General features: G+C 44.1%; 29 protein-coding genes, 1 pseudogene and 1 riboswitch (2 of these 31 cut by a window edge). Of the genes and pseudogenes, 9 read left to right on the top strand and 21 right to left on the bottom strand.

All coding sequences use genetic code 11. The annotated features are described in order from the left end of the window. The 10 genes from MKY11_RS01990 to MKY11_RS01945 all read right to left on the bottom strand — a co-directional run. Positions 1-4,826: the start of an amino acid adenylation domain-containing protein gene (locus MKY11_RS01990; RefSeq protein ID WP_342501783.1), read on the bottom strand. The gene continues 5,317 nt to the left of window position 1, outside the view; only the first 4,826 of its 10,143 coding nucleotides appear in the window; its start codon is at positions 4,824-4,826; its stop codon lies off the left edge, out of view. 62 nt (positions 4,827-4,888) lie between these two features. After that, complete coding sequence (locus MKY11_RS01985) at positions 4,889-8,722, bottom strand: amino acid adenylation domain-containing protein (protein ID WP_342501782.1); 3,834 nt, start codon at positions 8,720-8,722, stop codon at positions 4,889-4,891. A 44-nt stretch (positions 8,723-8,766) separates the two neighbouring features. Then, on the bottom strand, positions 8,767-19,461 hold the full coding sequence (locus tag MKY11_RS01980; RefSeq protein ID WP_342501781.1) for an amino acid adenylation domain-containing protein: 10,695 nt from the start codon (positions 19,459-19,461) through the stop codon (positions 8,767-8,769). A 19-nt stretch (positions 19,462-19,480) separates the two neighbouring features. After that, on the bottom strand, positions 19,481-30,196 hold the full coding sequence (locus MKY11_RS01975) for an amino acid adenylation domain-containing protein (protein ID WP_342501780.1): 10,716 nt from the start codon (positions 30,194-30,196) through the stop codon (positions 19,481-19,483). Positions 30,197-30,342: 146 nt separating this feature from the next. Further along, positions 30,343-30,435, bottom strand: a riboswitch (cyclic di-GMP riboswitch). A 368-nt stretch (positions 30,436-30,803) separates the two neighbouring features. Continuing rightward, entirely contained in the window at positions 30,804-31,607 is an 804-nt protein-coding gene (locus MKY11_RS01970; protein WP_008347828.1) for an ABC transporter permease, read from the bottom strand. Beyond that, positions 31,600-32,469, bottom strand: coding sequence for an ABC transporter permease (locus MKY11_RS01965; protein ID WP_008347830.1), 870 nt, complete (start codon positions 32,467-32,469; stop codon positions 31,600-31,602). Before MKY11_RS01965 ends, MKY11_RS01970 begins: the two co-directional genes overlap by 8 nt. Beyond that, complete coding sequence (locus MKY11_RS01960; protein ID WP_160758268.1) at positions 32,469-33,560, bottom strand: ABC transporter ATP-binding protein; 1,092 nt, start codon at positions 33,558-33,560, stop codon at positions 32,469-32,471. The genes MKY11_RS01965 and MKY11_RS01960 overlap by 1 nt, the downstream gene beginning before the upstream one ends. 8 nt (positions 33,561-33,568) lie before the next feature. Further along, positions 33,569-34,654 (bottom strand): ABC transporter substrate-binding protein, encoded by a 1,086-nt coding sequence (locus MKY11_RS01955; protein WP_045034596.1) that lies wholly within the window; start codon positions 34,652-34,654, stop codon positions 33,569-33,571. Next, positions 34,651-36,636 (bottom strand): hydantoinase B/oxoprolinase family protein, encoded by a 1,986-nt coding sequence (locus tag MKY11_RS01950; protein WP_342501779.1) that lies wholly within the window; start codon positions 36,634-36,636, stop codon positions 34,651-34,653. The genes MKY11_RS01955 and MKY11_RS01950 overlap by 4 nt, the downstream gene beginning before the upstream one ends. Further along, positions 36,626-38,695 (bottom strand): hydantoinase/oxoprolinase family protein, encoded by a 2,070-nt coding sequence (locus tag MKY11_RS01945; protein WP_274660770.1) that lies wholly within the window; start codon positions 38,693-38,695, stop codon positions 36,626-36,628. The genes MKY11_RS01950 and MKY11_RS01945 overlap by 11 nt, the downstream gene beginning before the upstream one ends. A gap of 368 nt (positions 38,696-39,063) precedes the next feature. Between MKY11_RS01945 and MKY11_RS01940 the strand changes: the two genes are divergently transcribed. The 3 genes from MKY11_RS01940 (at position 39,064) to comJ (ending at position 41,840) form a co-directional block, all read left to right on the top strand. Then, the gene (locus MKY11_RS01940) at positions 39,064-39,492 is read left to right on the top strand and encodes a NucA/NucB deoxyribonuclease domain-containing protein (protein ID WP_007498233.1); all 429 of its coding nucleotides are present in this window, start codon (positions 39,064-39,066) and stop codon (positions 39,490-39,492) included. 126 nt (positions 39,493-39,618) lie between these two features. Further along, positions 39,619-41,316, top strand: a complete 1,698-nt coding sequence (locus MKY11_RS01935; RefSeq protein WP_342501778.1) for a methyl-accepting chemotaxis protein — start codon at positions 39,619-39,621, stop codon at positions 41,314-41,316. A gap of 137 nt (positions 41,317-41,453) precedes the next feature. Continuing rightward, positions 41,454-41,840 (top strand): competence protein ComJ, encoded by a 387-nt coding sequence (gene comJ, locus MKY11_RS01930; RefSeq protein WP_039166300.1) that lies wholly within the window; start codon positions 41,454-41,456, stop codon positions 41,838-41,840. A gap of 1 nt (position 41,841) precedes the next feature. Here comJ and MKY11_RS01925 read toward each other — a convergent pair whose 3' ends face one another. After that, positions 41,842-42,648: an AAC(3) family N-acetyltransferase gene (locus MKY11_RS01925; protein ID WP_259254051.1), complete on the bottom strand. Its 807-nt coding sequence runs from the start codon at positions 42,646-42,648 to the stop codon at positions 41,842-41,844. A gap of 24 nt (positions 42,649-42,672) precedes the next feature. After that, entirely contained in the window at positions 42,673-43,092 is a 420-nt protein-coding gene (locus MKY11_RS01920; protein WP_024718958.1) for an Lrp/AsnC family transcriptional regulator, read from the bottom strand. A 115-nt stretch (positions 43,093-43,207) separates the two neighbouring features. On the opposite strand from MKY11_RS01920, the gene MKY11_RS01915 reads away from it, so the two are divergent. Then, the gene (locus MKY11_RS01915) at positions 43,208-43,972 is read left to right on the top strand and encodes an MBL fold metallo-hydrolase (RefSeq protein WP_342501777.1); all 765 of its coding nucleotides are present in this window, start codon (positions 43,208-43,210) and stop codon (positions 43,970-43,972) included. Positions 43,973-44,018: 46 nt separating this feature from the next. On the opposite strand, the gene MKY11_RS01910 is transcribed toward MKY11_RS01915, so the two are convergent. Beyond that, positions 44,019-44,348, bottom strand: coding sequence for a YckD family protein (locus MKY11_RS01910; protein WP_017366586.1), 330 nt, complete (start codon positions 44,346-44,348; stop codon positions 44,019-44,021). Positions 44,349-44,529: 181 nt separating this feature from the next. Between MKY11_RS01910 and MKY11_RS01905 the strand changes: the two genes are divergently transcribed. Both MKY11_RS01905 and MKY11_RS01900 read left to right on the top strand, forming a co-directional pair. Continuing rightward, on the top strand, positions 44,530-45,402 hold the full coding sequence (locus MKY11_RS01905) for a transporter substrate-binding domain-containing protein (protein ID WP_342501776.1): 873 nt from the start codon (positions 44,530-44,532) through the stop codon (positions 45,400-45,402). A 12-nt stretch (positions 45,403-45,414) separates the two neighbouring features. After that, on the top strand, positions 45,415-46,092 hold the full coding sequence (locus MKY11_RS01900; protein ID WP_008347854.1) for an amino acid ABC transporter permease: 678 nt from the start codon (positions 45,415-45,417) through the stop codon (positions 46,090-46,092). A 226-nt stretch (positions 46,093-46,318) separates the two neighbouring features. Here MKY11_RS01900 and MKY11_RS01895 read toward each other — a convergent pair whose 3' ends face one another. The 5 genes from MKY11_RS01895 to MKY11_RS01875 all read right to left on the bottom strand — a co-directional run bounded on the left by MKY11_RS01895 (position 46,319) and on the right by MKY11_RS01875 (position 52,558). Beyond that, entirely contained in the window at positions 46,319-47,617 is a 1,299-nt protein-coding gene (locus MKY11_RS01895; protein ID WP_008342056.1) for an arsenic transporter, read from the bottom strand. A gap of 129 nt (positions 47,618-47,746) precedes the next feature. Beyond that, the gene (locus MKY11_RS01890; protein WP_017358555.1) at positions 47,747-48,979 is read right to left on the bottom strand and encodes a helix-turn-helix domain-containing protein; all 1,233 of its coding nucleotides are present in this window, start codon (positions 48,977-48,979) and stop codon (positions 47,747-47,749) included. A 125-nt stretch (positions 48,980-49,104) separates the two neighbouring features. Beyond that, positions 49,105-50,652: an L-glutamate gamma-semialdehyde dehydrogenase gene (gene pruA, locus MKY11_RS01885; protein ID WP_007498254.1), complete on the bottom strand. Its 1,548-nt coding sequence runs from the start codon at positions 50,650-50,652 to the stop codon at positions 49,105-49,107. Positions 50,653-50,675: 23 nt separating this feature from the next. Beyond that, on the bottom strand, positions 50,676-51,593 hold the full coding sequence (locus tag MKY11_RS01880; RefSeq protein WP_024718963.1) for a proline dehydrogenase: 918 nt from the start codon (positions 51,591-51,593) through the stop codon (positions 50,676-50,678). Between the two features lie 161 nt (positions 51,594-51,754). After that, on the bottom strand, positions 51,755-52,558 hold the full coding sequence (locus tag MKY11_RS01875) for a nucleotidyltransferase domain-containing protein (protein WP_286069411.1): 804 nt from the start codon (positions 52,556-52,558) through the stop codon (positions 51,755-51,757). Positions 52,559-52,618: 60 nt separating this feature from the next. Between MKY11_RS01875 and MKY11_RS01870 the strand changes: the two genes are divergently transcribed. Beyond that, positions 52,619-52,933 (top strand): hypothetical protein, encoded by a 315-nt coding sequence (locus MKY11_RS01870; protein ID WP_008342068.1) that lies wholly within the window; start codon positions 52,619-52,621, stop codon positions 52,931-52,933. A 70-nt stretch (positions 52,934-53,003) separates the two neighbouring features. Here the strand turns inward: MKY11_RS01870 and MKY11_RS01865 are convergent, their stop codons facing one another. Continuing rightward, positions 53,004-53,966 carry an acetylxylan esterase gene (locus tag MKY11_RS01865; protein WP_058336342.1) on the bottom strand — a complete coding sequence of 321 codons (963 nt, stop codon included), beginning with the start codon at positions 53,964-53,966 and terminating at the stop codon, positions 53,004-53,006. A 210-nt stretch (positions 53,967-54,176) separates the two neighbouring features. Here MKY11_RS01865 and MKY11_RS01860 point away from each other — a divergent pair, with 210 nt between their 5' ends. Continuing rightward, positions 54,177-54,962, top strand: a complete 786-nt coding sequence (locus MKY11_RS01860; RefSeq protein WP_046527178.1) for a carbon-nitrogen family hydrolase — start codon at positions 54,177-54,179, stop codon at positions 54,960-54,962. Between the two features lie 196 nt (positions 54,963-55,158). On the opposite strand, the gene MKY11_RS01855 is transcribed toward MKY11_RS01860, so the two are convergent. After that, positions 55,159-56,064: a LysR substrate-binding domain-containing protein gene (locus MKY11_RS01855; protein WP_342468078.1), complete on the bottom strand. Its 906-nt coding sequence runs from the start codon at positions 56,062-56,064 to the stop codon at positions 55,159-55,161. A gap of 118 nt (positions 56,065-56,182) precedes the next feature. On the opposite strand from MKY11_RS01855, the pseudogene MKY11_RS01850 reads away from it, so the two are divergent. Beyond that, positions 56,183-56,955: pseudogene (locus MKY11_RS01850) on the top strand (class I SAM-dependent methyltransferase). A gap of 230 nt (positions 56,956-57,185) precedes the next feature. On the opposite strand, the gene MKY11_RS01845 reads toward MKY11_RS01850, so the two are convergent. Further along, a protein-coding gene (locus MKY11_RS01845; RefSeq protein ID WP_058336338.1) for an MFS transporter crosses the window boundary here: on the bottom strand, positions 57,186-57,671 show its end. Its footprint extends 891 nt past the window's final position; only the last 486 of its 1,377 coding nucleotides appear in the window; its start codon lies off the right edge, out of view; its stop codon occupies positions 57,186-57,188.

The following is a 57,671-nucleotide window of genomic DNA, read 5'->3' as shown; positions in this document are numbered from 1 at the left end:
ATTTCCGTTCGATTTCTCCCAGCAATGACCGAGCCAATGACAAACTCATCCTGTGAAGACAATCGATGTAAAAGGGTAGAGAAAGCCGACAGCAAGGTCATATACAGTGTGCTGTCTGTTTTCTTAGATAGCTCATCAATCTTTTCAGACAGTGACTTCGACAGTTGATATGTTTTCGTCTTCCCTTTGTAGGATTGAACGGCCGGCCGCGGATGATCATACGGCAATACCAAATCTTCAACAGGTGCCGCAAACTGCTCCTTCCAATAGGCAAGCTGCTTACGCAATGGTTCTCCTGTCAAATACTCCTTCTGCCACAGTGCGTAATCCGCATATTGAATAGGCAGTGCCGGCAAGTGAGGCTCTCGCCCTTCGATCGCCGCTGTATACCACTCAGATAATTCTCTTGCAACAATGCCAATCGACCAGCCATCTGACACGATGTGGTGAATGGACATAAGCAAGATATGCTCTGCGGATGAAAGTCGAATCAGCTTCACTCGAAAGAGCGCTTCGTGTTCTAATTGAAAAGGTGTGGATGCCTCTTCTTTCGCCCATTCAGTCGCTTTTTGTTCTTTCTCTTCCTGTGACGCTATGCCTGAAAGGTCCATCACCTCAAGCTCTGGCAGGGCCATCTGTTCATGAATGACCTGTACCGGTTCATCCCCGCTCATCGTAAAGGACGTTCTGAGCGATTCATGCCTTTCCACCATATGATGCAGACTTTCCTGAAGCACCTTGATATCTAAAGGCCCATTCATCCGAAACGAAATCGTATTATTGTAAAATGGCAGATACGGCTCTAATTGATAGAGGAACCACTGTCTTTGCTGGGCATAAGACATCGGAATTTCCTGACCCTTCTCCATTTTTCTCATCGGAATCACTTCATCTGCTTTGGCATTTGAATCGATCCAGTCTGCTAATTCTCCGAGTCTCGTATGTTCAAACAACACAGCAAGCGGCACGTCAAACCCTGTTTTTTGTCTAACCGCAGACAGCATTTGCGTCGCCTTCAGCGAATGACCTCCTAGTAGAAAGAAATGATCGCCGCAGTTGACATCTGAGACACCGAGCAGCTCTGACCAAATGTGTGCGAGCAGTTTCTCCGTTTCTGTGTGAGGTGCTCTGTTGTCTGCATCCATTCCGCTTTCCTCTATTAATTCATGAAAATATGCCTCGTCTGGCGATCCATCTTCTGTTTCTTTCCAATATTCCTCAGGAAACAAATGTACGGCATATTCACCAGATAGACGGGACTGTAAACATGTATGAATCGATTGATAAAGCCGCTCTTCCACCGCCTTTGTTTGATCCGTTTTGAAAAAGACGTAAAAGGTCTGCTCTGTTTGCATCTCCGCATCCGCATGGATCATCTCGTGAATCTCTTTCTTCGATCGATCCAATCCCGCATAAATGAGCGGAGCATCTGTCATCAGACATGCGAGCATCGTTTGGAAGCCTGCCTGCTTTGAAATTGGTAGATAACCTCTTTCTTTTAACATGCCTTTTATCATGGAGCCTTCACTCATACCAATCTCGTCCCACATGCTGAAACTAAAGCAATATGGCTTCACTGTAGATGTCAGCTTCTGATAATGAGCAAATTGTTCCACGAACTCATTGGCAGCGCAATAAGCGCCGACAGTCATACCGCCCTTTAGCGTTCGGGCTGACGAGCTGGAAAGAAATAAAACATTCCTGCGTTTGGAGGCAGCTTCATGAAGCGCAATCGTTCCATATACCTTCGCTTCATACATGTCATTCAGAGACACAGATGTCATATCAGCAAGTAGTTCTTCTTGAATGATACCTGCGAAATGAATGATGCCATCCAGCCTTTGATTTCCAGCGACCTCATGTCTAGAGATGATCGCTTCCACCTCTTTTTCAGCCGTGATGTCTGCTTTCTCATAAAGAACCTTGCCGCCATGCACTTTTGCCTGCTTTTCTAGCAAAGACAATGTCTCTTGCTGGTCACTAGAAAGTGCCTGTCTCTCTTTCCTTCCAAGCAACACGAGATGTGCTTGATAAGATGTCAGTAGGTGTTCACTGACTAAACGTCCAATTCCGCCTAGCCCGCCTGTTATGACATAAAGCCCAGATGATTCAAATGGCGGCTCTTTCCTTTTCTGTTCCTTTTCCAAATGAAGAGGTGCTAAAAAGGGAATATAACGAACACCTTGACGATAAGCAGCGACATGACGGTCTTGGTCATGCGTGAGTTCTGCCATAATCGCCATTGCATGGGAATGACTAGATACCGATTCTGCTAGTGAAAAATCAAGACATTGCACCTTGATAAACGGCCATTCATGCTGAACTGCTGTCATCAGTCCGGCTGTCGTTGCTTTTTCTACATCGTGGATATGATCCTCCGGCACATTCATCGCATGGGCTGAGACAAAAGTGATGGCCACCTGCTCCTCATAGACGGAAATGGCTTTTGTTAAAAATAATGCACTCATGCTGCCCGTTTTCTGCGCTTGTTTCGCCTTGGCCACATAAAGCTTGTCTTCTTGGTTTGTATAGTTCCAAAGGTGAATGATGTGTTTCACCGAAACGCCATACGAACGGAGCGTCTCAAAGAGTTGTTCGTAGTCAGACGGCCGATTCGGGTGGATGATGAAGTGAGTGTGTGTGAGTTGTTTGAACGCTTGACCCGGTTCAACCGTAATGTATGTTTGTTCACTGTTTGCAAAAGATTTCAATTGATCTGCCAGTCCTAATGGATCTGCAAAGATCACAACGTCCCCTACGATCTGCTTGTCAGCTGCATCAAGTGGAGCTGGTATCCACTTCTTTTGATAACTCCAATCAGGCAAGGTATGTTCATTTTCAAGTCTCATGTCCATTTCCATGATCATTTCATCAAATTCGCCTTCTTGCCATCTTGTCTTGAGCTGTGCCCTTTCTATTTTTCCAGAGCTTGTTTTGGGAAATGCATGCTTCTGGACAGGAATGATGCGAGATGCAGACAAGCCCATTTTTGTTGCAATATGGGATTTAATGTGCTGACTTGCCCTCATAATATAAGTCGGCTCATACAGCTTCGGTGTAAAAAAGAGAATCAGTTCATCGGATGCAGAAGCCTCCATTCGGACGGAACAAGCAGCCACAAAGCTCGTTTCTACTCCCGGTACTTCCTCTGCTATGGCTTCAATTTCATAGTTGTGATAGTTTTTCCCGTTGATGATAATCATGTCTTTTTCTCTACCGGTTAGTGTCAGCCTTCCTTCGTGCAGGAAACCTAAATCACCCGTGTGAAACCAGCCATCCACTTGAAATACTTCTTGATTCGCTTCGTCATTCCGGTAATAGCCCTTCATGGTGGTTGGGCCTTTTATTTGCACACGGCCAATATGATCTTCTGGAAGAAGCTCATGCTGATGATTGACGATGCGTATCGTGATACCTGGAATCGGTTTGCCCAGCTCTGTAAAGCTGACGGTTCCTGTCTCACGTGCTTCTGCTGGTCTTAGCTGCTCTGTCAGCGACGTTTCCTCAAAGGTCAGAACCCCGCTGTTTTCATCTCCACGCTCAATCGCAAAGGAAAACACAACCGCTGATGAGATTTCAGACATGCCGAAAGCCGGTCTAATCACATCTCCCTTTAAGCCGTGCGGAGCAAGCAGGTGTAGAAATCGGTGGATGGTTTTTGGAACGACCGCCTCTGCCCCATTGATCATGCAGGTCATCGCCGACAGATCCCAAGACCCTGATGAAATCTCTTTCTCATAATCGTTGATCATCGCAAATGCAAAGTTAGGTGCCCACGTCTTCGTTGCACGGTAGCGGTCCATCCAGTCAAGCCACCGCAGCGGCTGAGCGATAAAGTCATCTGTTCTTGCCCGAATCTGCTCGCAGCCTGTGTACACATTGACAAGATGGAACATCACAATGCCACCAATATGATCTAAAGGCATCCAGTCTAACGAGACATCCTCTTGTGTAAATTGATTCGCTGCTACTGTTCCTTTGACGTTCGCCAGCACACTTCTATGGGAATGCTCTACACACTTTGGCATCCCTGTACTTCCAGACGTTAAGATAAAGAAGACGGAATCATCCGGCGCGGCAGGGTGAGCGGCTGTATCTCTTTCTAATGTCAGCATCGGCTCAACTGCTGCGACACGTAATTGGTCTGTATGCCACAATAAGGCTAACCCTTGCACCTCCTCGATCAGTGAGTCATCTGTTAGGATGAGTGGATGCTCGAGCAGCTTCCAAGCATGATGAAGCTTCTTCACTGCAGCATTCATCTCCCGATAGGTTGGGGCAGCCGACACAAGCGTTGGAACAAATCCGCCTAATACACATGCCCAAAAGGCAGTGACCATGGCATGATTCGATGAGAATTGAAAGAAAACAGGATCGCCTGCCTTAAGCCCCAGTGCCCTTAAACCAGTCAGAACCCTCTCGGCGTCTCCTTGTAACTGTGCATAAGATTGTGTGAGTTCGTTCTTGCTATTCACGATATACGTAAGCCCATTTGTCGTTTTTGCAGCCTCTGTTAAGACTTCCTGTAAGGTCTGTGCGCCTTGTGTGACGTCGAGATCCCCTCCATAGGAAAGAGCGGGTGGCATGTCGGCCAAAGCAGGTACAGCCGTTTGCGTCTGTATCGCTTCCGCTGCGGCCTCCTGCTCAATGTGCTTGTCGAGAAATAAATGAGAGAGGTGATACGGCCGCGGTCGAATGGTTTTTTCACGTGAAAAAACAGCGAAGCGTTCGATTTCGTTGGTTTGTAAAATGGTTGTCTTTACATCTTGTAAAATCGCATCCATTGATTCATGTATACTCGTTTGGTTAATGGTTGATGGTTTCATATGAGTTCCTTTCCTTTTTTGTTAGGCAGGACTGCAAGGCTGCATCCTGCCTAATCTAAAGTTTACAAGACTCGTTCTCTATTTGTTTGATTGACAATATGTTTGATCAGCTTTGCATTTTGAGCTGCACATTCTTTATGTTTAAACATATCAGCATGCCGGCCATAGCCTTGGTATTGGGTAAAAGATCCGGCCGTTGCCTGTGTCCACTCTTCCATCCAGTCCGGGATCGCTATTTGTTCTTCAGATTGGATGAACGTAATATCTGCCTGTATTTTGCCTTGATTCACCCCCTTAACAAACGTTTCATAGTAGGCGCGCGTCTTTTGGACAAGCGCTTCTTGAACGATCTCCCCTTGAGCAAGTTCGCTTTGTTTCGTTTGATGAACAATCGCTTCAATATCATCATCAATGGATCGCCCTTCTAAATCACTTTCTCCAATTTTCTTATAGGAATCGATCATGATGACCTTCTCGACTGTCCGTCCTCCTTGTTCAAGCGCTTGAACAAGCTCAAAGGCGAGGTAACATCCGCCTGAGTACCCCATCAACGTCAGCGACCCTTTTGGCTGAAGGTGCTGAATATGCTGAACGTACTGCGCCATTCGGTTATTCGTTTCAATAAAATCAAAGGCGATCAACCGGACATCATCAAGCGTTTTTGCTGCTTCCTGATAGATAAAGCCGTAGCCTGGTAACGGCGGAAGAGCAAAGACTGTTGATGTTTGAGATTCATTGAATACAAGATAGCCAGCGGTTTCCCCGTCCTGATGCTGAATATAATGACTAAGCGCTTCAATCGTCGGGGTCTCAAACAACAAATGGATCGGCACCTGAACCTCAAACTCTTTTGATACTTTGGACAAAAGAGACATCGCTTTTAAAGAATGTCCGCCAAGCTCAAAGAAATGGTCATCTGTGCTAATATCCTCTCGTTCAAGTACTTCCCGCCACATCACCAACAGCTTTTGTTCCACTTCATTTGCGGGCAGTTTCACACGACGGTTTCCTTGCGGCGCCTCTGGTTTTGGTAGCTGGCGTTTATCAACCTTCCCGTTTGGCGTAAGTGGGAGGTTCTCCAGTTCAATCAGCTCATGAGGCAGCATATAAGCTGGAAGACGCTCTTTCAGCCTTGATTTGATATCATCGAGTTTGCCTTTCCATGCATCATCACACGTGATGTAGGCAAGCAGCCTTGTATGATTGGTTTCATCATGATCCGCTAGGAGTACAGCTTGTTTTACACCTGGGTGCATGAGAAGGTTGGCTTCAATTTCTGTCAGTTCAATACGGTGTCCTCGAATTTTTACCTGATCATCAACTCTGCCTGCATACTCAATCAGACCGTTTTCTCGAAAGTAAGCTAAATCCCCTGTACGATACAGGCGCTCACCCGAAGCGAAAGGATGAGGAATAAACACTTGTTTTGTCAGATCAGGACGATTCAAATATCCTTTTGCCAGTCCTTTGCCGCTCAGACAAAGCTCTCCAACCATTCCAATCGGCTGAAGCTGCCTGTGCTCACTCAATATATAAGCGCCCGTCTGGTTGAGCGGCTTCCCAATTGGAATAGAATGTGACTCTAAAGGGATCGCTTCATCTATCGGATAATACGTGGCAAAAACCGTTGATTCGGTCGGGCCGTATACATTCAACAATCTGCCTTTTCCCATCACATCAAAGGCTTTTCTCACATGCTGAACCGATGCCCTCTCTCCCCCAAACAGCACCTTACGCACACCGCGCATCCAGTCTGTTCCTTCATCAACGAGAAGATGGAATAAAGCGGTTGGAACAAACATGACAGAAATATGCTCTCCTTTTATCAGCTTAGTGAGCTTCCCCATATCTAAAATGATTTCTTTTTGCGGCAGGACAAGCTTTGCTCCGTTTAAAAGCGCACCATATACATCAAATGTAAAGCCATCAAATACGCTATTTGATAACGACAGCAATGTATCTGTTTCTAAAATAGTTAAGTAATTCGTATTTTTGACCACCCGGGCAATATTGGAATGGGTCGTCATGATGCCTTTTGGCTGTCCGGTTGTTCCTGATGTATACATGATGTATGCCGTATCATCTAAACCTGCTTCAAGTGGCAGATTCTCTGAGCTCATCAGTAAAATTTCTTGATCATCTGCAAAAAGATACGTGCCATCAAATGCGAGTGACCTCGTCTGACTGATAAAGGATGAATGAGTCAGAAGATGCGTCGCTCCGCTGTCTTTCAGCATATATTGGATACGGCTTTCTGGATAATCGGGATCAATCGGCACATAGGTGGCACCTGCTTTTAAGACAGCGAGTAAGCTGACAATGAGTTCAGGTGTCCGCTCTGCTAAAATGGCGGTCACCGTTTGATGTTCGACCCCATTTTTTTGCAAATGCCTTGCCAGTCGATTGGCTTGTTCGTTCAGCTCCGCATATGTCATCGTGTGATCACCTGCCGATAATGCCACTGCATTCGGCTGTTTTCGGACATTATGTTCAAACCACTTTGTCAAATAAAGCTGATCATGCTCCAGCTCAGGTGCATTCCATTCCTCTAACATTCGCTGCTTTTCCTGCTTAGTCACAAGTGTCAGTGTATGAACTGACTGATCTGGATGTTTGATGGTCCCTCTGATCAAAAGGGTCAGCTGATCCTTTAATTTATGGACAAATGCAGGATCAAATACACGCTGATTAAAGGCCAGCTTCATCTGCAATTGTTCCCCAGGTGATGCAAGTAAATTGAGATCATAGTTCGATTTTTCATAGACATTCATGTCTTCTACTGTAAAGCCAAGCAGTGACTCCTGCTCGTCTTTCTTTGCAGCTGGGACATTCTCAAACACCACAATATGATCAATGAGCTGCTGCTGACCTGCTTTAGCCTGAATATCATAAATCGGGATATATTGGTGCGGTTCAGCCGCTAAAGACTGCTGCTGCGTCTCTGATAATAGAGAACGGAACGTCATTTGGTCTGTCAGCTGAATTCGTCTTGGAATGACATTAATGAACAATCCCACCATCCGGTCTACACCAGCCAAATCTGCTGGACGTCCTGACACAACCGTTCCAAACAACACATCGTTTGAGCGCTGATACCTGCTGAGTAAGATAGACCAAATCGATTGAAGCGCACTGCTTAACGTGGCATTCTGCTGCAAGGCTAACTCTGATAAAGCAGCTGTTTCTTCTTTACTCATGGCCCATTCAATTTCGCCTAATTCATGCTCATTTGTTTGCTTTCGCTGTTCTTTAAAAGTCGATTGCCCCTCAAAGCCCGCCAAAGATTGCGTCCAATATTCAAGTGAGGCTTGTTTATCTTGTTTTTCCAGCCATTGAATATATTCTTTATATGGCTTGACTGGCTCCAGCCTGTAAGGGATGTCATGCAAAAGTGCATGATAAATCGCAAACAATTCCTGCACAACTAGGCCAAAACACCAGCCATCTAGAAGGATATGGTGATAGCTCCATATCCAGCGATAGCTTGAAGGACCCGTTTGAAAAACAGAGGCCCGCATGAGCAGATCCTTCGAGAGATCAAATCCTCTCAGCTGATCCTTTTGTTTAAAACGATCGATACGTTCAAGCTGTTCACTTTCAGAAAGATCCTGTATGTCCACAATATCAAGCTGGAAAGGTCGATTTTTTAATACAACTTGGACAGGACGCTTCACTTTTTCGTGGAGGAACACGGTACGAAAAATATCGTACCGTTCCACGATGATATTCATGCTTTTCTCAAGCAGATCAGACCGAAGTGTCCCCTTCACGTTCATATCCATTTGTTCTACATAAAAGCCTTTTTCTTGATGATGGAGGGTATGAAACAGCATTCCTTCTTGCATCGGTGACAGATAGTACATATCTTGAACTTGATCCCTTTTAAATTGACTCATCTATTTCATTCCTCCTTTCCTTTTTCATGACTGATCTAGTGGTGTTACGTCAATTTCTCCTCGAGCATGTCAAAGATATCGTCCATTTCATCCATTTCAAGGTCTGCAGCCGAGAAATCACTTGGCGTAAATTCTCGCTCTTGATGCGCTAAGCAATGAGTGATGATGGATCTGATTTTCTCCTTCAACAATGCGATGAACTGCTGTATCGTTTGTTCTTCATATTCACTTGCACAATATGAGCACGACAGAATGAATTGATTGTGCTGAACAAGACCGCTGAGGTTCAGCTTATAAACAGCTTCTGATTCAGGGCTTGCTTGACGGCCCATATCATAGGTTGAGGGCCCAAAGAGTTCTGTCGTCACTTCCTGATCAATCTGCCCGAGATAGTTCAAGCTGATTTCAGGCTGCACGTGTTTGACTGACGGTTCGGATGGTGTCATGTATCTTAAAATACCGTAACCAATCCCTTTATTCGGTACACGCCGCAGCATCTCTTTCGTTCCTTTAATAGCGTCTGCAATGGTCTGATTCGGTTTCGCTTCAAGAACGACTGGATACATGCTCGTAAACCAGCCAACTGTGCGGGATATATCTAATCCTGATAAAATGTCCTCTCTTCCATGACCTTCAAGCTGTACATGTACATGAGATTGTCCTGTCCATTCCTGAACGGCCAGCCCGAGCGCACATAGAAGAATATCATTCATTTCTGTTGTGTACGGAAGATGGATATTCGTTAACAGATGCTCGGTTTCTGCTTCTGTCAGCTGCATTTTGACCGCTTTCGTATCCGCGACTTTTCTTTCTTTTACTTCATGGTCAACAGGTAAAGTCGTAAACGGTCTATTTTCAATCGCTGCCCAATACTCCTTCTGGTTTTTTAGCAGCTGTGACTGCGCGTATCGTTCAACCGCTTCTGCCCATTCTTTGAAAGAGTGCGTTTTTGGCGGCAGAACCATCGTTTCTCCTTTTTCTGCCTGATGATAAAGAGACATAAAGTCTTCTAGTAAAATCCGGCAAGAAACGCCGTCAATCACAAGATGATGGGTGATGATGAGTAAGTGATCACCGTTTTCTGTATGGAAACAAATCACTTTCATCAATGGACCTTTTTCAAGATTCAGTTGACGCTGATACTCATTGGCGTATATGGAAATCGCCTGTTTCACATCTTCCGCTTTTGAAACATCACAAGAAATAATTGAAAATGGTTCTGTCAGCTCCCGCTGATTGTATTGCAGAATGTCATCATGCTCCTGTCTGAACACCATGCGCAGTGCATCATGATGTGAGAGCAGTCTTTGCAGAACTTGTTCTGTGACAGCCAAGTCAAACCCTTTTGGCGCATGAAGCATCATTGAGAGATTCCAGTGGTGCTGGTGATCAAAGTTACGTTCAAAGAACCAGCGCTGTATCGGTGTTAAAATGACCTCTCCTTCCACAGGTGATTGATCAGCTGTGAGAAGGTCCGCTTCTTCGATATATGGGCGAAGCTCCGCAATCGTTGGATATTGGAAAAGCAGTTTCATATCGAGCTTCCAGCCTTCTTGCGTGAGTCTGCTTGCCATTTGGATGCCTTTAATCGAATCTCCGCCAAGGAAGAAGAAATGGTCGTGAATACCAACTTGGCTGACGCCAAGCACATCTTCCCAAATGCCGCAAAGCAGTGCTTCCACTTCATCTCTTGGGGCTTCGTATGCTGTTTGATTCGCTTCCATATCAGGTGCTGGCAGTGCTTTGAGATCCACTTTGCCATTTGCCGTCATCGGCAGTTGGTCTAGCTTGATGATCCATGATGGCACCATATATTCAGGCAAGGTGCGCTTTAAGCTTTCTTTCAAAGTGGCCGCTTCTTCATCTGTGATGGCGTAAGCGACAAGAGCGTCTTGATCACTTGCGTCTTTGACCGTTGTCACGACGGCTTCTTTCACTTCATTTAGCGCAAGGAGCTGCGCTTCAATTTCTGATAGCTCAATCCGGAATCCGCGGATGTTCACTTGATGGTCTTTTCTACCGAGGTAGATCAGCTCGCCATCCTCTGTCCATTTCACCAAGTCGCCTGTACGGTACATGCGCTCTCCAGGATAAAACGGATCCGGGACAAACCGTTTGTCCGTTTCCTCTGGGAGATTCCAGTAGCCTCTTGCCAGTCCTTTCCCCGCAATCACGAGCTCACCCGGTACGCCTTGCGGCGAGAGGTCATATAACGAACCCATAATGTAAAAACGAGTATTGGCAATCGCTGTTCCGATAGGAAGCGTGCCTTGATCTGGATCAATGATCCCGCTTGTCGCCACGACCGTATTTTCTGTTGGGCCGTAGTTATTGACGAGTGTATATGGAACGGGCTTCACCTGTTTTAGCTTGTCCCCGCCTGTCAGTAAGTAACGGAGAGAATGATTGTCCATCGACATAAACTGCTCACATAGCTGTGTTGGCAGGAACGCAATGGTAATGCCTTCGTCATTGAAATACGTATTGAGCTTGATCATATCGAGGCGAATCGCTTCGTCGATGATATGGAGCTCTGCGCCGGCCATCCACGTCGGGAACATCTCCCAAATGGAGGCATCAAAGCCAAAGCCGGCATATTTGGCGGTTCGGTCTTGTTTCGTCACCTGAAAAGCATCATTGTGCCAAAAAGCAAGATTGACAAGAGACTGATGCTCGACCATGACACCCTTCGGCTGTCCAGTCGTTCCAGATGTGTAAATCATATAGGCGAGATCCGTTGGTTTGATAGGAACCTGAATCTCGTGTGCTTCTCCTTCTACTGCCTCTTCTATGAAGAGGGTATGACCTGTGAAAGAAGGTGGTGCAGTGAGCCCTTTCTGAATCAGAAGGACCTCTGCCCCGCCATCTTCCAGCATGTAGGCAATGCGCTGCGCTGGATAATCGGCATCAATCGGCACAAATGCCGCACCTGCCTTGAGAACTCCGAGAACAGCGGCTGTCATCTCAAGCGATGGACGTGTGAGAATGCCAATGCGGTCTCCCGGTTTTGTGCCGCTGGAAATGAGTCTTGCGGCGACTGTATTCGCCCGGTTGTTCAGTTCTTCATACGTCCAGCTTGTGCCGCAGAAAGTTGCGGCTTTTTGATGAGGTACTTCTTGTGACTTTGCCTCAATCAATGCATGAACCGTTTGATCTGTCGGGACATCTAGGACAGGTCCTGACCATTCATCAAGCAGATGTCGCTCTTCTTCTTTTGTTAAGATGGAGATGGTCGAGATCGACTGATTCAATTTCGCAAGCATTTCGTCTATGATTCGCTCAAAATATTGACTCCATCGCTGAATGGTACTCTTTTTAAATAGTGCCGCTGCATATTCAAAGCGCAAGCCCACTTGATCTTGTTCCTCAAAGACACCGAGCGTTAAATCAAATTTTGCCTGAACGGCTTCTTGCTGTTTGTGCGAAAGCGTAAGTCCATTCAAATTCGGTAACGTCAGATCACGCTCATCCGTTGTCATCATGACACTAAACAACGGGTTGCGGCTCGTGTCTTTCGGAAGGTCTAACTGCGCGACCAAATCCTCAAATGGGAATCCTTGATGTTCATAAGCTGATAGATTGTGATCTCTTATTTTTTCTAGCAGATGCTCTGCAGTTTCTTCTAACTGAACGTCATGTCGAAGGGCCAGTGTATTCACAAACATGCCCGGGATCCGTTCGATTGACGCATGTGTACGTCCAGCCGTTACAGCCCCTATGACGATGTCATGCTGCCCAGTCAATTTATGAAGGAGAATGGCAAAGGCCGTTTGCATCACCATGTTCAAACTCACATTTTTTTCAGCCATGAACGCTTTGATATGCTGCGCCTTCTCAGCAGACAGCCATCTATCAACCCGGTCTCCTGCAAATGACTGCACGCTAGGCCGCGGGAAATCAAGCGGAAGTGCCAAGTCTTCTGGCGGCTGTGCATATTGCTCCAGCCAAAACTGCCGCTGTTTTTCAAGTGCTGCTTGCTGCTCTTCCTCTTGCTGCCATACCGCATAATCCTTGTAGTGCAACTGAACTGGCGATAACGTCTTATGCTCATACAACTCCGCTAATTCTTGAATAAGTAGCCTGCGTGTCACTCCGTCTGCGATGATATGGTGCATATCCATCATGAACACATATTTGTCATCAGACAGCTTTGCCACTTTTGCTCTCATTAGAGGTGCTTGATGTAATGAGAATGGTGTCATGAAGTTGTCTACGACGGATTGTACCTGATCGCTTTCTACTTCAACCATCTGTAACGTAAACGGCACACGGCGATAGATTTTTTGGACGGGACTGCCATCAATTTCAACAAAGGCTGTCCGCAATGACTCATGTCTATCAATTAAAGCTTGAATCGCTCCTTCTAGCTGCTTCAGATCAAGGTTTCCTTCCATCATGAAAACGGCTGGCATATGGTAGGTGACGGATTCTGGATGCAACTGCTGTAATACGTACATTCGCTTTTGTGCGGAAGAGACTGGATAGAAATCTTGCTTTTCCGCTGGCTGAATGGATGTGACGAGCGAAGCATCAGCTTCTTCCAAATAGGCAGCTATCGCCCGTATCGTTGGCTTTTCAAAAAGAACCTTGAGTGGAACATGCTGATTCAGTTTGGCTTGCATTTTCGAAATGAGCACCATGCCTTTCAGAGAATGCCCGCCTAATTCAAAGAAATGGTCATCAATGCCGACTTTTTCAATTTCAAGAACATCTGACCAAATATCACAAAGCGTCTGCTCAAGCGCCGTTTCTGGTGCTGCATGTGCCGTGCGGTTCATATGTGCCTCATGAGGAAGCGGCAGAGATTTTGCATCCACTTTTCCGTTTGGCGTCAGCGGCATATGATCCACTTTGACAAAATAAGTAGGAATCATGTAATCCGGTAGTGTCTCTGAAAGCTTTTCTCTAAATGTCAGCGTTCCAATGTGATCAGGTGCTGTATAATATAACGCCAGCTCCGGTAAACGAGATGTGTTGATCACTTTGACATACACTTTTTGAATGGTTGAAAGGGCACGTGCGGCATGCTCAATTTCTTGTTTCTCAATTCGATAGCCGCGAATTTTCACTTGATCATCTACTCTTCCAAGGAATTCAATCTCCCCATTTGCATGCTGTCTGACCAAATCTCCCGTTCGATACATCCGCTCTTGAGGGAAATAAGGATTTTCAAGAAAACGCTCTGCTGTTAATTCAGGCTGATTCAAATAACCTCTTGAAACACCATCACCTGAAATATAAAGCTCCCCCGGTGCACCATAAGGAACAAGGCGCTGCTCGCGATTGCATACGAGCGCTCTTGTATGAGCAATAGGCTTTCCGATGATAGAACGCTCCTTTAAAGCGTCCAGCTCATGCGGTGTCATTAGCTTGCTCACTGTACCAATCGTTGTTTCTGTCGGACCGTAATGGTTCATCACTGCCACGCATGGATGCTGCTTCATAAATGTCGCAACATCTTCAGAGACAATCGGTTCTCCTCCCAATACCACAAGCCGTAAAGCGTCAAATGTATGACCCTTCGAATCTGCCATCATATGAAATAAGGATGGTGTCATTTTGATATAAGTCAGCTCTTGTTCATCAATAAAACGCATGAGACGTACAGGGTCTGTATACACGTCTTCATGAGGAATATAGAGTGTCCCGCCTGCTTTTAGAATCGGGAAAATGCTTGTGTAACCAAGGTCGTATGCATAAGAAGACAGGAGTGCCGTTCGATCGCATTCTTGTAAAGTCACTTCATGTGTCAACCAATTGACGTAGTGTGATAGATTACGATGCGTGAGCTGTACACCCTTTGGCTTCCCTGTTGTTCCAGATGTGTAAATCACATAAGCCAGTTGATCAACCGATACGTCCGGCAGGTCTAGAGAATCGTTTCGTTGGACGGCTTTCTCCACATGTACGACCTGAATCGACTTGAGATGCTGATACGAATCGCCAAGAGACTCATTTGCCACGATGACTTTTGCCCCTGAATCTTTTAATGTGTAACGAATACGTTCCGCAGGAAAAGCTGGATCAATTGGTACAAATGCTCCGCCTGCTTTCATTACACCTAGCATCGAGACAATGACATAGACAGAGCGATCAAGAATAAGTGCGACTGTGCTTTCTTTCTCTACGCCTTGCATCTTCAGCTCACTGCAAAGAGCATTGGACATGTGATCTAGTTCACGGTAGGTCAGCTTCCTTTCACCATCCATCACCGCAATGGCATCAGGCGTTTCCATGGCTTGACGTGAAAATTGCACATGGTACGGCTCATGTTGACCTGTTTGTTCTCCATCCCTTTTCTCCAGCCGCTCCATTTGCTCATGCTGATCCAAGAGGTTGAACAAGCCAATTTGTTCATTCGGATGCTGGACCGCCTCACGAATAATCGCAAGAAGATGTGTTCCGAACCGGCGGATGGTTTCCTCTTTAAATAATGCCGTTGCATAGTCTAGGCTTAGTTTTATTTCTCCCGCACGTTCAAATGCTTCTAGAGACAGATCAAATTTGACGGATCGGTGCTGCATCGCATAAGGCGAAATGTTCAGATCGCCGAGCTTTAGTGCAGGAACATCCATGTTCTGCATATTAAACGAAACACTAAAGAGTGGGCTTCGGGTTGTATCACGATCAAGCGGTAGACGCGCGATTAACTCTTCGAGCGGATAGCTTTGATGTGCAAAAGCATCTACACTCGTTTCTTTTATTTCTTCAAGTAGCTGTAAAAATGACTTTGTTTGTTCCGGTTTCCCGCGCATCGCAATGGTATTGATGAACATCCCCGGCATGTCCTGAATATCTGGATGTGTTCGTCCCGCAACAGGAGATCCGACAATGATATCTTCCTGTCTGCTGTAGGATGCGAGCAGCACTTGAAATGCAGATAACAAGAACATGTACAGTGTCGTATCTGTTTTCTTGAGCAGCTCATGAATACGCTGAGTTGTCGCTTGATCACAGCCAAACATTACTCGTTCTCCAGAAAAATCACGTTCCACTGGACGCGGGTAGTCTGTCGGCAAATCTAAAACCGGTACATCTCCTTCGAATTGCTTCAGCCAATACGCTTCATGCACACGCTGTTTCTCTGTTTCTTCTTCACTTAACTGCCAGACAGCGTAATCTTTATAATGAATGGCTCTTTCTGCAAGTGCCTCTCCATCATAGGCTTTCGCCAAATCCTGAATGAACGTCTTCATGGAGCTGCCATCTGTAATCAGGTGATGTGCTTCCAGAACTAATAGATGACGATCATGACTCACTTTGAGCAGCTGTGCCCGCAGGAGGGGAGCGGCTGTCAAATCAAACGGCGCCTGACGTTCAGCAAGAAATGCCTCGGCCTCTTCTTCCTTTACATCATGGATGGGGAGGTCAAATGCCGATCGTTCATGTACCCTTTGGACGATGTTCTCGCCTTTCATATGAAAACTCGTTCTTAAAATTTCATGCGTTTGAATCAATTCATCAAATGCTGAGGTGAGCCGCTGATGATCGAGCGTACCTTCAAGCGTTAAGACGATCGGAATATGATAGTTCGTACTCTTAGGTTCAAGTGTTTGTAAAATGTATAAGCGCCGCTGAGCTGGTGACACTGGATAGTCCTCCGCCTTCGCTGCGGGTAAGATCGGATGTCCTTGTTCTTCTTGACCGTCCTGGTCAATGTATGACGCAAGCGATCGAACCGTTGGCTTTTCGAATATCACTTGAATCGGAACTTCCTTTTGGAACACTTCTTGGATTTTGGCTGACATCATCATTGCTTTGAGTGAATGTCCGCCAGTCATGAAGAAATGCTCATCTATTCCCACCGCTTTCCCAAGCAGTTCCTCCCAAATTTGAGCAAGCGTCTTTTCCGTCTCGGTTTCAGGTGGAATGATCCTGATTTCTTCACGATCAGCTTCGTCAGGCGTTGGTAAAGCTTTTCGATCGACCTTTCCGTTTGCGGTAAGCGGAAAAGCATCTAGCTTCATGACGTGATGAGGTACCATATATGCTGGCAGTGCTTGATTAAATAGAGCCCGCACTTCTTCTTCCGTGATCGTTCCCGTATAGTAAGCGGTCATTTCTTTTTCTTCTGAAGGAGACTCATGGATGAGCACAACCGCATCATCGATCCCCGTCTCTTGTTGAAGAATCGTTTCAATTTCACCGAGCTCAATACGGAAACCACGAATTTTCACTTGATCATCTGTCCGTCCGAGGAATTCGATTTGACCATTTGAACCGTACCTAGCCAAATCTCCTGTTCGATACAAACGCCCTTCTGCCTTGAAAGGATCAGCGATAAATGCTTGCTTTGTTAAATCTGGACGATGGAGATATCCTCTTGAGACACCGTCTCCGCCAACATACAGCTCTCCTGGCGCACCAATTGGCTGAAGTCTTTGATTGTCATCTAAAATGTAAGCGGACGAATGATTGATCGGCTGACCAATTGGAATCGTGCCCGTTTCATCCCCTCTCACCTCATAAATCGTCGAGATGGTGGTGTTTTCTGTGGGGCCGTACGCATTCAGTAAAACAAGTGATGGATGTTTTTTCTTCACAAGCTCTGCACTTTTCACATTGATCACATCACCGCCTGTGATCAATTTGGACAGTCCTTTAAACATATGCGGCCGCTGCTGAGCGAGTTGATTAAACAAACCAGTTGTTAAAAAGAGCGCCGAGATTTGATTCGTTTGGATAAAGCGTTCAAACCGGTTGATGTCCAATAACGTGTCACGGTCAACAGGATAAAGCGTTGCACCGTTCAGCAGTGTGGTGAAAATTTCAAAAGTAATGGCATCAAAGCTGACTGCTCCTGTATGTGCCATACGATCCGACTTGTTCAAGCCCAGTGTCTCCTGAGAACATGCCAATCTGACAATATGCTGATGCTCAATTTGAACCCCTTTTGGCTGGCCGGTTGACCCCGACGTGTACATGATATACGCCAATTGCGAAGGAGAGGTCTCGACTTCGAATGGTCCGTTGGAATGATTCGATATGTCCGACACATGAACGGCTTGGATACTTTCATGAACTGGCGGCTGGCTGTCCGCATAGAGCAAAACGGATGCGCCGCTGTCTTCAAGCATAAAGCGGATTCTCTCCTCTGGCTGGGCTGGATCAATTGGTACATAAGCAGCCCCTGCTTGAAGAATCGCTAAAATGGCGATCACTGCTTCAGCAGATCGATTCATATACACTGCGACGGCATCTTCTTGTTTCACTCCGCTATCAATCAAATATCCCGCAACACGATGGATTTCTTGGCCGAGTTCTTCATAGGTGAATGCCCGCTCTCCTTCGACTAACGCCAGATGGTCTGGCTGTGTTTGAATGCGTTCTTTAAGAAGCTCAGGAATAGACAGATGCTTTGGATAATCTCGTTCTGTCTTGTTCCATGCTTCAATCTGCTGTTTTTCTTCTTCGGTGATACACGTCACGTCATGAAGGCGAACTTCCGGATTCTCGATGATCTGCTTCATGAGGTTGGTCAGGTGTTTCGATATTTTTTCAATGACCTCTTCTTCAAAAGCCACCGCATTGTATTTGATTTTCAATGTCCATGTTTCACCTGGATATACGAGGACATTTAGATCGAAATTCGTTTGTTCAAATCCGTCTTTTACATCAATGGAAAACCCTAGACGTTCCGACATGGTGTCACCAGATAGCTCTTGATCTAAAGGATAGTTCTCAAACCCGACCAAGTGATCGAAGAGTTGTCCTCCTGCAGCTGTCTGTTGCTGAATATCATAAAGCGGCATAAAATCATAGTTTTCCGCTTCCAGCGCATGCTTCTGAACTTTTTGAAACAGCTGTTTGAAGGTGTCTCCCTGATCCATTTCTACCCTGACCGGTATTGTATTGATAAAAAGTCCTGCCATCTGTTCTATACCAGCCACACTTGGCGGCCTGCCAGATACGACTGTTCCGAAAGTGACATCATGTGCCGCATGGTAAGTGCCTAAAAGAACCGACCAAACAGCCTGGAATAGATTTGGTGCTGTCACTTGGCAATTCCTTGCGATCTCTTGAATGGTGCTGACCATTTCAGCATCCCATGTGAACGTCCATTCCTGATGGTCATATTGTCCGTTCGCTTCTTTTTGCTGCAAAAGCCCTTGATGCTGAATCGCACCATCTAAGCGATCCTTCCAATAGCCTTCCGCTGCTTGTTGATTTTGCTTGCCAAGCCACTGAATATAATCTGCATAAGGTTTTCCTTGTGAGCGATCCGGCGTTTTGCCGTTCCGATAAGATTCGTAGTAATGAAACAATTTTTTCATCAAAACTCCCATGGACCAACCATCCATGATGATGTGATGGTTACTCCAAATGAGATGCCAGTTTGTTTCATTCAGTTGAAAAACAGCGACCTTCAATAACAAATCATTCGTTAAATGGAAGCCTTGCTTTCTCACTTGCTTTTTATATTGATCTAGTACCTTTTGCTGTTCCTGATGGTTCAGGTGAGATAGATTCTCTCTATACACATCTAGATTGCGCTCTGCCAGTACAACCTGTCGCGGCTTCTGTAATTGCTGATAGACAAAGGCTGTACGGAGAATGTCATATGTGCCGATGAGCTCATTGAGACTTTTTTCAAAAAGATCGAGATCAAACTCCCCTCTTATTCCAAGCTCCAGCTGTGTGAAATAAGAGGAAGAATTAGGGTCTAGCATGGCATGATATAACATGCCTTCTTGCATTGGTGTTAAAGGATATACCTTTTGAATCTTCTGTTTGCTCATAGTCCACCTCTTCGTTTGCTTAAAATATATCCATTAGCTTTTCAAGTTCATCCATGGTCAGGTCATCGTCTCCTACATCACTAGGCGTAATTTGCGCTTCATCTTGTGATACACAATGTGAGATGAGTGCCTTCACGTTCTTTTCTAAAAGGTCCTTGAACTGTTCCATCGTTTGCTCTTCGAATTCAAGCTGGTGATAGGACATCGTCATATGGAACATGCCCTGTTCTACGAAACCAACAATATCTAATGCATGAGGTTTCTCTGATTCTGGACTTAATGATTGACCTGCCTGCCATCTGGATCGACTTAGTTCACCCCCGCCAATCTGTTCATCAAACTGACCAAGATAGTTAAAGCTGATATCTGGCGTGATATCAAATGCGAGACCGTCCTTCATTTTGTCAGGCGTTAAGTATTTTAAAACGCCATAGCCGATTCCCTTGTTCGGAATGTGTCTGAGCTCTTCTTTCAAAAGCTTGATTTGATACGAAAGATCCTCCGCATGCGACAAATCAAGCAGCACAGGATACATGCTCGTAAACCAGCCGATGGTCCGCGACACATTGACCGCCGGAAGGATGTCTTCCCTTCCATGTCCTTCAAGGTGAATAAAGTGCCTGTCTTCTCCTGTCCACTCTTTCAGGGTCAATCCTAAAGCGGTTAGCAAAATGTCGTTGATTTCCGTGTGGTACGCCTCATGTACTTCTGTCAGTAGGCTGCGTGTTTCTTCCTCAGACAGCGTAAAGCGAATGGTTTTTGTATGCAGCATTCTTTGATCCCCTGTGACACGATCCTTTTGCAGAGGTGCAGTTAAATGCCCAAGTACCTTTTTCCAATAGTCCCTTTCTGCCAGCAGCTCATCTGACACTGCGTATTCCGTCAACTTCTGGGCATATGCTTGGAATGAATGTGTTTTTTCAGGAAGTGTCAGCTCCTCCCCACGCTTCGCCTGCTCATAAAGAGCCATGAAGTCTTCAAGGAAAATACGCCATGACACACCATCAATGACAAGGTGATGTACAACGAGCAATAAGTGATCCCCATGATCCGTACGGAAAATCGCAGGTTTGACTAATGGTCCCTCTGTTAAAGAAATACTCGCCTGCACTTCATTTGCTAGCTTTTCTACCTGCTGGATTTGCTGTGATCGTTCTCCTTGTACTTCTATCACGTCCACCGCTACATCGTTTTCGTCTACTCCACGATGACGCTGGATGATGCGTCCTTCTTCTACCGGATAAACCAATCGCAAAGCATCATGATGGGTCATCATCTGCTCGAGCACTTGTTTGACAAGCACTTCATCCAAACCATTTGCCGCATGGAGCATAACGGACTGATTCCAATGATGTTGGCTGCTGAAGTTCCGTTCAAAGAACCAGCGCTGAATTGGTGTTAAAATGACTTCCCCTTCCACAGGTGATTGATCAGCTGTGAGAAGGTCCGCTTCTTCGATATATGGTCGTAGCTCCGCAATCGTTGGATATTGGAAAAGCAGTTTCATATCGAGCTTCCAGCCTTCTTGCGTGAGTCTGCTTGCCATTTGGATGCCTTTAATCGAATCTCCGCCAAGGAAGAAGAAATGGTCGTGAATACCAACTTGGCTGACGCCAAGCACATCTTCCCAAATGCCGCAAAGCAGTGCTTCCACTTCATCTCTTGGGGCTTCGTATGCTGTTTGATTCGCTTCCACATCAGGTGCTGGCAGTGCTTTGAGATCCACTTTGCCATTTGCCGTCATCGGCAGTTGGTCTAGCTTGATGATCCATGATGGCACCATATAGTCAGGCAAGGTATGCTTTAAGCTTTCTTTCAAAGTGGCCGCTTCTTCATCTGTGATGACGTAAGCGACAAGAGCGTCTTGATCACTTGCATCTTTGACCGTTGTCACGACGGCTTCTTGGACTGAATCCAGCGCAAGGAGCTGCGCTTCAATTTCTGACAGCTCAATACGGAATCCGCGGATGTTCACTTGATGGTCTTTTCTACCGAGGTAGATCAGCTCGCCATCCTCTGTCCATTTCACCAAGTCGCCTGTACGGTACATGCGCTCTCCAGGATAAAACGGATCTGGGACAAACCGTTTGTTCGTTTCCTCTGGGAGATTCCAGTAGCCTCTTGCCAGTCCTTTCCCCGCAATCACGAGCTCACCCGGTACGCCTTGCGGCGAGAGGTCATATAACGAACCCATAATGTAAAAACGAGTATTGGCAATCGCTGTTCCGATAGGAAGCGTGCCTTGATCTGGATCAATGATCCCGCTTGTCGCCACGACCGTATTTTCTGTTGGGCCGTAGTTATTGACGAGTTTGTATGGAACAGGTTTCACCTGTTTTAGCTTGTCCCCGCCTGTCAGTAAGTAACGGAGAGAATGATTGTCCATCGACATAAACTGCTCACATAGCTGTGTTGGCAGGAACGCAATGGTAATGCCTTCGTGATTAAAATACGAATTGAGCTTGATCATATCGAGGCGAATCGCTTCGTCGATGATATGGAGCTCTGCGCCGGCCATCCACGTCGGGAACATCTCCCAAATGGAGGCATCAAAGCCAAAGCCAGCATATTTGGCGGTTCGGTCTTGTTTCGTCACCTGGAAAGCATCATTGTGCCAAAAAGCAAGATTGACAAGGGACTGGTGCTCGACCATGACACCCTTCGGCTGTCCAGTCGTTCCAGATGTGTAAATCATATAGGCGAGATCCGTTGGTTTGATAGGAACCTGAATCTCGTGTGCTTCTCCTTCTACTGCCTCTTCTATGAAGAGGGTATGACCTGTGAAAGAAGGTGGTGCAGTGAGCCCTTTCTGAATCAGAAGGACCTCTGCCCCGCAATCTTCCAGCATGTAGGCAATGCGCTGCGCTGGATAATCGGCATCAATCGGCACAAATGCCGCACCTGCCTTGAGAACTCCGAGAACAGCGGCTGTCATCTCAAGCGATGGACGTGTGAGAATGCCGATGCGGTCTCCCGGTTTTGTGCCGCTGGACATAAGTCTTGCGGCGACTGTATTCGCCCGGTTGTTCAGTTCTTCATACGTCCAGCTTGTGCCGCAGAAGGATGCGGCTTTTTGATGAGGTACTTCTTGTGACTTTGCCTCAATCAATGCATGAACCGTTTGATCTGTCGGGACATTTAGATAAGGGCCCGACCATTCATCAAGCAGTTTTTGCTGCTGCGCTGGTGATAATAATTGCATCTGATCTAATAATTGATCTGGTGCTGACACCATTTGTTCGATCAAGTAAAGGAAATACTCCTTCCACTTCTCAATCGACGACCGTTCAAAGATAGAAGAATTAAAATCAAACACAAGCTCGATTTGCTCGTCAGATTCGTTTCCAGTTAAGGTTAAGTCAAATTTCGCTATGTTCTCATTGAACGGCTGAGGAATGATATCAAGTCCATCCATCGACAGGTCACGAATATCTGCATTTTCCATCGAGAACACCACATCAAAGATTGGATGGCGGCTTGTGTCGCGAACCGTTTGTACTTGGTCCACCAATTCTTCAAATGGGTAAAGCTGGTGTTCATTTGCCGCTAACACAAGCTCATGAACTGTTGACGCAAATTGAGAAAATGTCTGATGTCCTTCTGGTTTTGTTCTGAGTGCCAGCGTATTCACAAACATGCCGATGACTGATTGAATATCAGGATGGGTTCTGCCCACCACTGGAGAACCGATCATGATGTCTTCTTGTCTCGAAAGCTTGCTTAAAAGCGTACTGTAGCAAGCAAGCAGCACTGTATAAGTTGTACTGTTGAGTGATCTAACCAACTCATCCAATTGCGCTTTAAGCGCACCGTCTATAGAGAATTCGACGCGGTCCCCTTCAAACGTCTGAACCTTTGGTCTCGGAAGATCCTCAGGCAGCGCCAAAACAGGCAGTTCTCCTTGTAATTGTTCCAACCAAAACGCCGCTTCAGCCTCTTTTTGTGCAAGAAATTTTTCACTTGTTGACCAAACCGCATAATCCTTATATTGAATAGGTAATTCATCAAGTTCGTCTCCTCGATACAAGATCGATAGCTCATCAATTAAAATACCGACAGACGCACCATCTGAAATGATGTGGTGCATATCAATCAACAAATAATGAACAGTCGAAGATTCAGACACAAGCCCCACTCTGAGCAGCGGCGCTTTTCCTACATCAAATGGACGGATAAAATCATTCATTAATTGCTGAATGTCTCGGCCATCCCCTTCGATGTTTTCAATGTTCACAGAGACATTCGCTTCAATTCGCTGAACAGGTTCACCCTGAACGAAGTCAAAACTCGTACGGAATGCTTCATGACGATGAACAAGCTGGTCAATGGCTTTTTTAAATCGTTTTTCATCAAATACACCTTCAAGCTTTAAAGCAGCTGGCATATGATAGCTCTGCTCGGCATCTGTCATTTTTTGCAGAACAAACAATCTTTTCTGAGCAGATGTCACAGGATAAAAAGCCGCTTCATCCGCTTTTTCCACTCGTCTGATTTCAGTTCGATCTGTTTGATCCACCGCATGCGCAAACGCCTCTAAAGTGGGTGATTCAAATAATGTTTTCAAAGGACATTCCACATGCATCTCTTCATAGAGCCTGTTCAGCATTTTCATGCCGCGCAGTGAATGACCACCGCATTCAAAGAAATGATCATGTCTGCCGATTTTCGGCACTTCAAGAACTTCCTCCCAAATGTGTGCCAATATACGCTCTGTATCTGATTGAGGAGGGACGTATTCATTTGCCGCCTGCTCACTTACATCAGGTACAGGTAATGCCCGTCTGTCTACCTTGCCATTCCCCGTTAGTGGTAGCTCGTCTAATTGCATGAAGAAAGCTGGCATCATATAAACAGGGAGTTCTCGTCCTGCTTGCTCACGTAAATCCGACAGCGGAACAGCACCTTCTGCTGTGAAATATGCACACAATGTATCATTTGATATCGCAATGACAACGGCTTCCTTCACTTGCGGATGCTGCAATAGCTGGTGTTCAATTTCGCCAAGCTCGATACGCTGACCTCGAATCTTGACTTGATGATCGATTCGCCCAATGAATTCAATATCTCCATTTGACAGCCATCGTGCGAGATCGCCCGTTTTGTACATGACTTCACCAGATCGGAAAGGATTTTCAACAAACTTTTCGCTCGTTAGTTCTGGCTGTTGATAATACCCCTTGACCAGTCCATCACCTGCAACACAAAGCTCTCCAGCAACTCCCGGCGGCTGCACATGTCCAAACTCATCGACAATATAAACAGCCGTTTGACTCACCGGCTTTCCGATCGGAATCGACAGTGCTTGTTCTTCAATGTGATTCACCGGATAATACGTTGTGAAAATCGTGCTTTCAGAAGGTCCATACATATGAATGAGTTTGTCTTCTCCAACCGTTTCAAGCGCTGCCACAACATGCGGCACAGAAGCACGTTCCCCGCCAAACAGCACTTTTCTGACGTTTTTCAGGCTGCCTTTTTTCATATCAATCAGTAAGTGAAATAGAGCGGTCGTGATCATTAAAATACTGACTTTTTCCTTCTCAATCGCGCCAGAAAGCTCATTCATATTTAAAATGTGATCCTTTGGCAAAACAATGAGTTTCGCTCCGTTCAATAAAGCACCAAACACATCAAACATAAATGCATCAAATACATAGTTTGAAAGGCTCATCACCGTGTCTTCATGATGAATGGTGAGATAATTCGACTGCTTCACTGTTCTCAAAATGTTCCGATGCGTCACCATGTTCCCTTTAGGTTTGCCTGTCGTACCAGATGTGTAGGTCAAATTCGCCAAGTCCAAAGGCGAAACACATACAACTGGATTGCTCTCTGACTGCTGATCAACGGCTTGATCTTCTGTTTCTATGATTTTCCCTTCAAACGCAGTAAGCACAGAACGATGACGCAGCACCTGATGGGTCAGGACAAACTGTGCACCACTATCTGTCAAAAAGTGCTTGATGCGCTCATCAGGGAAGTCAGGATCGATTGGCACATAGACACCGCCAGCCTTTAGCACAGCTAAAACGGACAGCACCATCTCATTAGAACGTTCAAAGAATAAAGCCGCTTTCATCCCTTTTTCAAAACCATGTTCGTGTAAATAATGAGCCAGCTGGTTCACTCTGCGATTCAGCTCTTGATAAGAAAGAACCTCATCTTTATATTGCAAAGCAGGCTGGTGACCATGCTGCTGTACTTGTGATTCAAATTGCGTCACAATGGTTTCTTCCGCAGGATAAGGCGTAGGTAACGGGTTCCACATCTTCAATTGAGCCGCTGCCTCTTGTTCAGACAGTAAGCGGTATGATTGAATCGCTTGCTCCGGCACTTCGACCATCTGCTCCAGAAGATAAACATAATGCTTGAGCATCTGCTCGGCAGTACTTCGTTTAAATAACGCCGTACTGTAATCGAGAACAAAGGAAAGACCATGACTTGACTCCGTCGCTTGAAGTGTGAGATCAAACTTCGCAATATGGAAATTGGTTTCCTCGACTTCGACTTTCATCTCTCCAATATGCTGGGTTGTTGAGTGATCTGGCGTCAGAGTAAAGACCGTATCAAACAATGGATGGCGGCTAAAATCTCTTTGCACATTTAGCTTTTCAAGCAGCCGCTCGAATGGATATTGCTGATGCTCAAACGCCCTCATCGTCTTTTCCTTTACTTGCTCAATCAACTGTGTCATTGAAGCGTTCGGATCTACCTCTGAACGTAAAGCAAGTGTTTGGACAAACATGCCGATCATGTCATTCAAATCTGCATGCACCCTGCCTGCTGTTGGCGTCCCCACCACAAACTCCTTTTGACCTGTGTATTTCGCAAGCAATGTATAGTAAGCAGAAAGCAACACGGTATACAGCGTCGTATGATGATTCGCTGCAAGCTCCTGCAAACGGCCTGTTAACGTCTCATCGATGTTTCTGAGAACGCGGTCTCCAGCGAAAGACTGGACAGCGGGACGCTGATAATCCGTTAGCAGCTGCAAAGCAGGGATATCTCCTGAAAATTCTTTCAGCCAGAATGCTTCATCTATTTGACCGCCTTGCTCTGCCTGTTGTTCTTGCCAAACAGCATAATCTTGATATTGAAGCTTCAATGGCGCTTTCACTAATCCCTCATATGCGTCAGACAACTCACGCAGCATCAAATCAATTGAAAGACCATCTGAAATCAGATGATGCATATCGAAATAGAGAAGATGCTCCTGATCATGTAAAGACTGTAGCCCAACACGCAAAAGCGGAGCCTGCTCAAGATAAAAAGGTCGGACAAATTGACGCATGTTCTCTTCCATCGTGCTGCCTGTCACCTGTTCTATTTGAAATGGAACGGATGAAGCTACCCGCTGACGAGGGACTCCTTTGACTGTATGAAAAGAAGTGCGCAGCATATCATGACGTGCGATCAGTTTTTCAAAAGCTCCCTCCAACTTCTCTCGTTGCAGCGTTCCTCTTAATTTCACAACGGCAGGCATATGATAGGCGATGCTCTGCTCCAGCTGAGTCACCATATAAACACGCTGCTGCGCTGGTGACAGTGGATAATCGGCGGCAGTCGGTGCTTTCGGTATGACCACTTGTGAAGACTTTTCCGCTTGTTCAATATAACCAGCAAGTGCTGCAATTGTTTGCTGTTCAAATAAAACCGATAAAGGGACCTCCACTTGAAAAGCCCGCTGAACGAGTGTAAGAACTTTCATCGCTTTGAGTGAATGCCCGCCTAGGTCAAAGAATGAGTCGTACACACCTATGTTCTCTTGATGAAGAACGTCTTCCCACAAACGAACAAGCTTCGTTTCTACATCGTTTCTAGGCGCTACATAAACAACACTGACAGCCTTGTCTCCTTTTAAAGCAGCAAGCGCACGCCGGTCGACTTTCCCGCTAACTGTCAGTGGAAATGCCTCCAGCTGCTTGAAATAAAGCGGCATCATATAAGCTGGCAGCTGATGTTTGATAGCGGCTTGCAGGGTGTCCACGGAAAGAAATTCTTGTCGTGCTTGATAGTAAGCACTTAAAGCCTTTCCACCGTCCGGTTCATCCACGACAAGCACGACAGCCTGATCGACTCCGTCTACCTGCTCCATGACTGCCTCAATTTCACCTGTTTCGATGCGGTAACCTCTTATTTTTACTTGGTCATCTATTCTTCCAAGGTAATCAATAGTGCCGTCTGGAAGCCATCTCACTACATCACCTGTGCGATACATCCGGTCTTCAGGAAAAAATGGATCTGGTCTGAATGCCTTCTCCGTCAATTCAGGCTGATTCACATAGCCCCGTCCCACTCCTATTCCCGCAATGCATAGTTCTCCCACAGCTCCCTGCACCTGTAGTTGTTCATGTTCATTTAAAATATAAATCCGATGATGGCCCAGTGGCTTTCCAATTGACACATAGCGCTGTTCTGGTGACTTCTGCAGCTCACTGAGATCTAGACGGTGAACCGCCGCATCCACACACGTTTCTGTCGGACCATACACATTCCACAAGGCAAAATCGGGCTGGCTGACACGCACAGCTTCAATCAGCGCCTGCGCTGCTTTCGCAGGGAGTGCTTCTCCCCCAATCAGCATGTGAGTCAGTGCAAGCCCTTCCAAATCCGCTGCAAGTAAAAGCTGCACATGTGCTGGCGTTCCATCTGTTGCTTCAATTTGTTGTTCTTTGTAATAAGCCGCTAGCTGTACACCGTTTCGTGTCGTTTCTCTTGGCACAATATGAAGCGTATGTCCAAATAAAAGAGCAGCAAAGATTTGTTTAACAGATGCATCGAAATGGAATGGTGCAAGAAGCGCCACTTGAAGCTGATTTGCCCCCTCATACACTTCGTGATGCAGAGCATGAACCAAATGATGCAGCTGAAGATGCTCGATCATCACTCCCTTCGGCTTTCCAGTCGTACCCGATGTATAAATGAGATAAGCCAAATCCTGTGATGTCGTCTGATCGATCAGCTCAGGTAGCGGACGATCTTCTAATTCCATATGCTGCTGGACAATCATTTTTTCCGCAATGGATGAATATCGCTGAACAAACGATTCTTCTGTTAAAACGATAGAAGCACCAGAATCTTCTACAATAAATTGAATGCGTTCCTCAGGTAATGCTGGATCGATCGGTACATATGCACCGCCAGCTTTTAGTATCCCAAAAATGGCAACCATCGCATCTGCCGTCCGTTCCATTAAAACGGCAACTGGTACATCACGCGAGACACCTTTCATCTGTAAAAATCGTGCCAGTTTGTCCGCTTTTTGATACAGCTCTCCATAAGTGAACGTTCCATTTTCCGCTACCACAGCTGCCCGTTCTGAATACTTTTTAGCTACCTCATCAAATAAGTGGTGAACTGGTTTCGCTCCTGGTAAATCAAATGCTTCTCCCTTAGATAATTGAAGCAGCTGCTTTTGTTCATCTGCTGGCAGTAAAGAGAGAGCCCCAATCAGCTGATCTGGCTGAGAGACTGCCGCCTCCAGCAGAATCATCAATCGATCAAACAGCTTACTCATATCGTCTTCACTAAATAGATCTGTACGGTAATCCAAATCAATGGTCAATGTATCTGTATCCCAGCGGTCTTTCACATGAATCGATATATCATTCATTCCGCTTCCACTAAAAATCGGCTCCGTAATGAACGAAAGATTCTCTTTTTTCTGCCACTGCATGACCTGATACTCTAAAGAAATATCAAACAGGCGTCCTGTAAATCCATCTCTTTCCCTTAAATCATTCATGAGCACATTGTAAGGATATTTTTGATGACGCAAGATCTTCATCTGATCCGCCATGACTTGCTTCACGAAATCAAGAAACGTGAGAGATCCTTGCACAGATGCGCGCATCGGAATGGTCGACACAAACATCCCAATCATCTTTTTTTCCTTTGCATTTGTCCGATTGCCCATAAAGGTTCCAAGGACCACATCCTCCATGCCGCTAAATCGGTGCAAGTAAATATAGACAGCGGACATAAACATAGAAAGCATACTGACTTTCTCTTCTTCACAAAAAACTCGAAGCTTCTCCTTTAAAGCATCTGGAATATCCCCTGAAAATCTCTCCGCATGCAAACTCATCTCGTAACCTTTATGCGGTGTTAAAGAAGCGAAATCTGGAATATTGGCAAATTGCTCGTTCCAAAAAGCTTGGTCTTTCTGAAAACGTTTAGAAGATTCATACGTTTGCTCACTCATGATGTGATCAACGAAGGAAATGTCTTCAATTGGGGAGATGTCTGTCCCCTGCAGCATGTCATGGTATAGATCAATGATTCGGTTTCCCATCAAGATAATTGAAATACCATCAGCCACAATATGATGTGCTTTACAGAACAGCCAGCACTCTTGATCACTGATTTGAAAGACCGTAAATTCGATTAAGGAACGGTCAATCAGTTCCATCGGCTCACGAATCTCCTCGTTCGCCCACGCCCTGACTTCCTTTTCACTCCATCCTTTCACCAAACGAATCGGCTGTTTTTCATATGGCTTGATATATTGAACGGGCTCCTCCTGCTCATGTTGATACACCAGCCTTAAACGAAGAGAATCAGTTTCACGAATGTACGCTTGAAGCACATCAACGATCAAAGAAGGATTTAGACCTGATACCGATCTTAACTTGGCAAACCCACCCAAATTAGAAATACTTGTGCCTGGATAAAATCTTTCCGTGTAGAATACTCGCTTTTGCGCATGTGTTAAGGGGTAATAAACTGTACTCATTCTTATCCTCCGCTCTTCTATGTTTTCTCCACCAAATGTGATACCCTGCACCCTCTATATCAAAAGAACCAAGTCTATTTCATCAAAATAGACGAATAACAGAAAAGGAGCCCACCCCGAATAAAACGGAGGGACTCCCATTTTGATTCGGTAACCTGCCGACCATAGTAAAAAAGAAACTTTTACCTTAGGACATGGCTTTGCGTCTCTATGTTTCCATAGATTTGCCTTTTTCTTCTTTTCTTTTAGATATTTTCTATTTACGTCCACTTTATATGAAATTATTGTTTTTTTCACCGAAAAATGGGTGTAAAGATTCATGCGTTATGCCGAAGGGATCACATCATAATTTACGATATTTACCGAAAATAACTAATAATAGTTGCGTTTCACCGAAAATAAATGACCAATTACCGCAAAAATTTCATGTTTTTCCTTAAATTTTGCAAATATGACCGAAAATGTAGGAGAGAGGTCTCCTATCACGCCTCGCATTTTCTTAAATCTTAAGAACTATATTCCCTAAAACTTTGAATATTTTTACCATAAAAAACAATACAAAAAGAGCTGTCATTTCAAATGACAGCTCCTTGTTTCTTCATTATATTTACATCACCTTAGACAGACCAATCGTTTTCTCAATAATGAGCAACGCAATGATAGAAATGATAATAAATATGACAGATATCGCATTGACACTCGGATCAAAAGTTTGCTCAATGTAATTAAACGTCCTCACGGGAATCGTAATGGTTTGAGGTGAAGAAACGAACAAACTAATCGAGATTTCACCAAATGATGTCACAGCAGAAAACACTCCACCTGCGATAATGCCCGGCTTGATCAAGGGCAGTGTCACACGAAAGAAAGTACGTATGGGCCCTGCACCAAGATTCATGGAAGCTAGCTCAAGACGTGGATCAAGATTTGAAACACTGACACCTACGGTTCGTACCACATAAGGAAAACCAATGATGACATGCCCTATGACTAATGCCCACAAAGACCCTGTAAAACCCATAGCCGTAAACAAATACAGCATCGCAATCCCTAATACCACCTGAGGAATCATAAGAGGTGACAAAATAAAGGCTTGAACAGCTTCCTTTCCCTTAAAGGAAAGCCTTGCTAAAGCATAAGAAGCCATCGTTCCTAAAAGAACAGTAAGTGGCGTCACAATCAATAACAGAATCACGCTGATACGCAAAGATTCCATCCATTCTGGATTCGACACGACCTCATGAAACCAACGAACGGAAAATGAAGTCGGCGGGAATTCAGGAAAGGCATTCGGGCTAAAAGCAGAAAGAACAATGACAAGAACAGGTACGGTTAAAAAGAGATAAACGAGTGAGCCTGCGGTCCATATCAGAACCGAAAGCAAACGGTCACTTATTGATTTTTTACGCATGCATCCTCGCCTCCCAACGCTTCAATAGATAGCTTAATAGACTGACGACCGCTAGCACACAAATCAATAAAGTAAAAGACATCGCAGCGGCAAGAGGCAAATTATACACCTGCATGACCTGCTGATAAATGGACAGTGGCAAGAGCGGCTGCATCCGTCCGCCGACTAGCAGAGGAGTAATATAACTTCCTGCTGCAAGTGAGAAGACAATAATTGCTCCGGTGATCATGCCTGGAATCGTAAGCGGCAAGGTCACATGAAAAAATGTCCGTATACGCCCAGCACCAAGACTCATAGAAGCCGGTCTCAAGTGACGGTCCATATCAGTTAAGCTCGTTGCAATAGGCAGCACTGCAAAAGGCAGCATCACTTGAACATAAGCAATAATGACCGCATTCATATTCCACAGCATCGATAGCGGTTTCTCAATCAGATGTAAATCGATCAGCATGCCATTGATCAAGCCATTTTGCGAAAGAAGAACGATCCATGCAAATGTCCGAATGACGACACTCGTCAAAAGCGGCGATACAAGTAAGATATAGAAAAAAGCCCGCAATCTTGGATGAGGTGCTTTCACTAGCACATAAGCTGCAGGATATGCCATCAATAAACAAATCACCGTTGTCTGTAAGGCCACCCACACAGTACTTCCAATTGCTTTCACATATGCATCTGTCGTAAACACATGTAAATATTGAGACAAACTATAGGATTGTAACGTATTCATCATCGAATCCACATCACGAAAACTGAGGACAAACATCATCACAAGCGGAGCAAGAAGGAATACAACTAGAAACAAACAAGCTGGCAGCAGCATAAACCAATGAAAGCGCTGATTCTTTTTTTTGATTCGCATCACGCATGCACCTTCGAATCTAAGAAAACAATATCTTCAGGCTGCCAATGAATATGCACAGTTTCTCCAACTTGAGGCAGCTCGGGAAATGCTGCGTCTGATGCATGGACAATGATTTCACCTTGATCAAGCCCAACGACCAAACGTAAAGAGTGCCCAATATAACTGACATCTGCCAACATTCCTGTGACATGATTTGGCTGAACTTCCTCCCCGCCAGAAGATAACTTGATTCTCTCAGGACGCAGCATGAGTAAATGCTTCTCGCTCTTCTCTTTAAATGCGGCAGCTTTTAGCTGAACTTGCTTCCCGTTTGATTGAGTGAAATGTGGAACAGTGTATGTGGAAGTAACTTCATCATACTCCGCTTCAAATAGATTGACCTGTCCGATAAATTCAGCAACAAAACGATTATTTGGCTGACGATATACTTCTAAAGGTGTCCCAATCTGCTGAATTTTCCCCTCACCTAATATCCCAATTCGGTCGGAAAGGCTTAAGGCTTCCTCCTGATCATGCGTCACAAGAATAGTCGTAATTCCGACATTCCGTTGAATATTTCGCAGCTCCGTCTGCATATTTTTTCTTAGCTTTGCATCTAGATTACTGAGTGGTTCATCAAGAAGGAGAACAGCCGGCTGGATAGCAAGTGCCCGTGCAATTGCGACCCGTTGCTGCTGACCACCACTTAATTGGTGCGGCATACGTTTGGCAAATGACTCTAATTGAACAAGAGACAAGCTCTCCATCACCTTTTGCTTGATTTCCGCCTTCTTTTTCTTTTGAACCTTCAACCCATATGCAACATTATCAAATACGGTGAGATGTGGGAAAAGTGCATAACTTTGAAAGACCATCCCCGTTTTCCTTTGATAAGGAGGTAAAGTCGTCACATCCCGATCACCAATATAGACGACTCCTTTTGTTGGTTCTAAAAAACCACCAATGATATTGAGTAAAGTTGATTTTCCGCAGCCACTAGGGCCAAGAAGGGAGAAAAATTCCCCCTCTTTTACCGTAAGACTGACATCATCAAGAGCAATTTGTTCGCCGAAATGCTGGCTGATATGTTCTAAATTGATTCCACTCATGCAATCACCTATTTTCCTCCGCCTAATACTTCATTCCATCGATTTGTCCATTGACCGAGCTCTGAAGTCGCTGTTTCGTAATCTACCCAAGTCAGCTTGCTATAATAATTTTCGCCAACTTTCACTTTCCCTTTAATTTTGTCTCCGTATTTCACATCAGAATTCGACATGCCATAGTAAGATTTTTCTGAGAAGGCTTCTTGAGCTTCTTTCCCGCTAAGGTAGTTTAATAGCTTATAAGCCGCTTCCTCATGCTGACTTCCCTTTGTTAACGCCCAGCTCGCAACTGCTGCCACAGCGCCTTCTTTCGGATATGAGAATCCAATATCCATCCCTTCTTCTTCAAGTGCAAATGATCGGCCATCCCAATATGGAACTGCCGTCACGTCACCACGTTCTAACAGCGTTTGAATAGACCCTGGGTTATCAGGAAAAGCAGCTACACGCCCTTTTAATTGTGCGAGGCTTTTAAATGCTTTATCAATATCCTTAGGATTTGATTCTGTCCCTCCTTGAGCATGGACAAGTGCAGAGAAAAATTGTAAGCCCGCTGAATAAGTTGGGGAAGAAATCGCCACTTTCCCTTTCAGTTGATCGCTCCATAAATCTGTCCAGCTGTTTGGCTCCTGTTTGACAAGATCTTTTCTATAAGCAATTCCAAGCTGTCCCATACTAAAGCCTGCTGCATATTGTTTTCCATCAACAGTGAGTTTCTTTTGAACAGAACGATAAAGCTTTTTCACATTTGGCGCTTGATCTTCATCAATAGGCGCAAGAACGTTTGCCGCAATACCTCTTTGAATCGTATCAGGCTGTAAAATAAGCAAATCATACGGTGGATTTTTACCATTAGATGCTTTTAATTTTGTAAACCATTCAGAATCTGCCCCAGAGACCGTTTGTACCTTAATGCCTGTATCCTTTTCAAACTTTTCGAGGATTGGCTTAATATTCTTTTCCCAATCTCCTCCGTAGACACCAACGATCACAGTCTGCTGCTGTTTACTTTGGTCCTGCCCATTTCCACCGCATGCAGACAGCAGTAACATGACGGATAGGACACCTGCAAATATGGCGATTACTCTTCTTTTCATGATTCATTTCCCCCTTTTTGTTGATTCAACTGACGAAGTGCTTGAATAATATCCATCTTTGTTAACGGTTCCTGTCTATGACTAAAATGAGAATGAACCGCATGTTTATAGTGCGTACGCTCATTTGCTGGGTATGAACGAAGCTGCACAGCAAGCTCACTGCTGGCTTCGTCCGTCCACACTTTCTCATAAGCTGCTCTTTGCTCTCCAAAATCCCAAGCGTCAGCATCAGCATCATTCATCTTTTCACGAAGCCTGCTCGTCTGTTCGTCATCAATTTTCCATTCATTATGGTCTCGATAGACTTTGACGCCATATTGCTGAAGTGCTCTTTCTTCACTTAATAGCCCTGCTTCCACTTCATGAAGGACTTTTTCTTTCGTTCTAGCAAATGGATTCCCCCATCCTCCTCCACTTGGTGAAATCAATTGAACAATATCGCCTTTTTCAAGACGCATAACATCAATTTTCGGCTGGTTTTGTGTCTCCCCATTTGGTTTGGTCAATTTCACCTCACCAATTGCTCCTGCTCGGCCGCCCATTAACCCCCAAGGTTGAAACTTCATTCGTTCCATTCCTCGTGCCGTCACCATCGATTCTGGCTTGATCATTTCAAATTCCAAGCCAATCGCATGTCCCCCTCTATGTTCCCCTGCTCCACCTGTGTTCGGCAGCAGTTCATATCGGTGTACATGAATATCAATATGCTGTTCCAAGCTCTCAATGGGTGTATTTTTTAAAAATCCTGACGAATGATCAATTCCATCTACTCCATCAGTCCCTTTTTGAGCACCGCCGCCTCCGCCTAACGGTTCAACCACAGACATTTTTCTGCCTCCTGTTTGATCATCAGGAACAGAGAGAACGACGATAGCGGATTGACCTGCACCTGCCGCCGGCACTGCTTCAGGCAACAGCTTACCAATAGCACCTAGCACGACATTATACAGTCTCATTGTAATGGAATGCCGAATACCGACAGAAGCCGGATATTCTGGATGGACAAGCGTTCCTTTAGGTGAAATCACGTCTATCGGATACGTAATCCCACCATTAATCGGAATAAAAGGATCTTTACTAATGATGTAATTAATCAATCCTTGATATAAGAAGGAGTGCTTTTGACCATTGGTGACAAGATTAAAAGCTGTCTTAACTTGCGGGTCACACTCAGAGAAGTCCAGTGTCAGCTGTTTCCCTTTGACCGTCAGCTTGATCTTTAATCGGATCGGCACATCCGAAATCATATCATCATCCAAGTAATCAGCGAATTCACTCGTTCCATCAGGGATGGCTTCAATTACTTTTCCGGCGCGATCCTCTGCTTGCTTCAGCAGATCAATCATTCCTTGCTTCACTTCGTTTTTTCCAAATTTCTCGATCATTTCTTTTAGTCTGATTTCTGCTGTATTAACAGCGGCAATCATCGCATTAATATCGCCATCATTTAAATGACTCGCCCGGCTATTAGCTCTTAAAAAGGTACGAACAACCTGATTCTCTTTTCCACCTTCATAGATTTTCACTGGCGGAATTCTTAATCCTTCCTGATGAACATCTGTTGCAGTTGGAGAAATGCTTGAAGGGACAAGACCTCCCACATCACTTACATGAACAAAAGACCAGGCATAGCTGACAATTTCATCTGCTATAAAAATGGGTTTGATGATATGAACATCTGGCAAATGAGTCGCTAAACCGTCTGTCGTATAAGGATCATTTGTGATGATAATGTCACCCGGCTGCATCGGTCCGCTTTCTTCAATCGCTTTTTTGAGACTCAGCCCTAAAAAGATCGTGACACCGACTGTTTTTGGGTAAACAAAGAAATCTCCAGAAGGCGTGGCTAATGCTGTGGCAAAATCCGCCGATTCTTTTACGAATGTTGTAAAGGATGTCCGCTCAATGACATGTCCCATGCCTGATGCAATCGCATTAAAATAACTCCTCATCATCTCAAGCTTTGCTGGATCAGTTCCCATGTAAAGCCGCCTCCCTTGAAATCACCAAGTTTCCTGAATGGTCTATGCTGCCTGCCCAGTTTGGCAAAATCAATGTTGTCGTATCATCTTGCTCAATGACGGCAGGTCCATTCACAACAGCACCTAATGACAAAGTACTCCGATTGTAAACAGATGCTTCGTACTCTTTTTCTTCTATAAAGATTCGTCTGTATGATTGTGGTATTAAAGGCTGTCCGCTGCTTTCATCAACAGAAGAGATAGGCAGTGGAGGCGTTTCACCTATAACCCGAACTCGCAAATGAGTAAATTCAATGTTCGCCTGATCATCTCTATGGCCATATTGACGCTCATGCAGGCTGTGGAAAGCTTCAATCAGATGATAGACGTCTTGTTCCTGCTTTAGCCAATCCACAGATAATGGCAATTCAATCTCAAATGCCTGTCCTTGATAGCGGGCATCTGCTAATAACAAAATGGACGTTTGTTTGATATGTTGAATGTTTTGCTGGCTGAACCAATCCGTTGCTTTGCGAGAAAGCATTTCATAATCTTGTTTTAATTCGTCCATCGTATAGTCTTGTAAGCATATTTTCTTAGACAACACAGCATCATGGATAAAATCGGCTGTAAGTGCACCTAGCGCACATAATGTCCCTGGACTTGGAGGGACGACCACATTTTTCGCATGAATTTCTCTCGCAAGGAAATTCGCGACAACAGGCCCTGCCCCGCCAAATGCTAGCAAACTAAAATCTCTAGGATCAAACCCTTGCTGCTCCATGACATTGCTTAGTTCTGTGTACATATTGGCAACAGCCACTTGAATCAACTGGTCAGCCGCCTGTTCGACCGTTTTATGAAGCTGATCAGCAATTGGCTGAAAGGCTATTTCCGCTGCAGACCGCTGCAATTGTAAATGTCCTCCGGCAAACCGTTCTTGATTGAGGTAACCGCATATGAGAAATGCATCGGTTAAAGCAGCTTTTTTTCCCTTTCCATACGAAGCAGGTCCAGGCTGCGAGCCAACTGATTCCGGTCCTGCTTTAAGAAGCCCGCCTTGATCAAGCCATGCAACAGAACCTCCGCCAGCCCCTATCGAATACATTGCAACAGATGGAAGAATGATCGGAAATCCTGAAAGCTGATTCGACTGAGCCATTGTAGGCTGCCCATTTTGAATGATCGAGATATCTGCACTTGTGCCACCAACATCAAACGTAATTAAATTGGGTTCATTTGCAGATGTTGCAATTCTTGCCGCACCAATTACTCCAGCTGCCGGGCCAGAAAAAAGTGTTTTAACGGGTGAAGTGGCTGCGCTTTCTGCATCCATTAAACCACCATTTGATTGGGTAATGTATGGAGAAATTGGTACACCTTCTTCTTTCAAGCGGTTTTTCAACGTTTGTAAATATTGTTTCACCTTTGGTTGAATGTACAAATTGACAACAGACATCACTGTCCGCTCATATTCTCTCATTTGTGGCCATAATTCTGATGATGTCAGGATTTCTAACTGTGGGTAATGATGATGAATATAGGCTTTTGCCTGTAATTCATGAACTGGATTTTGATAGCTATGTAAAAAAGAAATGACAATGCCTGCTAGTTTTTTAGAGATGACCTGCTGGACAGCATCATCTAATTGCTGCAGTTGGAGAGGTTTTTTGATCGAACCATCGTGTATGAGCCTTTCAGAGATTGGATATACATGTTTTCGTGGTATCAATGGTTCTGGCAATTGAGAATTGAAGTCATAAGGAATGGGTAGACGTAAACGCTGTAATGACAAAATGTCTTGAAAACCTTCCGTTACAAAAAGGGCTAAATCTGCTCCCTTTCTCTGCAATAATGTATTAAGACCGATTGTCATGCCGTGTACGAGATATTGGATTTTGGATAAATCGACACCTCTTTCTTTTAGAAGTTTTAGCCCATTGATAATTCCTTGAGCTGGGTCATCTGTCACTGTAGGTGTCTTGAGTTCAGTCAGCTCCCCTGTTGCTTCATTCATCAGCGATAAATCAGTAAATGTTCCACCTATGTCTATTCCGAGCCGATAAGAGACATCCGCCATTTGTACTTCCCTCCTGTCATGTAAATGGAATCATATTTTGATAAATTACGACATTTTTTGATATTTGACTCCATATTATTAAAGCATATCGGTCTAGTCAATTTTATTTTTTTGAAATTTCTGTGTGTTAAAATCTTGAAATTAGCCTAAAAACCTGTGATAAAGCCATTTTACATAAGCAGAATTGTAATATGAGCAGCAAAATTAAAATTTTTGTGATTTTTGTTCAAATAGGAAAAGAGCATAAACAGGTAAAAAACGTTTTTCGAACTTTAAAAGACGTTTTTTCAAAACGAGGAGAAATTGGTAAGTAATTCTGCTATACTTCTGTTTACAAAATACGCTAAAGAGAAAGAGAGCTAGCATCTATGAAACTTCTTAAAACCATTCTCTTGCTTTTATTGATTGTCATTGGTATAGCGACAGGCTATGTCCAACTAGGGCAACATAAACAAGAGACGACAAACTCTTCTTATGACAAAACCATTCACTTTCCATCAGATCGTTATCCAGAAACTGCGAAGCACATAGAAGAAGCTATTGACGAAGGTCATTCTTCCATTTGCACCATTGATCGGAAAAATAGTGATGAGCAAAGAGACAAATCACTTCATGGCATTCCAACAAAGCGTGGTTATGATCGTGATGAATGGCCAATGGCGATGTGTAAAGAAGGTGGAGCAGGGGCTTCTGTCAAATATGTACGTCCTTCGGATAATAGGGGGGCAGGCTCTTGGGTAAGTCATCAATTATCAGATGATCCTGATGGCACAAGAATCCAATTTATTATCGAGTAGCACGATCTTTCCTTTTTTCATAACAAAAATTTCTGTGTAAGTGCATTCACGTATATCAAACATTTTTTTCATGCCGATAATCTTTAAGGAGGGATACCCTACCTTATACCTAAAGGAGTAAAAAGCATGAAGAAAAAAGGAAAACTGAGGCTTGGCGCCAAAATAATGCTGATCTTTTTAAGTGTCCTCATCGTATTTTCAGCAGTGGTTGGTTATGTAGTGAACCGCGAAATGACAGAGAACATTAAGCAAATGGCCACCGAAAAAGCAAAAGGCGATCTAAAGCTAGGATACGCTTACCTAACTGAGAAGGTTGCTGGCTCGTGGCAGATAAAAGATGGCAAGCTTTACAAAGGAAAGACTCAAATCAATAACCATGACACATTGGTTGATCAATTAGCCGAGTATACTGGTGATACAATCACGATCTTCCAAGGAAATACCCGCGTTGCCACAAATGTCATGTTAAACGGGAAACGAGCTGTAGGAACCGAAGTCTCACCTGAAGTAAAGACCGCTGTTTTGGATAAAGGCGAAAATTATTACGGAACAGCCAATGTTGCGGGTAAAGACTACCAAACAGCTTATATGCCCATCAAAAATGATACAGGGGAAACGATTGGTATTTTCTATACCGGTGCAAATCAAAGCATGATTTCACAAATGCTTCAGTCTTTCTTTATTCAATTTGTCACGGTCCTACTGTTAAGTTTAATTGTTTCTGTTATCATTATTTCTATTTTCACAAAGCGGATTCAGACACGTCTCAAACATATGGCATCTGCTATTAAGAGTGCGGACGAAGGAAATTTAACCATCAACGTGACAGATCACACAGGCGATGAACTTTCTGAGCTGGCAGGTCACTTTAATAAGATGCGTGAGAAATTAAATCAAACCATTTTAAATGTGATCAAAACATCTGAATTAGTAGCCACCTCTTCTGAGGAGCTGTCAGCTAGCGCAGAAGAAACGAGTGCAGCATCAGAAAAAATTACCCATACCATTCAAGAAGTCGCTCAATCGTCTGAACAGCAATCGTCCCAAATGACAGCTAGTGAGCACACGATGAGACAAGTATCTAACGAGCTGGTAAACATCACTGAAAATGCGGGACAAATGGCAACAAGAAGCCAGTCCGCACAAGAAATGGCCCAAAAAGGTGTACAAAATATCGGTGAAGTCAATTCACAAATGACATCTATTGCAAAATCAATTGAAGAGAACGGCACAGCAATTCAAGCGCTAGAAACACGTTCAGCCGAGATTGATCAAATTTCCAAAGTGATTACAGATATCGCTAACCAAACAAATCTACTTGCTCTTAATGCGGCCATTGAGGCAGCACGCGCAGGTGAACATGGAAAAGGTTTTGCCGTTGTGGCAGACGAAGTGAGGAAGCTCGCAGAAGAATCGCAAACATCATCCAACATGATTTCACATCTCATTTCCGAAATACAAAAAGAGATGAATCATTCGACGAGTGCCATTAAACGAGTACGAGAGGAAGCGGCTCAAGGGGCTGTTCTTATTTCTCATACAGAGGATTCATTTATTGACATTCAGCAGTCAATGAAGGAAATGGCAGATGGCATTAAACATTTATCAGATGCATCCCAAAAAATCGCAGCTTATACAAATGATGCGAAGCAAACCTTTGCCTCTATCACAGAAGGCGTTAAACTGACGAGTGAACATTCACAACAAGTAGCAGGTTTAACAGAAGAACAATTTGCAGCAATGGAAGAAGTAACAGCTTCATCAGAGGCTCTCGCCCATTTAGCAGGAGACCTAAAAGAAATGGTTTCGCAATTTCACATCTAGATCCCTCATACAGTAGCGCAAGACGGCGACAATCGTCTTGCTGCCTAACATTCTCTTCAATTATCTTACTTTCAAACATTCACTTTTCAACATGATCCCAAGCTGGACAAATTTTATGAATAAAGGAGTTATCTATTATGAATGATTTAAATCAAACGTATCCCCTATCTATCTCCTATCACCAAATCACCGTATACACTGGAAGCACGACGCCACCTGTGATTGATTGGACAGATGACGATATTCTTCAAGGATTCGCAACTGGGGATCGAGGTATTTCTTTTGAAGGCATCAATAACGGAAAAGCTTCTATTATCGTGACATTAAACAGCCATGAGCCTCCATCATCCGTTGATAGAGTCATCACAGTGCCATTTACTCATTCAAGTGATCATGTTTATCTGACAAGCGTCATGGCACAGGTACTGTCTTTCTCCATTCCAAAAGGAGACTATCAGCTCACCTGCTATATATCTGAGCACCCTGATCAAGATCTCTATTATTTTGATTTTCAGACTGCTTAGATCACGCCTGGTCGTACTGTTCAAGCCATTTTTCCGCAAAATCGACCGATTCTCTCATCGGCAATAAATACGAATTGGCTAGCCCGATTTGACTGTGGTTATAACTACATCCTGATTGTAAGAAATCACGACCAATCTGTTCAAATAGTTCTTCTCTTGTGATGATATCTTGATACTCTTTCCACACCCTCCAACCATTCTCTAAAATGGGGGCCCCTCGTGTCATGAGGTCTTGCTGTGAGATTCGATATTCAGCTAAGTGAAAAGCTGTCACACTCTCGAATGACGTGCCAATTAGCAGCACTTTTGCATCAAGATCGTACATACGTCCAAGAGGTGAATTTTCTCCTAAACCATAAGGAAGCGCATGGTGTTTCAACACTTCATCTTTCCTTTTCCCCCAGGCGGTGAATGAGAAATGAGGATGATTGCTTCTTTCTACGCCTGGGTATTTCCAAAAGGTCTCCGCTACCTTTCCCATTGCTGTTGGAGCTGTGTAAGCTGGATCAAATGCAGGCATTGTGTCTTTGATCGGTTTCCACCAAGAATAAGGAACAGGCGGATTGATCCAATCAGCAGGATCCGACAGCTCTAATGTTTGTGCCGGCATAATCAGTGTTCCTTCATCTGTTAAAATATCCATCATAGCTTGTACAACGGCTATAGCTCCTCCATTCACCCAGCCAATAGATGACAAGGATGAGTGGACACATAAGATCATGCCCTTCCTTACACCAAGTTGAACCAAATCCGCTTTGATTCTTTCCTTTGTGATCGGTTCAGCCTGATGTTCAATTAATCTTTTCATCGGTTATTTCCTCCTGCGTCTCATCTATTCTTGATGAGTGAGACGTTTCACAGCGATAGACAATTTATAATTTGCATGCTTTGTTAGCTCCGTTAAAAATTGATCAAGCTCATCATGACTGGAAAAATGTCCTTCAGCCATATAACAGCCCTCTCCACTTATTTTAAACAGGTTTTTGATTTCTTCCTTTTGATGGAGAAACGATAAAAGCGGTTCATGATCATGACTTCGGGTAAAGAGCTGTAAAAATGTTTGGATGTTCTGCTGTGTCCGCCAGTTAATTGAAATGGTATAGGCTTCAATAACCCCCTCTTCTTCAAGCTTTAAAACTCTATTTTTAGCAGCTTGACCGGTTAAATGGACTTTTTCACCAAGTGCTTTCATCGTCAATCGGCTATTTTTTGAGAGTTCTTTTAATATATCCATATCTGTTTTGTCTAGCATTGGCTCACCTCTTTCAAAAATCAAGTCGTTCCGCTGAAAGACTTTCATGATCCTCTGTCACATGAAGCTCTTTTAATATACTGTAAACTTAATGAGAAAAAAAGGAGGCCTTCTAATGAAAATAACACTCATTCGTAATGCTACTTTATACCTTCAATATGGTCCGTCAACATTTTTAATCGATCCCTTTTTAGCAGCAAAAGGAACCTATCCACCGTTCCCATATACTGCCAATCAACATGTAAACAATCCAATTGTAGATCTGCCTGCAAACATTGATTTGGACAAGATATTACAGCCTGATGCTGTCCTCCTCACTCATTTACATGTAGATCACTTTGACGACGAGGCAAAAAAGAGGTTAGTGCAAACTTTGCCGATCTATACTCAATCAGAGAAAGATCGCACGGAAGTAAAAGAAGCTGGATTTCAGCATGTCACATGCATTGAAGATGAAATGGATGTTTGCGGTATTCATATCAAACGAACTGGCGGGCAGCACGGGACAGGAGAAACTGCTAAACGGATGGGACAAGTGAGCGGTTTTGTTTTCTCTCATCCTGATGAGCCTACTCTTTATATTGCAGGAGATACCATTTGGTGTGATGAGCCGAAAGGGGTTGTGAATACATGCCAGCCAGATATTATTGTGGTCAATAGTGGGGCTGCCCAATTTTTAGAGGGAGACCCAATTACGATGACAAAGGAAGAGATTGTAGACATTCACCATACTCAACCACAAGCTCAAATCATCGCCTGTCACCTTGAAGCCGTGAATCATTGCTTATTAACAAGAGCCGCATTAACATCTTACATTCAAGAGAAACATGCAGATCAGGCCATTTTTGTCCCTCAAGATGGTGAGACGCTGACCTTTTAACATATAAACAATAAAAACCGGCACCTTGCTGCCGGTTTTCTTGAACTTATGGTCGATGGTGCTGTGGTTTTTTTAGTAATGGAACAAACCCGTTATTTTTTAAATGATTGTAATGTTCATCCATTCGTTTTGTGATGTGCGTGCCTTGTTCCTTCGTTAACACACCATACTGAACGTATTTTTCGATCACTTCTTTTCGTTTAGACAAAATTTGCTGTTCAAGTACTTCAATTTGTTTTTGTTGCTCTGTCGTTAATTTTACTTGATGCGTGACGGGGCGCTTTTCCATTTGGGGTGTTTCTCCATGAGCCGTATTCACCTGAAAACCAAATAATAGCACCATCGTTAGTATGATCAAACCACTTGTTTTTTTCATCTCTGTCGTTCCCTCCTTTATTCGATTTTAATTTGCGCATTCTTTCCTTTTTTATACATTATTCACAGCATCAAATTGCACATAATATTCTTACTTTTTCGCTTTTCATCTGAAAACGTTGTCCTAACTGAAAAAGCGTGCTATGTTTTGTTTTGTATAAAAAATAGAGGAGGATTCTTAAATGAGTCGTTTTTATCATAGAAAACCTATATGGGTGCTGCTTGTTGTGTCTGCTCTCATGCTTGTCATGTCTGCTTGCAATCAATCAGGCTCATCTCAGTCTGGAGAATCAAAGTGGGATCAGATTCAAAAGAAAGGGAAAATCGTGGTCGCTACTTCAGGCACTTTGTATCCTACGTCTTACCATGATACATCGAACGGCAAGGATCAATTGACTGGCTATGAAGTGGAAGTCGTCAAAGAAGCATTTAAGCGCCTTGACGTAAAAGTAGAATTTAAAGAAATGGGTTATGATGGTATGCTCAGTGCCATTAATTCAGGTCAGGTGGATGCCGCTGCAAACGATATCGACATCACAGATGACAGGAAAGATAAGTTCGCCTTTTCAACACCTTATAAATACTCATATGGAACCGCTATCGTTAGAAAAGATGATCTGTCAGGTATTAAATCGCTAAAGGATTTAAAAGGAAAGAAAGCAGCAGGTGCTGCAACGACCATCTATATGGATGTTGCCCGTAAGTATGGTGCAAAAGAAGTCATCTATGATAATGCCACAAACGAGCAATATTTAAAGGATGTCGCAAATGGCCGTACAGATGTCATTTTAAATGACTATTACTTACAAACACTGGCGCTTGCCGCATTCCCTAAGCTAAATATTACGATCCATCCAGACTTAAAATACATGCCGAATGAACAAGGGTTTGTGATGAAAAAAGACAATACAGAGCTTCAAAAAGAATTAAATCGTGTATTAAAAGAGATGAAAAAAGACGGAACCATGAAAAAGATTTCAGAGAAATTCTTTAATCATGCTGACGTCTCAAAGAAAATTGATGTTGATGTCGAAGATGTCGACATTTCTAAATAAGGAGCCGCAGACGTGGGAGATATTCATTTAGAATATATCTTTAATCCTGCACTGGCAAAAGCGTCATTTCCGTTTGTGATGAAAGGCATCTGGCTGACGCTGCTCATTTCTTTTGTGAGCATGTTTTTTGGTACGATTCTAGGCTTTTTTATTGCCCTTGCTAGGATGGCAAATACGTGGTTCCTTCGGCTGCCTGCACGGCTGTATATTTCATTTATGCGAGGGGTTCCCATTCTGGTCATTTTGTTTATCCTTTATTTCGGATTCCCTTACATCGGCATTGAATTTACAGCTGTCACTGCTGCTATTATTGGATTCAGCTTCAATAGCGCTGCATACATTGCCGAAATTAACCGGGCGGCTCTCTCCTCTGTTCCAAGTGGTCAAGTGGAAGCCGCCAAATCACTTGGTCTCAGCTATTGGCAAACGATGCGTGGAGTCATTTTGCCTCAATCCGTGCGCATTGCACTGCCGCCCCTGACCAACGTCATGCTTGATTTAATCAAAGCTTCCTCACTAGCGGCAATGATTACTGTGCCCGAACTCTTCCAGCAAGCAAAAATTGTGGGTGGACGAGAATTCGATTATATGACCATGTATATATTGGTTGCCTTGATTTACTGGGGCATATGCAGTGTGGTCTCATTGCTCCAAGACTTTTTGGAAAAACGCTATGCAAAATATCTATAACAACAAAAAGCAGATCCATTGGATCTGCTTAGATTGTTGACAAAGGGCTAAAATGAACTTGATTTTAGCCCTTTGTTTTCTTTCAGCGTGATAGAAAACCTTTGCAGTCTAGGAAAGACGAGCACTGGCGCGGAGCGAATTTGATATTCGTGAGCACCAGCACGCAGGACTGACACCGAATGCGAGGGTTTGTCTTCACGCTGAGCAGATCCATTGGATCTGCTTTTTAATGTATCAACCATAACCACACATACAACCCCAATAACGTGATGATCAGCGTTGGTATGGTTAGAATGATTCCAGCTTTCATGTATGCCCCCCAAGAAATATGCACACCTTTTTTCTTCAAGACATGAAGCCACAGCAATGTCGCCAATGAACCGATTGGGGTCATTTTTGGACCAAGGTTTGAGCCGATGACGTTGGCATAAATCAGTGCATCTCTCATCACACCTGCTGTATCTGTGTGACCGATGGCAATCGCATCAATTAAAACGGTTGGGAGGTTGTTCATGACAGAAGATAGCACTGCTGCCAGAACCCCCATAAACATCGTTCCCGCAAGTAAACCGTGTGACGCCCCCTGTTCAATCCACGCCGCTAAAATTTCTGTCAGGCCGACATTTTTCAGCCCATACACCACGACATACATGCCGATAGAGAAAAACACAATCGACCACGGTGCTTCTTTGACGACTCGTTTTGTCGCTACTTGTGGACTCCGTTTTGCCAGCCATAAGAAAGCAATGGCAATGCCTCCTACAATGATTGACACCGGAATGCCTGCCAATTCCCCAGCAAAATATCCAACAAGCAAGCACCCTAACACATACCAAGATAACCGGAACATGCGCAGATCACGAATGGCCGAAGCTGGTTCCTTCGCCTGCGAAACATCGTACGTTTTCGGGATGAGTTTCCGATAAAACACATACAGCACAAGCATACTAGCGCCAAGCGATACAAGGTTTGGGACGAACATGTTTGCTGTATATTCAAGAAAGCCAATATGAAAATAATCGGCTGATACGATATTGACCAAGTTACTAATGACAAATGGCAAAGACGTCGTATCTGCAATAAAGCCGCTTGCCATGACAAATGGCAGGATCATACGCTCATCCAGCTTCAGCGCTCTGACCACAGATAAAACGATCGGGGTTAAGATAAGTGCCGCTCCATCGTTGGCAAAAAAAGCTGCTACCACAGCGCCGAGCAATGTTAAATAAATAAACATGCGGACCCCGTTCCCTCTTGCGGCTTTTGCCATATGAAGTGCCGCCCATTCAAAAAAACCAATCTCATCTAAAATCAATGAAATGATGATAATTCCAATAAATGCAAAGGTGGCGTTCCAGACAATTTGGGTAACTTCCCATACATCGCCCAAATGAACGACCCCAAAAGCAAGAGCAAGAATCGCTCCCCCGCACGCTGACCATCCAATGGTTAAACGTCCTGGCTGCCAAATGACAAGGACGAGGGTCATGATGAAAATTAAAATGGCCAAGGTGACTGATCCCAAAGGTGGCCCTCCTTTCACTTTCCTCATAAAATCTTTATCTATCATACAACGAAATAAGGCAATTGTATGCCATTTTATGATCTAGCATAAAAATCCGCAGGTCATCCTTTGCACCTGCGGAGTCCACGTCTATTGATCTTTTTTCATCAGCATCAATTCAATAAATAACTCACATCGCTGGCTAAAATGACTTAAATCTATAGACGTCATTTCAAAAATTTGTTTCATTCGATAGTTTAGTGTATTTTGATGAATAAACAACTGCTCTGCAGCTGGTTTTAGCTTACAATTATTCAATAAGTAGACCTCTAAGGTTTTTAAAAATGATGTTTGGCTGTCACGGTCTTTTTCCTTTAGGCGCAACAAATCTGGATTAAAGTCGTTTTTCTTTTTTTGGTGACTGTAAATCGAGTCTAAGAACCGGAAGACCCCCAAATGCTCGTAATCGTATGGAATCAATTCCTGTCCGCCGACAATCTTCACTGCTTTCACGACTTCTATCGCTTCAAATCGACTTGTGCTCATTTTCATGACATCTCGATATTCTCTTCCCATCCCAATATATAAAGGAGATGGGTGTGTATGCGTTTTCGATTGAAGATGGGCGACGACATCCGCAGCGGTCGCTTTTGGTGAGTGGCGATCTGACAAACTGCCTAATATCACGACGATGTCTGCTTGCACAGAGTAGACGTGATTGACCTTGTCTTCTAGCTGTAAATAGGTTCTAATCACATCCTTCACATCTTCTGCCGTCTCACTTTTGTTATCGGCGGCATGAACAACCATCACAGTAAAGACAGCTGGCAGTGGAATGCTTAAATTCTCAGCTTCCCATTTCAGCTCTTCTTCTGTATAAAAATGATCATCCATGACCTTTTTGAAGAACTCTTCAATTTTGCCTTCCTTTTTCTCCAACTGTTTCTTATTTTTATAAATAACTTTTCCAACTTGAAACGATGCCTCGTGTAAAAATTGCAGCTCCTCTTGAGAGAGAGAATCTTCAATGTCCTGCACCCAAATAAAGCCGACAACCTCTTGTTTGTGTTTGGCGCTCACAGCCACTCGTCGATTAAACCCGAGCTCCTCATGACCATTCACATAAAAAGGATTTGAATCTGTATATAGCTGCTCAATGACCCCTGTTTTTTTTAACCAATCCACCACAGCTCCCGGACATTCCTTTGAGAAAATGGTTTGCTGATTGACTGGGTCGAACTGCTGGATGCTGTAAGAATTATAAGCAAGCAGCTGACATTCAGTACTTTCTAAAATGACTGGTTTTTTTAAATAACCACTAATAAATGCAATTAATTTATCGACATCAAAAAATGTATGAAGCTTTTCTAATATCTCTTCCATCCCGATTGCTCCCTGAATAAGTGATACATTTATCATACTTCTTTCCAGTCATATTTGTATAGAAACAAGTCGTAGACAGGTAAAAAAAGCATGAACTCGCCTGCACGAGTTCATGCTTTTCCATATTAAAACATTTCGCTGATCGTTTTGGCCTGCATGTGCAGAGCAAGATAATCTGGTCCGCCTGCTTTTGAATCAGTTCCTGACATTTTAAAGCCGCCAAATGGGTGGTATCCCACAATCGCTCCCGTACAGTTACGGTTAAAGTAAAGGTTCCCGACATGGAACTCCTGCTTCGCACGGTTGATGTGATCACGATTATTTGTAATGACCGCACCAGTTAACCCGTATTCTGTGTTGTTGGCTACTTCAAGCGCCTCATCAAAGCTTGAGACTTTTGAGAAAGCTAGGACAGGTCCAAAGATTTCTTCTTGCATTAAACGAGATGTTGGCTCTAGATCTGCAAACACGGTTGGATGAATGAAGTACCCTTCTGAATCATCACTTGTTCCGCCAGTGACTAGACGACCTTCTTGCTTGCCAATCTCGATATATTCCGTGATCTTGTCAAAGGAAGCTTGATCAATGACAGGTCCCATGTACACATCAGCTGATAACGGATTCGCTGTTGTTTTCGTTTCTGTAATTTCCTTCACTCGCTCAACGACTTGGTCATACAGCTTCTCGTGGACGACAGCACGAGATCCAGCTGAACATTTTTGACCTGAGAACCCGAAGGCTGATGTGAAAATGGCGTTAGCGGCTAATTCGACATCTGCATCCTCATCTACAACGACTGTATCCTTACCGCCCATTTCAGCAATGACACGCTTTAAATGCTGTTGTCCTGGCTGTACTTTTGCCGCACGTTCAAAAATACGTGTGCCCACTTCTCTTGATCCAGTGAATGTAATGAGGCTTGTTTTCGGATGATCTACTAAGTAATCTCCAACTTCTGCTCCGCTACCTGGCACGAAGTTGACAACACCTTTCGGAAGACCTGCTTGCTCCAGTTCTTCTACAAAGCGGGCAGCAATGACAGGCGTCGCACTTGCTGGCTTTAATACAACTGTATTCCCTGTGACGATTGGTGCAACGGTTGTTCCTGCCATGATCGCAAACAAGAAGTTCCATGGTGGAATGACAAGCGTCACGCCAGTTGGTGTGTACACATATTGATTGCGTTCCCCTTCGCGGCTGTTCACCGGTTTGCCTTTCGCAAGCTCTAGCATTTGACGGGCATAATACTCTAGGAAGTCAATGGCTTCTGCTGTATCTGCATCTGCTTCATTCCAAGGCTTCCCTGCTTCTTTTACGAGAAGGGCTGAATACTCATGCTTTTTACGGCGAATGCTTGCCGCAGCGCGAAATAAGACGCCGGCTCTTTCTTCTGGAGACGTGTAGCGCCATGTTTCAAACGCTTTTGCCGCAGCTTGAATCGCTTGCTCTGCCTCTTCTTTCCCAGCTTTTGATACGGTACCCACGACTTCTTCCTTCTTCGCCGGATTGATCGAGACAATCTTGTCTGTTGTTTCGATTCTTTCTCCATTAATCACAAGCGGATAGGTTTGCCCAAGTGATTCTGTTACTTTGGCTAATGCTTGTTCAAACGCTTGGCGATTTTCTTCCTGGCTAAAATCCGTGAATGGTTCATGCTTGTAAGGTGTTGTCATCTTTGTCACGCTCCCGTTTCAAATTATTTTCTCGTCATCCCTTTTAAAGCAAATGCAATGTTTGCTGGTCGTTCTGCAAGACGTCTCATGTAGTAGCCATACCACTCTCGTCCATACGGGGTGTAGACCCTCATTTGATAGCCTTCCTTCACGAGTGCTTGCTGCGTTTCTGATCTCATGCCATACAGCATTTGAAATTCAAACTGACTTGTCTGTATATTGTGTTTTTTCACAATATGTTTCGTAAATTCGATCATTTGATCGTCATGTGTCGCAATGGCTGTATAGTTCCCTGAGAGTAATTGCTTTTCGATCAACTTCTTGTAATTCTGATCGACGTCTTTTTTGTTTGGATACGCCACTTCGGCGGATTCCTTATAGGCACCCTTTACAAGTCTTAAAAATGGCTGCAACTCATTTAGGTCATCAAGATCTTGTTCTGTTCTGTACAAATACGCCTGCAAAACCGTACTGACATACTCATATTGAGATTTCATTTCTTTAAAAATGTCCAGCGTTTTTTGACAGCGCTGTTCATCCTCCATATCAATTGTCACCATAATACGGTGTTTCTCTGCCGTATCTAAAATGCTTTTCATATTGCGATACACAAGGTCATCGTCAATATCTAAGCCAAGCGATGTCATTTTAAGTGACACATGGGAATTGAGTCCCGCCTCTGCAATTCGCTGAATGGTTTGAATACACTCATTCGTCCGCTCATTTGCAATCTCTGCCTTTGTGACAAACTCACCGAGGTGATCAACCGTTACGGCCATACCTTGATCGTTTAATCGTTTGATGACAGGGATAGCGCTCTCAAAATCCTTCCCACCGATGATTTTCTTTGATGCAACAGCACTTCCCCAATTACGAGCAATATGGTTCAAGAGACTGCTCTTTGACAAAAACAAGAAGAAATTTCTTGTGACCGACTCCATAAAGGGCACCTCCCACTCTTTGTAAGCTATGTCTTTATTGTAAGGCTCATGAGCTGTCCGCTACAATATTTGAAGATGACAAAAATTCTGACTTTTTTTGTGGTTTTATCACAATAGGAGATAAAAAAAGAGTCTGCCGCTATCCGGCTGACTCTCCCCTCCTACGCCCACACCTCATCAAGGGTAGACTGCAAAAGCTCATTTAATTCTTGCATCAGATTGTCTTTCGGCTGATTGTAGCTTTTCACCAATTCATCAAAACGCGCCAGCTCTTGATCAATAAATGGATGGACATGAGCGAGACGGTTCTCAACATCCATTTCTTCTCCATCCATTTTACGTTTGAGCAGTTCGTGAATTTCTGCTAACAGCGGGCCTTCCTCCACTAGCTCCTTGAGTAATTCATGAAAGTCCATTGGTGGAACTGTTCGGTAACGTTCAATCCACTGACAGGCAAGCAGCGGACGAAGCACATAGAAATACTTCTTGATTCGCACCTGCTCTCCTCGTAAATGCCGGCTCTCATTCCGCTTCGCCATATTGAGGTAATGATACATCAAAGCCGCAGGGTAAAACGCTCGATCCTTTAATTCTCTTAGCTCCTTTGCCAAAGAGAAAGATTCAGCATAGATGATATCAGAAGACAACCATTCCATAATGGACGGATTTGATTTATTGAATAGGCGCAGTGCCTTTCTGAGCTCCCAGCCGCTGATATCAAGCATGTCATCAATCGGTCGTTCTATGACATCACGATGCTCTTCCATCGCCCAATACCATTCTTTCCGGGGAACATATAAAAAGCGAACATCATAATCACTATCGGTCGAGGGAAAACCCCATGCCCTGCTGCCTGATTCGACGGCAAGACAAATCTTGACGTCATACGTTTCTTCGATGATTTTCAGCTCTTCCTTAATTCTATCTCTCAAGTGTCCATCAACTCTTTCTATAGAATTCTGCATGACTTCTTCACGTTTTGGGAAAATACGAATAAGACATATATGAAAAAGGAGTTGGATCTGATGTCTATATCTCGCATTATGAAATGGATCACTGGGATTTTTGAAGCTTGCCTTGCTATCCCTGTGATCGGAGGTCTATTCGTTATCAGCAATGGCTATTCACCGCTCATGGTCATGCTTATTCTGCATATTATCACACTCGTCTTATCGAAGCGAGACCAGGGACCAATGATTGGAAGTATCATTGGAATTGTCACATCCTGCCTTGCATGGATTCCGATTCTCGGATTCATCCTTCACATCATCACAGCCCTTGCCCTGATCGTTACAGCATTAGTGCCTGATGAAAAAACAAGACAGAACACCAGTTATTAAGCTGATCGCTCCAATAGCTGAAAAAGACAAAGAGCTAAAATGAATGTCATTTTAGCTCTTTGTTATGCTTTTATGTTGATAGAAGCAAATGCTTTTGTAAAAAGGACAGCTTCTCTGTTTGAAAAGCAGGAATAAACTCGTGCCCAAAATATCGGTACACTTTCAGCTCTTTATCTGTTTCTAAATGATTGTATGCCGCAAACACGGTGGATGGCGGTGTCACTTGATCAATCAGACCGATCGCCATCAATGTTGGCTGTTTCACCCAGCCGGCTAAATTGATTAAATCAAAGTAACTTAATGTCTCAAATACCTTTTCTTCAGCTTCTGGATCACTGTTTCTGCGAAAGTATGAATTGATTTCTAAATAAGGCTGCTCCAAGGCAACATCAACTGCACGCTCAAAATTTGATAAGTAAGGATAGTCTGCCGCAACGACTTTTGGAATGTCTGAAAGGGCTGCGACCGCAATCGCTAACGCCCCCCCCTGACTTCCACCGATCACGCCGATACGATGTTCATCTACTTCGGGGAAAGACTGAATGACTTCAAGTGCACGAACAGCATCTAGATAAACGCCTCGATAATAGTACGTATCCTTCGATAAAATGCCTTTTGTCATCCATCCTAATGCATGCCCGCCTGGCGTCACTGATGTGTCTTCACTGCCACCTTGACCACGGACGAGCATACCAAATGTTGCATAGCCGTGCAGCGCCCAGTTGACGATGTCATGAATGCCGTCGTCATAGCTGGCATTATAGCCATGAAAACGAACGAGCGCTGGATGCGGACCAGTTTGATCAGGCACAGCATAAAAGCCTTCAATTTTAGAATGTCCAAAGCTTTGATACGTCAGGCGGTACACCTTGACGCCTTTCACTGGATAGTCATAAGATTCAAGTGTTGGCTCTGCCTCCACTTGGCGCAGTTCTTCGAGCGATTTCTTCCAAAAGTCTGAGAAATCAGGACGTGCTGTTTTCTTTGGTTTATATTTTTTTAGCTCTTCTAGTGATAAATCGAACAATTGCATATCATACTATTCCCCTTTGTTTTATTAGTTATGAGTATCATACCACTCATTTCTTGATTGAGAAAGTCATTTAACAAAACCTTCTGACATTTCTATTGGCAAAGATGGCGGAAAGCTTTATGATAAAGAAACTGGCTTGAAGACTAGATGCTTCAGGCAATATCACCCGAACCATTCATTGCATGAAACGAATAAAGGAGGCAGACCGACATGAACATCGCCCTGATTCAAATGGACGTACAAATAGGAGAACCTGATGTAAACTTTCAGAAAGCAGAAGCATGTTTAGAAGAAGCCATCCGCCAACAGCCTGATTTGATTATTCTACCTGAAATGTGGAATACCGGCTATGCGTTAGAGCAAGCGGATGAGCTTGCCGATGCAGATGGCGAGCGAACAAAACAACTCTTCTCTTCCTTTGCCCGCAAGCACCAAGTGTATCTCATCGCAGGCAGTGTTTTAAATAAGAGGACAGAAGATGAAAACATCACCAATACAATGTATGTCTTTAACCGCCAAGGTGAGCTTTTGTTAGATTATGATAAAATTCATTTATTCCGCTTAATGGATGAGCATAACTATTTAACCGCTGGTGATCAGCTTGGTTTATTTGACTATGGTGAAGATGTCAAGATTGGTGCGATGATCTGCTATGACCTCCGCTTCCCTCAGCTTTCTAGGACGCTCGTGAACAAAGGGGCAAAGGTGCTTGTTAATACCGCTCAATGGCCGTCAGCAAGAGTGGACCATTGGCGCAGTCTGCTCATCGCAAGAGCCATTGAGAATCAGTCATTTGTGATTGCGGTGAACCGGACGGGCACAAGCAGAGACACTGAATTCCCTGGTCACTCCATGGTGATTGACCCGCTCGGACGCATTCTACTTGAGACAAATGATGAAGAAGACATTTACTATGCAAACATTGATCTTCAGCTCGTAGATGAAGTGAGACAACAAATCCCCGTCATGACAGATCAGCGGCTGGATTTATATTAGAAAGCAGGGGCCCCCTGCTTTCAGCGTGTAGACAAACCCTCGCATTCGGTGTCAGTCCTGCGTGCCGGTGCTCACGAATGTCAAATTCGCTCCGCGTCGGTACTCGTCCTTCCTAAACTGCAAAGGTTTTCTATCACGCTGAAAAAAGGTAAAAGCAGGGGACTCCCCTGCTTTTTACGTTTAATTAAACGTTTGTTTAAGCTTTTCCTTGATTCTGTTGAAGGTCCATGAAGGCTTGAGCGGCTTTCGTTAAATATCTTTCTTCCACATATGCAAACACAAGAGTACGGGTTGGGCATGAATCAATGTGTAAATAAGTGACTGCTTTCCTTTCCTCTTGTGCCACCATTTTCGGCACCACCGTCACACCTAGCTCATTTTCAACCAATGCCTGAGCTGTTTGAATATGACTTGTTTCAAATGCAATCCTCGGCCGAAAGCCATGATGACGGCACAGTTCCGTGACCACTTGCCGAAAGCCATATCCCTCTTTCAGCATAATAAATGGGGCGTTTTCCAGAAGGTGAAACGGGACAGACCCTTCTTGATCCGCTTGATTGATGATTTCATTCAGTTCATCCGTCAACCACGGCTGAGCCGTTTGCGGAATGGCGAGGAGAAGCGGCTCTGTTAGCATTTGTTTTGTTTTCAATGATTCATGCTCGACAGGCAGAGAAAGAATCGCCAGATCCAGTTTCCCAGCGAGTAAACGTCTTTCTAGCTCACGAGGCGATTCTTCTATCAAATGAACGTGAACGTGCGGATACGTTTGACAATAGGTTTTTAATAAACTTGGCAGGACATATCCCCCTGTGACAGCTGGCGCACCGATCATCAGTTCTTTCCCTACCTCATAAGCAGCTTCCCCCATCTCACGCAATAAATCATCTCGTTCCTTCAAAATGGTCTCTGCTCTTTTGATCAATCGGTTTCCTTGAGGTGTAGGAGTGACTTGTCCATACTTCCGAATAAACAGAGGAGTATCTAATTCCTCCTCAAGTTTTTTAATTTGCTGACTTAACGAGGGCTGTGCAATGTGAAGTTTTTCCGCTGCTTTTGTAAAGCTTTGCTGCCGGTACACTTCCATGACATATTCCATCATTCGTATATCCACTTCTCTCACCTCATAGGTTTTAACTATTCATATCATATCTTTTATGTCTTAGACAAATCACGGGAAGAACCCTACGATAAAGAAACAACAAAAAGGGGGTAAAGGAATGAATCCATATTCAAAAGCCGAGAAACAATTCTCACAAAATGCAGAGAACTACCGAGATTCACCCATCTTTGCAGCTGGAAAAGAACTTGAATGGATGAAAACGGCGGCGAAGGCAAGGGCAATGAGCATCTACTGGATATCGGCTGCGCGGCAGGTCATACCGTTTTTTCCTTTTCAGACGTCATCTCTAAAGGAATCGGGATTGATGTCACACCCAAAATGATCGAGGTTGCTACAGCACTTGCGGAAGAGCGACAGCTGAACCACATTACGTTTGAGCAGGCATCCGCAGACGCATTGCCCTTTTCTGATGCATCATTTGATCTCGTCACATGCCGATTTGCTGCTCATCACTTCCCACATCTCCCGGCAGCCATGTCTGAAATCAGCCGAGTCTTAAAGAAAGGCGGCAAATTTCTACTTGTCGATCATTATGCACCTGAAAACCAAGCACAGGATGACTTTATTAATCATTTAAATAGACTGAGAGATCCCTCCCATGTGCGAGAAAGCTCGTTATCAGAATGGAAAGAGCTTTTCGCTGACAACCATCTGACGAAAGAAGATATCCGTTACTGGGATCTGCATATTGATTATCAGGACTGGATCATACGAGGACGTACACCAGAAAATGTTCAAAAGGAAATCGTTGCCCACCTTCATGCTGCAGACGATGAAACGAAACAGCTGTTTCAACTGCAATTCGACGAACATCGTCAGCCAACATCCTTTTGCCTAAAAGCTGCACTGCTTCAAGGGATCAAACATTAAACTGATCGAAAAAGTCTACCCTGGCCGGTAGACTTTTATATTTTGATTCTACATTTCCACTATCTGATAGATATTACTTTTCATGTTCGTGACAAGGAGTGCTGCATGATGTTTCTATTATAAGATAATTGAACTGAGGTAGGTTAGGCTTTTTCAAAAGTGTACGTAAATCCTCTGAATAAAAAAAGAACCTACCCTCTTTAGAATAAGTTCTTCACTGCATGCATCACTTACGGTGCAATATCCTCTAATACTTTCTCTCTCGTTTCGATCATTTTAAAAGCAAGAATTGCTCCCACTACAGTCACACTTGCAAAAAGAATAAAAATAGTTGAAACACCGCTCACCTCTAAAATAAAACCTATCATAATAGGAGCAATCGCTGAGGCCAGCCTAAGCCACGCTGTAGCAAATGCCGTACCAATTACCCTCATACGGGTTGGATAGATTTCAGGTGTATATAAATAGAGAAGAACTGTAATTGTCCCCATCATTCCGTAGGCAGCGGACCCTAAATAAATAACGCTTTCTGGAGAATTTGCTCCGCTGATCCATAAAGCCGTTAATAAAGCACCTGTTACGATAAATGCAATGGTTGCCCAACGCTTCCGTCCTACTTTATCGATTAAAAATGCACAAGCGAATACCCCTATGGTCTGTAAAATATTTGTGAGAGAGGCTGCCCTTAATGAATCTCCAACTGGCAAATTATAAAC

This window comes from Bacillus sp. FSL W7-1085 (genome assembly GCF_038595035.1).
GTDB classification, from domain to species: Bacteria; Bacillota; Bacilli; order Bacillales; family Bacillaceae; genus Bacillus; species Bacillus altitudinis.
The sequence above is the reverse complement of the archived record's forward strand: the minus strand, read 5'-3'. Positions and strand labels throughout refer to the sequence as shown.

Excerpts from the sequence above, each read along its gene's own strand:
- MKY11_RS01985 (WP_342501782.1), bottom strand. The coding sequence starts at position 8,722 with ATGAGTCAATTTAAAAGGGATCAAGTTCAAGATATGTACTATCTGTCA.
- MKY11_RS01980 (WP_342501781.1), bottom strand. The coding sequence starts at position 19,461 with ATGAGCAAACAGAAGATTCAAAAGGTATATCCTTTAACACCAATGCAA.
- MKY11_RS01975 (WP_342501780.1), bottom strand. The coding sequence starts at position 30,196 with ATGAGTACAGTTTATTACCCCTTAACACATGCGCAAAAGCGAGTATTC.
- MKY11_RS01970 (WP_008347828.1), bottom strand. The coding sequence starts at position 31,607 with ATGCGTAAAAAATCAATAAGTGACCGTTTGCTTTCGGTTCTGATATGG.
- MKY11_RS01965 (WP_008347830.1), bottom strand. The coding sequence starts at position 32,469 with ATGCGAATCAAAAAAAAGAATCAGCGCTTTCATTGGTTTATGCTGCTG.
- MKY11_RS01960 (WP_160758268.1), bottom strand. The coding sequence starts at position 33,560 with ATGAGTGGAATCAATTTAGAACATATCAGCCAGCATTTCGGCGAACAA.
- MKY11_RS01955 (WP_045034596.1), bottom strand. The coding sequence starts at position 34,654 with ATGAAAAGAAGAGTAATCGCCATATTTGCAGGTGTCCTATCCGTCATG.
- MKY11_RS01950 (WP_342501779.1), bottom strand. The coding sequence starts at position 36,636 with ATGGGAACTGATCCAGCAAAGCTTGAGATGATGAGGAGTTATTTTAAT.
- MKY11_RS01945 (WP_274660770.1), bottom strand. The coding sequence starts at position 38,695 with ATGGCGGATGTCTCTTATCGGCTCGGAATAGACATAGGTGGAACATTT.
- MKY11_RS01940 (WP_007498233.1), top strand. The coding sequence starts at position 39,064 with ATGAAACTTCTTAAAACCATTCTCTTGCTTTTATTGATTGTCATTGGT.
- MKY11_RS01935 (WP_342501778.1), top strand. The coding sequence starts at position 39,619 with ATGAAGAAAAAAGGAAAACTGAGGCTTGGCGCCAAAATAATGCTGATC.
- comJ (WP_039166300.1), top strand. The coding sequence starts at position 41,454 with ATGAATGATTTAAATCAAACGTATCCCCTATCTATCTCCTATCACCAA.
- MKY11_RS01925 (WP_259254051.1), bottom strand. The coding sequence starts at position 42,648 with ATGAAAAGATTAATTGAACATCAGGCTGAACCGATCACAAAGGAAAGA.
- MKY11_RS01920 (WP_024718958.1), bottom strand. The coding sequence starts at position 43,092 with ATGCTAGACAAAACAGATATGGATATATTAAAAGAACTCTCAAAAAAT.
- MKY11_RS01915 (WP_342501777.1), top strand. The coding sequence starts at position 43,208 with ATGAAAATAACACTCATTCGTAATGCTACTTTATACCTTCAATATGGT.
- MKY11_RS01910 (WP_017366586.1), bottom strand. The coding sequence starts at position 44,348 with ATGAAAAAAACAAGTGGTTTGATCATACTAACGATGGTGCTATTATTT.
- MKY11_RS01905 (WP_342501776.1), top strand. The coding sequence starts at position 44,530 with ATGAGTCGTTTTTATCATAGAAAACCTATATGGGTGCTGCTTGTTGTG.
- MKY11_RS01890 (WP_017358555.1), bottom strand. The coding sequence starts at position 48,979 with ATGGAAGAGATATTAGAAAAGCTTCATACATTTTTTGATGTCGATAAA.
- pruA (WP_007498254.1), bottom strand. The coding sequence starts at position 50,652 with ATGACAACACCTTACAAGCATGAACCATTCACGGATTTTAGCCAGGAA.
- MKY11_RS01880 (WP_024718963.1), bottom strand. The coding sequence starts at position 51,593 with ATGGAGTCGGTCACAAGAAATTTCTTCTTGTTTTTGTCAAAGAGCAGT.
- MKY11_RS01875 (WP_286069411.1), bottom strand. The coding sequence starts at position 52,558 with ATGCAGAATTCTATAGAAAGAGTTGATGGACACTTGAGAGATAGAATT.
- MKY11_RS01870 (WP_008342068.1), top strand. The coding sequence starts at position 52,619 with ATGTCTATATCTCGCATTATGAAATGGATCACTGGGATTTTTGAAGCT.
- MKY11_RS01865 (WP_058336342.1), bottom strand. The coding sequence starts at position 53,966 with ATGCAATTGTTCGATTTATCACTAGAAGAGCTAAAAAAATATAAACCA.
- MKY11_RS01860 (WP_046527178.1), top strand. The coding sequence starts at position 54,177 with ATGAACATCGCCCTGATTCAAATGGACGTACAAATAGGAGAACCTGAT.
- MKY11_RS01855 (WP_342468078.1), bottom strand. The coding sequence starts at position 56,064 with ATGATGGAATATGTCATGGAAGTGTACCGGCAGCAAAGCTTTACAAAA.